Consider the following 56,535-nt stretch of genomic DNA (forward strand, 5'->3'; position numbering starts at 1 on the left):
ATTCCCGGCCACAGCTGCGGTCGACGGTTCACAGACCACCAGGTGGGCGAGCACCTTCAGCGATCCGCAGTGGATCCAGGTGGACCTCGGCCAGTCGACCTCCATCGACCGGGTCAAACTGACCTGGGAAGCGGCGTACGGCTCGGGGTACCAGATCCAGACGTCAGCCAATGGGACAACCTGGACCACGGTCCGGACAGTCACCGGTGGTGACGGTGGGGTGGACGACAACACCGCGCTGGCCGCCACGGGTCGTTACGTGCGGATCAATGGTACTGCCCGCGCCACCGCCTACGGATATTCGCTGTTCGAGTTCGAGGTCTACGGCGGCGGCGTCGTACAGCCGCCTGCGGGCAACCTGGCGTTGAACAAGCCGGCGACCGCGTCCAGCACCGAGGCGGTTGCCTACCCGGCCTCCGCCGCGGTCGACGGTTCGCTGACCAGTAGGTGGGCGAGTGCCTTCGCCGACCCGCAGTGGATCCAGGTGGACCTCGGTCAGTCGTACTCCATCAATCGGGTCAAGTTGACCTGGGAGGGAGCGTACGGCTCGGGGTACCAGATCCAGACGTCGACCAACGGGACAACCTGGACCACAGCCCGGACGATCGCCGGTGGCGACGGTGGGGTGGACGACAACACCGCGCTGGCCGCCACGGGTCGTTACGTGCGGATCAACGGTACGACACGGGCCACGGCCTGGGGATATTCGCTGTTCGAGTTCGAGGTCTACAGCTGATCGGGTAGACCGCGCACGATGGGGCGCAGGGACCTTCGACGGTCCCTGCGCCTCTGGTCTGTCCCTTCCATCGCCTTGTGGCGGGCGGCGTGGGCGGTGCCGCTTCCGTCGCCGCGCGCGGTGCGGTGGCGTTGCCACACGCCGGCCAGCAGGTCATCCCAAAGCCGAATCCCAATTCCTGAGGCAGGTACTCCCGCGGGATCGCGGTGTGAAGCACGCAGCAGCGGTTTGACCTCGGCCCAGAGTTCGTCCGAGATGATCCACGGCGGCTGCTCACTCTCCTCACCTTGAGACAGGACGATCCTCGTATCCCGAGGACACACCCACCATCACTTCGTGTTGGTGTCGATGATGTAAACCACGTCTGACTCGACCTCGTGGCGGGTGATGCCGGGTACGTCGGGGATGTTAAGCAGTGGTTCGTATGGGGTGCCCTGGACCCGGTTGCGCAGCAGGACGACGCTGCGGATGCCGAGCTGGTGCAACCGATCCAAGGCCGGCTGGCTGGGGAAGGTCGTCATAACGTCGCGGATCGCCTGACGGTTGGGTGTGGTGTAGCTGGCCGCACCGTTGACCACGGCGGGAAAACCGTCGGTCGACCAAAGTAGAACGTGGAGGTCGGTGCCGTCGTCGGACGGCAATACCATTATCGGAGCGTGCGCGGAGGCTAGCGCCATCGCGGCCGGTTTGGCTGGGGTTGGGGGGTGGTTCAGGTCAGGCAGGCCCTCAGCTAGCACGAGGACCAGCAACGGAACGGTCGCTAGCCGTGCCGCGTCCACCGACCATTCCGGCTTGGCACCCCTACGAGCCACCTCGGCCAGGTGGGTAACCAGGCCGGCCGCGAGGATGGCCAGGCAGAGAGTGGGCCACAAGATCAACCGGCCTGGTGTACGGGATCCATCGAACCCGGGTACGTAAAGATAGAGCAGACGGTAGATCGGCCCGTTCGTGCCTAGCGCGAACAACACTCCGATGACCGCCCCAGACAGCAGCAGAAGCCGTTGCACCGGTGACCAGCGGGATATGAAAAGGCCGGCGAAGGCCAGTAGATACAGTGCATACCCGCATAGCAGCACTTTCTCAGTCGGTGCGCCACCAAGAGCGATGCGGGCTTCGTTGTGTAGGTTGCCCCAGGGCAGCGAGGACTGCGGAGCCACGAGAAGTCCGCGCAGTGTCGGGGAGAAAAACGCTACGTATTCCCAGTCCCGGGTGACATGTGGGTTGAGCTCGCGCACGTGTTGGTACGCGTACGCGAAGTATCCGGTCACCGCGGTGAAGACCAACCCGCCGATCAGATCACCGACGATCAGCCGGCGGCTGAGGCGTGGGCGGTGGATCAGCCAGGCTGTCAGTGTGATCAGGCAGAGTGCGGCGAGGACGTATACGAATCCCAGCCCCACGCCGAAGCCGAGGCTGACCTGCCAGGCCGCGACCAGCCAGCCAGCGAACGCCCAGCCCGGCCGGACTCGTTCGGCAAGATAGCCGCGGGTGAACGAGAGTCCGTGGCCGCGTGCCAGCATCGCCAGGGCCAGAGTGATGCCACCGGTGGAGAGGATATTCAAGTGGCCGTCGTGGCCGTAGCGCCAGGGCGCATAGGCGAGAGCGGCCCCGGCTACCGCGGCGGCGACCTTATTCGCGCCAAGCTGGCGCAGGAGCGCGTAGCCGCCGAGGAAGGCGATCGCGAAAGCCAGCACGAACAGGATGTTGTAGCGCAGCACGGCGCCGACTACACCGCTGCCTATCAGCCCTGCCGGGGCATAGCCGATCAGGCTGTCGTTCAGGGCTAGGCCGTACGTGTCGGGATAGAAGGCGTTGGTATCCCACAGGCCACGCAGCCCGTGGGTGAGGGCGTGGCCACCCCATCCCACTAGCCATGCTTGGGCCGTCGGGTCAGCCACGTCACCGACGATGGTGTGGGCCGGGTCGGCGATCGGCACAGTCTTGGCGCCGGCAGTCACCATGCGAAGCGCGTACGGCGGAATCAGCCAGATCATCGCGACAGCGAGGAGTACCGAACCGAGGCCCGCGATGCTCAGTTCCCGCCGATGGGCCCCACGTGTCAGCCAATCCCTCGTGCCTGAACTGGCACGCGCGAGCCGGCTAGTGTGTCCAATCTCGCTGAGAGTGACGGCTGGTGTGGGGCCTCCTGCTGGTGGCTCTGCCTGCTTCATCACATTGACCCTCACTGTTGAACCGCCGCAGTAAATCATGGGCAGGTCAGCGCATAGAGTCAAGACATCGATCAATGCCTTTCAGGTGACCGGGCCGGGCCTTGGCTGTTCAGTGAAGGCGCCTTGCCACACAGGAGTCGCGAGCGGTGCAGCAGCGCATCTTGCCGCTGTCGAAACAGGACACGTCAGGGTTGCTGCAGGCGCCCGGGTTCCGAATCCACGGGACGCCGGCGGCCGGGATGCGGCGCCCGCTTACCACCGCCGGTTTCGCGCCGATCGCTGACACCGTCGACGGGCCGTGGGGCAAGGCCACCGATAACAGCCCTGGCGTTCGACTGTTCGCGGTGGGCAGCCTGCTGCCCTACCTTGACAGGGCAGCGCACGAGCGAGCGCCGCCCGCCCTGCCTTCGCCGCTTTTCGGGGCCAGCTACATGAGCAGCTTCCGCAAGATGATGCGCGGCTACGGACCAGTCACCGCCTCGCTGAGCCGTTCTCAAGCCACCCGAGCGCGAGGCTCGCCCAGTAGTCGGACCAGCAGGAGAGGGCGTAACGGACAAGATCGTCCCAAGGGGGCGGATCGGAGGCCTGGTCGATGCTGAGGATCGTGACGTCTTCGTGGCACTGTTTCAAGAGCGGTAGCAGCGACCGGATGTTCTCCGCTGGTGTCCAGTGGCGGGTTCTGGCCGTGCTCATCACCGTCGTGGTGGTGGTTTGCGCCTGTGCCGTCGGCTGGGTGCGACAGTTCGGCGTTCCGCTGATGGATCGTGACTACAGTGCGGAAACGTTGGTAGTGGAGAATCATCTGAAGAGCAGGCTGACGGTTGAGGTGACAGGCGACCTCCCCATCACCCACAGCGTGTCTGCCACGAACTCGGCGTTGATCCCGCTGCGAAGCAGTTGCGGGCGGTTGATGCGGCTGGTGGTCCGAGACCCGGCCGGTCAAGAGATCGCCAGTCTGGATGACCCGCTGTGTGAGCCGCGTACCTGGGTGATCGCGGCCGACGGCTCGACGCAACTGCTGCGGGGACGCCGCTGGCCCTACCCTGGATAGCGCGCTCAAGTCCACCCCGGCTACGTGGTCGAACCCGCTGATCACAACACCTTCCTCGAAGGCACCTACCCGCCAGATGACGTCAAGTACGCCACGGCTATGGCCGGGCAGAGCTGTACTGCGACCGACGGCTGATGCTCGATGTAGGTCCGCCTCGCCGCCGGGCCGGTGGTGACGCGATCAATGACGGCCGGCCGGAGTGACAGTGAGCTCTCGGCTTGCCTGACCGGGTGCCGCTGGTGGCCATCGAGCTGGCGCATGAACCTGGCCATGCGCCAGCTCGGCCCGCTGGTCGGGGTGTCGCACTACGCCGCACACCGAGTCATCGACACCTTCGGCCAGTTGCTGGCCTTGGCACCCGTGCGGCGGCGGCCGGTCGACCCGATCGTCGTCGTCGACGGCACCCTGATCCCGACCCGTGATCACCGCCTGGCCACCAGAAGCAACCACAACGACAAAACGGTCTTACGCCGGCCAAGCTGGCGGAGCGCAACCGATGTCGCTCCGCAAAGAGCGCCCTGAAATGCGACGAGCGCAAACATTGTGGCCAGCTCCATTAATTACCTTCGACTGCTGATCCATATACCGGTCGAGCGTTCGCGGGATGGCCCTGACGAGAGGCTTCTTCGCCAAGTTCACTGCCGCCGCGTTTGGCGATAACCAAACCAGTGGTCGGCGGCCTGACGGCGCCGCCGCGAACTAGTTGACGCAAGCTATAGTGAGGGGATGGCTCTCAATGATCTTGAACTAGCCCTGGCTCTCGCCGATGAAGCGGACGCCATCACGAGTCGCTATTTCGCTCAAGGCCTCAAGGCGACGATCAAGACTGACCGCAGTTTGGTGACCCAGGCTGACATAGAAGCCGAGGCCAGAATGGCGGACATGCTGCGTAAGCATCGGCCGCGTGATGACATAGCAGCCGAAGAGCTGCACCACAAAGAGCTAGGCGATGGCCGAGTGTGGGCGATAGACCCAATTGATCACACCAACAACTATGCTCGAGGTTTGCCTCTCTACGGAACACTTATCTCCCTACTGGAAGACCGGCAGCCTATCGTCGGAGTGGTTAGTGCACCCGCGCTCAAACGTCGGTGGTGGGCAGCGAGAGGGGTTGGTGCTTTTGCTGACGGCGAGCGGATCCACGTTTCACAAGTCGCAGACCTCGAAGATGCTCATCTAAGTTTTTCCCAGCTAGAGGCGTGGCTGAAGCTGGGGATGCTGGACGGCTTGGTTGACCTTGTATCCACCGTGCGATGGACGTTTGGGTCTGGAGGTATTTTCGCGCAGATGTGGGTTGCAGAAGGACGTATAGATATATCTCTCGATTCGACCGGATATGTGTGGGACTTGGCCGCTAGTCAGATTATTGTGGAAGAGGCCGGTGGCAGGTTCACGGACGTGTCGGGCATATCGGACCCTGGATTGGGAACGGGCATAGCAACCAATGGAACGCTCCACCTGTCGGTACTCGGTAGATTGAGTGACCAACGTGGACGCTAGATCCGCTCGGCTATACCATCATCGGATGGATCTGACGTCCGGCGCTGCTGGTGTGCTGGCGGGGGCGGTGCTCGGCGCAATCGTCGGATTGGCGCTCACCGTCGCCTTTGAGGACCAACTTAAGTTCCGCATCCGGCAACGACTACGCCACAGGAGACTGAACGCCACGACAGATTTGCTCCGTGCGCCACGCCATTCTTTCGCAATGGGTCCCCTCAAGACGACCTGCGTCATCCTTGAGGGTGACGGAGAAAGCCCGATCAAAGAAGAGTCGATTGATGTGATTGTCGATCACACTATGGTGAGGCTGCCCGCGGAGATGGTTCAGTGGCGCGATGAGCTCGCGAGCGAACTGGACCGCAAAAAGAAAAGTGGGACATCCCCATTCTGGAACGGCCCGAGCTATGCCGTGAGTGGATTTACCATAAGCCGTCATCCCACAACCGAAGAACCCGAGATTTGCATCCGCCTGCAATACTCCGATTACTACAACTTCCTGGTATCCCAGCAACTCGATCGCCGATTCGGCGACGGATCGACCCCGCGAAGCCGGTATGTTGAGCCGTTCGATCTGGATGCCGTGCCCGCCTTTATGTCCAGTGCATTCGGGACGAATGTAGCAATTGTTACTGCCGATGGCAGGCTCCTGGTCTCCCGTCGCAGCAACAAGGTGGGATCGTTGCCAGGGCTCTGGAGTTCGTCGGCAAACGAGGCACTTTCCCGGTCAATCGATTCGAAGGGTCGCCAAGTTCCAAACTTGTATGAGGTCGCACGGCGCGGCGTCCGGGAGGAACTCGCTGTTGAGCCGAGCGAGTATCGCCTCGATATGCTAGCTTTTTGCGTTGACACCGAGCGGAATCAATGGGGCAGCCTTTACATAGCTCGCCTCCACAATCTCAGCCAGATTGCGCTCGAAGAGCGATGGGGTAGAGGCGTTGCTGATCGATGGGAGCACGTAGAACATAGATTTGTTCCATTTAATCCCGCATCCGTGATCAGCTTCATACTTGACCCTAGTCGCATTGACAAGTGGACTCCTGCAGGTCCGACGCTTTACTTCTTGGCCCTGGTGAACGAGTTCGGCCGGGCGCGCGTTGAACGAGCAGTGGTCGGTTTGAGCAGGAGATTGTCCCGCGACAACTTCTAGACTCTGATCGCATACGTTTGTAGACGTCCTCACTTGACTGATGCGGTCCGCCCGCGATTAGGTGGCGCCGTGAGCAAACTGTGGACCGCCCCGGAAGACGATCCCAGAATCTTCGGTCAGCCAGTCGGCGAGAAGGCGACCTACCGGGAGTACCTCGACAACTACCGCCTCACCATTGAGATGAAATGCGACGGACTTGACGTCGAGCAGCTCGGCCGACGCTCGGTACCGCCCAGCACCCTGAACTTGCTCGGCCTGGTACGCCATCTGGCGCAGATGGAGAACCACTGGTTCCAGCGTGTACTGCAAGGGCGCACCGACGCACCGTGCCTTTACCAGCACGAGGACGACCCGGATTGGGACTTCGGCGGCGCGGTCCCCGACCCTGCGGTGGTGAAGGACGCCTTTGCAACCTGGAAGGCCGAGAGCGCCAAGGCGGACGAATGGCTTGACTCCCTTGAGGAGGCCGACCTGGGTCGCGAGGTGACGGTCGACGGCGGCAGCCACGGCACACGCGACGTGCTTGTCCACGTGATCGAGGAGTATGCGCGCCATGCTGGCCACGCCGACCTCCTGCGCGAGTGCATCGACGGGCGAACCGGCCAGTGACGTACCAGGGGGTCCGGCGTCGCGTAGCGGCGGGGCGTCGATCCCCGGTTGATGCGTTCGGCTCGACCCGTGAAGGGATTCTCTCGGCCGGGCCGGCTTCAGCCGTTTCAGCGGCCGTGACAGGAACGGGTTGTTGAGGAAAAGGTAACGACCAGACCGGACGTGAGAACCGGCCTGAGCCGTCAGCGGAGGCGAGGGCCGCCGCAGGCGAACTGGGTTTCGCCGCGTTGAGCGAGGGGGTGGGACGTGGAAGCCGCCGCCTGGCCGCCTGCTCCGATCAGGACCGAGAGGCTCGTACTCCGGGAGCCAGAGGCCAGGGACCGTGGGGCGTTCATCGAGCTGCTGGCGTCGCCAGAGGTTTACACCTACCTCGGCGGTCCCCGCCTGCCTGTCGAGCTTGAGCGCGAGGTGCCCGAGGTGCCCGAGCGGTGGCCCGGGAGCTTCGTCGTTGATCTCGACGGAGCGATGATCGGCGCGATACGTCCGCGCCTGACTGAACGACCACGGCGTCGGCGCGAAGGTCCTCGGGCAGGTGACACCGCTGACCTTCGTGCACGAGCAGGGTCGGACAGCCAGGTGGGAGCACGACAGCATCGGTGAGTCGAAGGAACGTGACGAGCATGTCGAGGAAGACGCCGGCAGAGAACCTGCTGATCATGAGATGACCGAGCGTGTCGTCGGCGAGCGTGGCGTAGACGTCCGCCGTGCCGCCGTCATCGACGCTTTTGTGCCAGTAGCTGTGCTGAGTATCCCGACGGTCGGCTTTGGGCGCAAAGACGGCCAGGAAGGCCTCGGCCGGCATTGGGGTGGCGTCGCCCTGCTCGAACCGTTGCACCAACACGTCGTAGCTCACCGGAGAAAGTTAGCGCCGCTGCTGCCGCCACCGGTGGATCACCCCGCAGCGGCGCTACACGCAGAACTCGCTGTGTCTGCTATCGCTCTGGTCTGTCCCTGCCAGAGTGCCGCCCGGAAGCGAGCCGCACCCACCACCGCAGCCTGATGGCGGCCTTCGGCAGGCCGGGAGGCAAGGAATAGTGGGCGGGATGCGAGAAGACGAAGTGTTCCGGGGGATCGCCGCTCGCGTGGCAGCTCGCGACTACAGCGATGACGTCTGCATCCGCCCAGGCCATCTCGACGAAAACGGCGTGTGGACAGTCACTCCCTTGCCGGAGGGCGCCCGGTGGCTGGTGCCGCGTGGATCCCAGGAGCACCGCGCCGCGCTGGCAGCCGGTGCCGTCGACCCGGCGCCAGCGCTGGAACCTGCCCCTGCTCACGCCGTGGACGACGCTGAACAGGCGCTCGGGCATCCGCTGCCGCCTCTGCTCAGGCGGCTCTACGCGGAGATTGCCAACGACGGATTTGGTCCTGTGCTGGGCGTGGCGGGCGGTTGCACGGACGACCTCGGCCGTACCGCTGTCGATCTGCTCGGTCCTCGAGATCCTGCCGGCTTGCTGCCGATCGCCTATTGGGGGTGTGCGATCTACTCGTACGTCGACTGCGCAGGTCCGGGAGCGATGATGTGGGGCTTCGACCCGACCTCGGGCCTTGGCGAACGCTCGTTCTACGAGGAAGGCATCTCTCTGGTGGACTGGCTGGACGGGTGGTTGAACGGAAACCTTGAGCAGCCGCACCTTGACCCCGGTCGGACGAGTTGGTGGGGCGCAACCAGCTCCGAGCGGGGGCGCCGTCAGCCTGATCACGGGTTGGACGATCCGGCTCAGTCGACGCTCTTCTGAGACGGGCCAGGCCGGCGTCGGGGGTGTTCGCCCGCCGTCGACGGCCGGGCGATCGTCGCCCCGCCGCTTGCCACCGGGGTACGCGGTCCGAGCGCGCGCCTGGGGGCGGCCGACGTGTGCGGCCGCCCCCAGGGTGGTGCGGGTGTCACGGGTTCGTGCGGAGGGTCAGCGGTTCGCCGGCTGGACCCGCTCGAACCGCACCCGGCTCAGCCATCCCGGGAGGTCACTGAGCACGTACAGCTCACCGTTCACGTCGGCGCCGAACGCTGTCGGCTGCGTGGGGAAGGTGCCGATCTCGGCGGACTCGTAGCCGCCGGTGGACCTGGGGCGCACGGCGAACGCACGGGTCGAGCAGTAGTCGCTCGCGATGTAGGTCCCTCGCGCCTCCGGGGTGACGGACCCCCGGTACACCAGACCGCCGATGATGGAGCAGTTCTCGGTCAGGTAGTGGTCGTATTCGGCGACCGGGTCGGTGAGTCGCACGCCCGGCCGGCACTGCGTCTGGTCGAAGACCGGGGTGCCCTCCCGGCAGGACCAGCCGAGGTTCGCGCCACGCTGCGACGGGCGGACATGGTTGATTTCCTCGATCAGCCCTTGGCCGACATCACCGATCCACAGGGAGTTGTCGACCGGGTCGATGGAGAACTTCCACGGGTTGCGCAGCCCGTAGACCCAGATTTCGGGGCGCGCGCCCGGCGTGCGGACGAACGGGTTGTCGCCGGGGACGCAGTACGGCTTCCCGCCGCAGGAACGGTTGACGTCGATCCGCAGGATCTTCCCCAGCAGGGTGCCGAGGTTCTGACCGGACTTGAACGGGTCGTTCGCGTTGCCGCCGTCGCCGAGGGACCAGTACAGGTAGCCGTCGCGGCCGAACGCCACCTGCCCGCCGTTGTGGTTGCCGAACTCGGCGTGCGCCTGGGTGAGCAGCACCTGCAGCCGATCGGGAGCGCCGAGGGGTACGCGCGCCAGGGTCAGCGCGCCGGCCGGCAGGCTCGTGTAGGCCACGTAGAGGAGCCCGGTCCGGGCGAAGTTGGGCGCCGGCGTGATGCCGAGGAGGCCGCGCTCGTTGTCCGACGTGTCGATGCGGGCGGTCAGGTCGAGCACCGGCTCGGCAGCCAGTCCGGTGTCGGGGTGGTACGAGCGGACCGTGCCGCTCTTCTCGGCGATGAGCATCCGACCGTCCGGCAGCCCGGTGATCGCGATCGGACGTTGGAGGCCGAAGGCCACCCGTTCGGAGGTCACTGTCAGCCCCGTGAGCGGCACGGCACGGGTGGTGGATGGGCCGGCCGTGGCGCTGCCGGCAATCGGTGCCGGTGGTGACAGGGACGCGGCCAGGGTCAGGACGAGCAGCCCGGCCAGCATGGTGGCCGGGCGATGACGCCATCGTGACATGTTCAGCTCCTCGGGCAGGTGGGGTGGTGGTATCGGTCTGGGAGCGTTCCCACGATACATCGGCTTAGGTCGATGTCCAACCGGCGCCGCACGTGGACGTGGGCCGTCGCGCGACCTCGGGAGCCTGTGACAGCGGGCGTTAGGGTTGGTTGACGATCAATACGAACGGTGGTGCCGGTGAGTCTGATCCAGGCCTGTGTCACAGCGACGACGACGATGCTGGCGGTCCTGATCGGTGGGTGGCTCACCGTTCGGGCGCAGGACCGGCTGTGGCGGCGCGACCAGGATCGACAGTGGCGGGACATCCGGCTGAGCGCGTACACCGACTTCATCGGTGCGGTCCGGGAGTATGTGGCTCACGTCCTCCACCCGGCCGCCCGCATCACCGCGGTGCCGCGCCCACGCGGCCGAGCGTCGATTCGTCGACGTGGCCCGGGCCGAGCTCGGCCTGCCCTCCGCGTTCGCGCCGTGACCGGTCACCGCCCGTGACGCAACGCCACCGGCGGCCGGCTCGTTGGTAGCAGGGGCGGACGGAGGCTGACGATGGCGGCGGGGCGGGGTGCCGAACTGCTGCGCCCTCCGATGAGTTCGGATCGGGCGACATTCCTGGAGCTGTTCTTCGATCTGGCGTTCGTCGTGGCTCTCACCCGGGTCTCGCAACGATTCGGCGACCTGGGCGACGACACCGGCTGGGCGCTCGTCACGGGGTTCGGGCGTACCCTGCTGCTCTTTCTGGCGCTCTGGTTGATCTGGTCACACACCGCCTGGATCACCAGCCGGTACGAGCCGGAGCAGCCGATCATCCAGGCCGTCGTGGTCGGCACCATGTTCGCCGGCTTGGTCATGGCGGTGACGCTGCCGCGCGCCCTGGAGGAGCGAGCGCTGCCGTTCGTTGTCGCGTACCTGATGGTGATGGTGTTGCGGCCGTTGGTGGTCGCCGTCGCGTTGCGGGGCCATCCACGACGGCTGGTGCCGATCAGGCTTGCCGTGTGGGCACTGGCTACCGCGCCGTTGTGGCTGGCCGGCGGGTTGGGTCCGGATCATCTCCGACTGCCGCTGTGGGCTGTCGCCCTCGCTGTCGACTACCTCGCCTGGACGTTGGGTTGGCCGTTGCCAAGGCTCGGCGTCTCGAACGTCGGTCGGTGGCGGATCGCGGGAGCGCATCTCGCGGACCGGTACCAACAGATGTTCCTCATCGCGCTCGGTGAGTCGATTCTGGTCATCGGCGTGGTCTTCAGCGGCGCCGACTACTCCGCGGAGCGCGCCGCGGCCTTCACCGTCGCGTTCGCCACCAGCGCGCTTCTGTGGCGGATCTACTTCTACCGCGCCGGCCTGCTGTTGACAGCGGCGTTCGGCCGGGCGGGTATGCCAGGCCGGCTGGGTGCGGTGTCGGAACGGACGCACCTTTTGGTGGTGCTCAGCGTTCTCGTCACCGCCGTCGGCTACGAGTTGGTGATCGATCATCCGTTCGGACAGCCGCGGCCTACCTGGCTGCTGTTCGTGGTGGGCGGTCCGATGCTCTTCCTCGTCGCCCGGATGCGGTTGGAGTACGAGATTCTCGGCCAGGTCTCCCGATCCCAGATCATCGGCTCGGCGGCACTTCTGCTGTCCGCGCCGCTGTTGACCCGTTGCGCACCGATGGTCGGGCTGAGCGTGGTGGCCGGAGTGCTGACGGTGGTCGCGCTCCTCGACGCGCTGCGGGGGCGGTTCCGGCCGCTGGAGGCGCCCTCCTCGCCGATCGGACGGGAGACGCCCGGAGACAGCGACTCCGAGGCGTGACGCCCAGCACCGCAATGACCGTTTTCGCCACATAACAGTGCGCTTCCGCATCGCCGTCACACCGGCTGCGCTTCGTCGTGGGTGGTGAACACCACTCGTGCCAGGTCGGCAGATAGAACGGTCGGTCTTGACGGCGGGGGTCGCAGGCGGTAAGGTCTTCCGCAGACAGAACGTTCGTTCTGGCTAGCGCCGGCTGAGTTCGCGGCTGCGCCCGAAGGAGACCGCCATGCCTACCAAGATCACTCTCATCATCGGCAACCCTGCCGACCCCGACGAGTTCGAGAAGGTCTACGCCGACGTACGCCGTGCCGCGGAGACGTTCCCGAAGCTTCTGCGGGTCGAGTCGGCCAAGGTGTGGCCGAAGGAGGACGGGACGGCCACCCCCGCGTACCGGACGCTCGACCTGTACTTCGCCAGCTACGAGGACGCCTCCGCCGCAGTCGCGACGCCCACCGCCGGTGCCGTCTTCGGCGGGCTCCAGGGCGCCCAGGTGGAGATCACGGGGCTGTTCTCCGACGTCGAGTAGCACCCCCGTCCCGCCCCCGCTGACCGCCCCTTCGTTTCCGGTATCACCGAGAGGATGTCCATGACCACCGTTGCCGCCCCCGGCATCTCGACGACAGCCGCTGCCCTGCGGCGGCTGTACTTCGGTCGCTTCGCCTTCGCCATCGTCTGGGCTGCTGTGACAATCCCGCTCGCCAAGCACCTCAACCCCCTCACCGCCGCGCTGCTCGTGATCTACCCGCTGTTCGACGTGGCCGCCGCCATCGTCGATGCCCGCGCGTCGCGGCTCACCGGATCGCCCACCCTGCTGTACGTGAACGTCGCGATCAGCCTGCTGGCCGCGGTGGGACTCGGCGTCGCAAGTGCGTCCGGCGTCCCGGCGGTCCTGCGCGTCTGGGGCGCCTGGGCGGTCGTGGCCGGTCTGGTCCAGCTGATCGTGGGCGTCCGCCGCCGCGCGATGGGCGGCCAGTGGCCGATGATCATCAGCGGTGGCATCTCCGTGCTCGCCGGTGGATCGTTCATCGCGGCCGCCTCCGCTGACAACCCGGCGCTCACCAACGCCGTCGGTTACGCGATCCCGGGCGCCATCTTCTTCCTCATCGCGGCCATCCGCCTCGGCCGCGTCGCGAAGGGAAACTGACGTGCAGAACGCCACGTACGACGTGATTGTCATCGGCGCGGGGCCGGTCGGGGAAAACGTCGCCGACCGGATCGTGCGGGGCGGCCTGACCGCCGCGATCGTCGAGCGGGAGCTGGTGGGTGGTGAGTGCTCGTACTGGGCCTGCATGCCGACCAAGGCGTTGCTGCGCAGCCAGACCGCGCTCCGGGCGGCCCGCCAGCTGCCCGGAGCGCGCGAGGCGGTGACCGGCGAGCTGGACGCCGCGTCGGTGCTGCGCCGCCGGGATTCCTTCGCCTCGCACTGGAAGGACGACGGGCAGGTGTCCTGGCTGGACTCGGCGGGGATCGCGCTGTACCGGGGCCAGGGACGGATCAGCTCCGACCGGATCGTCGAGGTGACCGACGGGGACGACGTCACCACCTCGCTCACGGCCCGACACGCGGTGGTCATCGCGACCGGAAGTGCCGCACTGGTGCCGGACATCACCGGACTTCGCGAGGCGGCACCGTGGACCAGTCGGGAGGCGGCCTCCGCCAGCGAGGTTCCCGGTCGGCTCGCCGTCATCGGTGGCGGCGTGGTGGCCGCGGAGATGGCTACCGCGTACGCCGGCCTCGGGTCGACAGTGACCATGCTCGTGCGGGACGGAGTGCTCCCGCAGGCGGAGCCGTTCGCCGGCGAGCGGGTCACGCAGTCCCTGCGGGAAGCAGGTGTGTCGGTTCGTCTCGGTGCCGAGGCGGCGTCGGTGCGCCGCGACAGCGACGGCACCGTGCACGTCACGCTCGCCGACGGCGAACAGGTCGAGGCCGACGAGATCCTCGTCGCGATCGGCCGTACGCCGAACACGCACGACGTCGGCCTCGACCGGATCGGCCTGCGGCCGGGTGCCTGGCTCACCGTCGACGACACCCTGCGGGTCGTGGACGGTGCCGGCCGGTTGATCGGCGACGGGTGGCTGTACGCGGCCGGCGACGTCAACCACCGGGTGCTCCTGACCCACCAGGGCAAGTACCAGGCGCGCGCGGTGGGCGACGTGATCGTGGCACGGGCCGGGGGCGAGGTCGCCGACGACGGTCCCTGGGGTCGGCACGTCGCCACCGCCGACGAGCGCGCCGTACCGCAGGTTGTCTTCACCGACCCGGAGATCGCGTCGGTGGGGTTGACGGCGGCCGCCGCCGAGGCCGCCGGGCTGCGGATCCGGGTCGTCGACTACGACCTGGCGGCCGTCGCCGGGGCCGCGCTGCACGCCGACGGATACCAGGGGCATGCCCGGATGGTCGTGGACGAGGACCGACGGGTGATCGTCGGCCTCACCCTCGTCGGCCCGGACGTCGCGGAACTGATCCATGCCGCGACGATCGCCATCGTCGGTGAGGTCCCGCTGGAGCGGTTGTGGCACGCGGTGCCCGCGTACCCGACCGTCAGCGAGGTGTGGCTGCGGCTGCTCGAGGCGTACGGCCGCTGACCTGAGCGGTCAACCGGCCGCCGACTGACGCTCCGAGTTGACCCGGAGAAGCCCTTCGACCCCACGTAGGAAGGTCTCGGACACCAACGTGGGGTCGGAGAGGCATCCGGCCGCCATGGCGCCGTCTCGGAGCATGACGAAGTGCCGCGCCGCGGGATCCGCCGTCTCCTCGTGGACCTGAGCCATGAGCGTGGTGATGGTGTCCAGGAACCATTTCCGGTGGGCCATGAGTTCCTGGTGCACGGGATGGTTCATGTCGGGGTATTCCGCCGCGGCGTTCAGGAACGCGCACCCGCGGAACCCGGGGGACTGCACGTTCTGAGCGATGGAACCGGCGATTGCCAGGAGTGGGTCGACAGGCGATCGGTTGGCGGCGAGTGCCTCGTCGACCATGCCGCGCTCCAACTGGTGCACCTCCCGCAGGTAGGCCAGGATGAGGTCGTCCTTGCTGGGGAAGTGCCGGTAGAAGGTGGCCCTGGTCACCTGCGCCTCGGCGATGATCCGGTCGACGCCGACGGAGTGAATGCCCTCCGCGTAGAAGATACTGGTCGCCGTGCGGAGAAGCTTGAGCCGTGCCGCAGAGGGTCGGGCATGGGGTTCGTCGCTCGCCATCCCTCCATCTTAGCGACAGAACGTTCGGTCTGCCCCGTCCTTCGGCCAGGCCCCCGTTCGCCGATCTCGCTGACAGTGGCGTGGTCGATGCTGAACTCTGGAGGTGGTAGCCCACCAGCGCCGGGGACAGCCGCCTGGTCCGCGCTGCCGGGGAAAGTCCGTTGACCGTCTGCGTCGGTCCGGTCTGCGCACGCCGCAGGCAGCGAGCGGCGAGGCCCTTCGAGAGGACTCCAGATGAACGCTGCTTCTGACATGTCAGCCCAGGACACCGGAATGCCGACAGTCGTGCTGATCCACGGGGCGTTCGCCGGCTCGTCGAGTTGGAACGGGGTGATCGCCAACCTCAAGGGTCGGGGTTATCCGGTCATCGCCGTCGCCAACCCGCTGCGCGGTGTGCAGAAGGACGCCGCGTACGTTCGGGCTCTGGTGGACAGCCTGCCCGGACCGGTCGTGATGGCCGCCCACTCCTACGGCGGTCTGGTCATGACCGAGGCCGCGGACGGTGCCGCGAACGTCAAGGCACTGGTGTACGTCGCCAGCGTGAGCCCGGACGTGGGCGAGAGTGTGATCGATCTGGTCGGCAAGTACCCCGGAAGTCAGCTCCCCACCAGCATCACCATGGTGCCGATCCCCTCCGAAGACGGCGGAATGGACATGGACCAGTACATCAAGGTGGACATGTTCCCCGAGGTGTTCGCCGCCGACGTGGACCGTGGCACCGCCGAGATCATGGCGGCGACGCAGCGGCCCGCCACAGCGAGCGCCCAGGTGGGCAGCGTGACCAAGACCGCCTGGAAGACGATCCCCTCGTGGACTGTGATCAGCACGCAGGACCAGGGCATCCCACCGGACCTGCAGCGCTTCCTGGCCGACCGGGCGAAGTCCACGGTCGTGGAGATCGACGGGTCCCACGCGGTGGCGGTCTCGCAACCCGACGCGGTCGCCGACGTCATCGACACCGCCGCCCGCGCCACCACGCGCGTGATGCAGATGTCCAAGAGTCGTCAGCGTTGATCTAGGAGCGTCGCCCGCCCGCACCTGCCACCCGGTGAGCGATCAGGGGGCAGGTGCCGGCGACGCGGCTAGGTGACGGGAACGCGGGGAGGGTCGAGCAGGGTGCGGTCTCCGTCGACGCCGTGATCCAGTGCGGCGGTGACGTCCTTGTGCGGCGTGCCTGGTCGGATGGCACTGACGTCGTCCAGGAGTCGGTAGTGCTCGTCGCTGAGGTCGAGTTGGAGAGCCTTCAGGTACTCCTCGAGCTGGGGCAGGGTGCGCGGGCCGACGATCGGGATCAGGGCCGTGGGGGCGAGTGCGGCCCGGCGACGCAGCCAGGCCAGGGAGACCTGGACCGCGCTGACGCCGAGGGTCTCGGCGACCGTCAGTACGGCGTCGACGATCGCGGTGCGCTGGGCGCTGCCCTCGATCGCGTCGCCCCGGGTGGTCAGCCGGCCTTGTTCACCCTGCCGGTACTTGCCGGTGAGCAGTCCGCCGGCGAGCGGGGAGTAGAGAACCACGCCCAGACCGTGGGCCTGCGCCATCGGCAGGAGCTCCCGCTCGGCGGACCGTTCGGCCAGGCTGTACTCCGTCTGTATGCCGACGAGGGGAGCCAGTCCGCGGAGGTCGGCGCGGACGGCGGCCCCGGCGACCCGCCAGGCGGGGAAGTTGGACAGGGCGCCGTGCAGGATCTTGCCGGAGCGGATCAGCTCGTCGAACCCGGCCAGGATCTCCTCGATCGGCGTGACGCCATCGGGAAAGTGCGGCATGAAGACGTCGACGTAGTCGGTGTTGAGGCGGCGCAGACTCGCTTCGAGGGATCGGATCATGATCTTGCGGCTGTTGCCGGTCGTGCCGGGGCGAGGCTGGGCTTGCCTGGTGCCGCCGTACTTGGTGATGATCACGAAGTCGTCCCGCTGAGGCCCGAGTAGCCCGCCGAGCACGGTTTCGGCCTGCCCATCCTGGTACAGGTTGGAGGTGTCGAACGTGGTGCCGCCGGCAGCGACGAAGGCCTCGAAGATCTGTCGGGAGGCTTCGGGGCCGGCACTGGTGCTCGAGGTGCCGAAGTTCGCCGTCCCGAGCGCGTACTGCGACACGCGTAACCCGGTGAGACGGCCAAAGGTCTGGTAGCGCACGGTGGCTCCCGAAGCTCGGTGTGGCGGGGTAGGCTTCCGACAGTAGCAAATAAAGCGAGGGGTCACTCTTTTTATGCCCAGAGTCAGTCAAGCTCATCTCGATGCTCGCCGCCAACAGATCGTGGATGCCGCCCGGGCCCGGTTCGCCAGTCACGGCTTCGCCCACACCTCGATGGCCGACATCGTCACCGAGTCCGGGCTCTCGAACGGGGCGATCTACAGGTACTTCACGAGCAAGGACGAGATCGTGATCGCGGTCTGCGAGCAGGGCACCGAAGCGCTGCCGCGCGCACTCACCGCCGAGGCTGTGGGGGGTTTTCTCGACCATGTCCGGACCCGGGCGCGGGACACCCACCATGCCCGACTGGTCGCCCAGATCTACGCCGAAGCGGCAGTGTCGCCGCTGCTGGCAGCGGTGGTGCAGCGACAACTCGCTGCCCTGCGGGCGGCGATCGTCGAGCTGGTGCCCGATTCCCGGCGCCCGCAGGCCGGGCAGATCGCCGAGGCGTTCGTGGCCCTCTCGATCAGCTACAGCCTGCAACTGGCGATCCGCGGCGACCTGGATCCCGCACCCTTCACCGCCGCGTTGCTGGCGATCATCAAGGGCTAGAAAGAGAGTGAACCCTCATTTTGGGTGGTAGCGTGAGTCATTGACGACCCATACATCCCGCCCGCTGGAGGATCCATGCCGGTAGCTCACCTTGCCGCGATCAACCTGGAGTGTCCGGACCCAGCCGATCTGGCCCGCTTCTGGGCTGCGATGCTGGATGGTGAGGTCACCGTCCAAACCCCGGACTTCTGTGCGGTGAAGGCGGGTCCACTTCACCTCGGCGCCGTTCGCGTCAGCGACTACCGGCCACCGACCTGGCCCTCCGGCGAACGATCACAGCAGATCCACTTCGACCTGGCTGTCGACGACCCCGAAAACCTCGACGACGCCGAGGCGCGTGCGGTCGGCTACGGAGCCGTCCGGGAAGACCACCAACCCGCAGCGGAACGCTTTCGCGTCCTGCGCGACCCGGCCGGCCATCCGTTCTGTCTACGCCGCTGAGCCGGCGCCCGAACCGATACCCCTGAAGGCGCCCTCCGGGCCGGAACGACACGACCCGTGAAGGCCCGGTCGTCCCGGCACGGAGGGCGCTTTCGACCACCTCGAAGGTGTTCCTCGGAGGGCGCGACGCTAGTTGATTCGGTGCCCGCTGTAGATGTACACCACCACCGGATCCGCGGCCCTTCGGTACCACAGGAGGCCGGCCGGGCTGGTGCAACGACCGTCCATCATGTAGGTGTATTCGGGGTACGCGTACCCGGCCACGCCGGACGTCTGGCTGTAGCCGTAGCGCCACGGGGCCTTTGCGAACTGCATTTCTGTCCGGTCCATTCTGGTGCAGCCCGCAGCAAGCGCCGGAGTCGGCACCGCCATCGTGCCCAGCGGGAGTGCGATCGCCGTTGCCAGCGCCAGCAGTGATCTCCTCACGATGTTGCCTCTCTTTCTGCACGGACGCCATCGGGGAGAAGCCGGAAGCAATGACGAATCGCCGAACGAGTCCGAGGTTTGCGACCGGAGTTGGCGAATCCCGCCTGACCAGCTTCGATGCGTCAGCGTCACGGGTGATGCGGTTCAGCGTATGAGCGCTGGACAGCCGCCTGCCACCGCCGATGGCCGTCCCGAACACGCGCGCACCTGTCCGGGCTGCTCAGTCGGCCTGTTCGGACTTGTTCGGACGCCTACCAAACAGGCGTCACTGGGGGGCGTGATGCTGCGTGACAGTCAATCGGCCGAGTTCCTGGGTGCAGCGGGTGAGTGCGACGTAGAGGCCGTTCCAGCCGCGCGGTTCGGCGGCGATGCCCTGCGGGTCGACGAGGAGCGTCGCGTCCCATTCCAGTCCCTTGGACTGGGTTGCGGTGAGCACCGGCACATCACTCAGCACGCCTCGGAGTGTGGCGATGTGGTCCGTGGGGGCGATGACGCCGACAGTGCCGCCGTGCCACCGTCGCTGCAACCGGCGCACTGCTTCGGTGGCCGTGTCGGCGAGATCGGCCGGTGTCACGGATATCTCCCAGGGAGCGATCCCGGCGGAGCGGACCGCTCGTGGCGGCGTGTTGTGGCTGCCAGCCCTCTTGAGGACCGGTCCGGTGAGGTCCATGACCTCTCGTGGGGTGCGGTAGCAGATGGTGAGCTCAGCGGCGGTCCAGCGGTCTCCGAAGGCAGCCCGCACCGCCTGTGCCCAGGTCGTGTGCCGGTGCGCTGCCTCCGCCTGGTCGATGTCGCCGACGGCGGTGATGGAGCGACTGGGACAGCGCCGGAGAACCATCTGCCACTGCATCTCGGACAGTTCCTGCGCCTCATCGACGACGACGTGGCCGTACACCCAGCCGCGCTGTCGGCGGGCGCGATCGGCGACGAACTCGCCCTGCGGCTGTGGCTCCCCAGCTTCGCCGAGCAGGTCGAGTAGAGAGTCAAGCAGCGGGATGTCGCTCGACGCCCAGGGGGCGGGCTCGGCGGCGACGGCGGCGATCTCCTCCGGGGACAGGTCCGGAGCGAACCGGGCCAGCAGCGCCCGGTCGGTCAGGAGGTCACCGAGCACTGCTTGCGCGTCCAGGGTGGGCCACCAGGCCTCGACGAACCGGGCGATGGTGGCGTCCTCGGCGATGCGACAACGAAGCTGCTCGACCTCATCCTCGGAAAGGAGTCCGTCGACGGCGCTGCCGGTGGACGTCCGGGGCGAGTGGTCAGCCTCCATGCTCCTGTCGACGCGCGCGAGGATGTCCTCGAAGCCCTCCTCCATCTCGTTCATCAGCGCCTCACGCTGCTCGGCGACGACATCTGCGAGGAGGTGGTGCAGCTGCTCGGCGAACACCGCGCGGGCCCGGTGGTACGGGCGTCCCTGCACCGCCGAGGTGAGTGCCTGCGCCACCGTTGCGGCGGGGATGACGTAGAACTCGCCCTCCCAGCGCAACCGCAGCTCGCGGGGCCGGGGGAACAGCGACGCGACGTAGCCTTCGAGCGCGGGCTGCCAGAGAGCGCGGCCCTTGACCTCGGCGAGCAGTCGGCTCTCGTCGCGACCCACCGGTATGTCGGTCAGCAGGGTGTCGCAGGTGGCCGAGACGACGGCGGTCTCACCGAGTGCGGGCAGCACCTGGGCGATGTACGTGAGGAACCGCGGCGAGGGGCCGAGGACGAGGACCGCCTGGTCGGCCATCTTCCGGTGGGTGAACAGCAGGTAGGCGACGCGGTGCAGGGCAACAACCGTCTTGCCCGTGCCGGGACCGCCCTGGACGACCAGCGGGCCGGTCGCCTCCGCCCTGATGATGTCGTCCTGTTCGCGTTGCAGGGTGGAGATCGCCGTCGACATGCGACCGGTGCGCCGTTGGTCGAGGGCGGCCAGCAGGGCGCCTTCGCCGACGAGGTCCGCCGCCGTGGTCCCGTCGAGGGGTTCGTCGTCCACGCCGACGACCGTCGATCCCGTGGTACGGATGTGTCGGCGCCGGGCCTGACCCTGTGGATCGACGGCCGTCGCTGTGTAGAACGGCCGAGCTGCGGGAGCACGCCAGTCCACAAGCAGTGGCTCACCGCGCTCACCATCGTTGCGCAGACCGACACGGCCCACGTGACGCACGGTGCCGTCGACGCCGTCGAGGCGGCCGAAGACAAGCCCTTCCTCAGCGCGCCGGAGCTCGTCGTACTGCTGGCGCAGCATGCGCTGCCGGGCCTGTTCCAGCGCGTCCAGGGCCTCTGACGACAGCTCGACCCGCAGGTGGTCGGCCAGCTCGTCGCGCCGGGCCGTGGCGAGGTCAAGAAATGCCTGTTCCTCGTCGACCGCTGACCGTCGCGACGCAGTCTCTGCGGAAGCGGTCGACAGGTGGTCGTCGGGTGGTGTGTCGCCGAGGCCGGTGGTGCCGTTGCTGAGGGCAGAATTCCGGTGCATTGGCAAATCCTTGTATCGGGTCAACCCTCGGCCCGGATGGGCCGCAGCGCATTCGGCGGCAAGCATAGAGTCCGTTTCCCTCCGCTGCCAGGAGATCGGCCGGCAGAGATCGGTATCTCAGTGCTGTGCGGTTTCGGGGTTGCCCGTGGCCTCACCAATGTGCGTCGTTTATTGACAGTCGCGCCTCCATCTGTTCCCCGGTTGTCCGGCGAGTTCGCGCCGAGGGCGGTCACTCGAATCGGAATGGCAGGTCAGCTCAACTCGAAGGACGCGTCGTCGACGTCGAAGGCCGTGGCGCCGTTGCCGGCGATCTCGCTGGAGAGGAAGCTGACCGTCGCGGTACGTGTGGTCGTCGCGGTTCCGCTCGACATGGCGTACTGCCGCCACTGCGCCCCGCCGTCGAAGGCCAACGAGAACCTGGTCTTCGGGGGAATCCCGGTCACCGCCAGCCCGACGTTCAGGTAGTCGCCCCGGCTGGTCTCGGTGGTGGTGGTCCGTACCCAGAAGCGGACCGTCAGGTTGCAGTTGGCCGGCACCGTGACGGTGGTGCGCAGCAGGTCGGTACGGGTCACGTCCAACCCGGCGAAGGTGGCGTACGCGGCGCCGGTGTGGGCGGGCCGGGTCGCGTCGCCGAGCACGACGATGCGGGGTCCGGCGGTCCAGCCGGTGGTGCCGAGCTCGAACCCCGGGTTCGGGTGGATCTGCCCGGTGCACTGTGGGTCGACGGCTGGCTGGCCGTGGGATGCGCTGGCCGTGGCCAGGAGCAGCAGGGCTGCGGCAGAGAGGGTGGTGACGATGGCCTTCATTGTTGCTCCCCGCGTCCATACATTGGTGGTGGTCGATGTATATCGACGATGCGTGATGGACGTCGGTACGTCAAGGCATTCCCGCCGTCGGCACCACGCGGACGGCCGCCGACCCGACCACGCTGACGGCTACCGGCGGCGGCGGGCGTCGGCCTCGGTGTCGAGCAGATCGTTGAGCGTCAGCGCCGAGTTGATCAGGGAAAGGTGACTGAATGCCTGGGGATAGTTGCCGATCTGCTCCCCGGTCGCGGCGATCTCCTCGGCGTAGAGGCCGAGGTGGTTGCTGAAGGTGAACATCTTCTCGAACGTCAGTCGGGCGTCGTCGAGGCGACCGGCACGAGCCAGCGCCTCGACGTACCAGAAGGTGCACATGTTGAAGGTGCCCTCGTGGCCGGGAAGACCGTCGGGGGAGTGGACCGGGTCGTACCTGTGCACCAGGCTGTCGGAGACCAGTTCGCGCTCGATCGCCTGCAGGGTGGACTGCCACAGCGGGTCGCTCGGCGTGACGAACCCGACCGCCGGCATGGCGAGCAGCGCCGCGTCCAGCACGGTCTCGTCGTACGCCTGCACGAAGGTGCCGCGGCCCCGGTGGTATCCGCGCTCCATGACCTGGTTGTAGATGCGGTTGCGCTGTTCGGTCCAGCAGGTCATGTCCCCCGGGCGGCCGGTGCGGCTGGCCAGCCGGATGGCCCGGTCCAGCGCGACCCAGGACATCACCCGACCGAAGGTGTAGTTGCGGGGGTGGTGGCGGCTCTCCCAGATGCCGGCGTCGGGCTGGTCCCAGTTGTGGCAGAGCCAGTCGACGAGCCGGACGGTGCTCTTCCACACCTGGTGCGAGACGCGGATGCCCTGTTCGTCGGCGAGGTGCATGGCGTAGAGCGCCTCGCCGTGGATGTCGAGTTGGAGCTGGTCGGCGGCGCCGTTGCCGATCCGTACCGGGCGGGAGCCGCGGTAGCCCTCCAGGTGGTCCAGCACCTCCTCGTGCAGGTCGGAGGAGCCGTCCACGCGGTACATGATCTTGAGAGGGTCCTGCTGGTCGCCGGCCTCGCGGATCCGCTCGTCCAGCCAGTTCATGTAGCGGCTGACCTCCTCGGTGAAGCCGAGGCCGAGCAGTGCGTGCACCGAGAAGGACGTGTCGCGTACCCAGGTGTAGCGGTAGTCCCAGTTGCGGGTTCCGCCGACCAGTTCGGGCAGCGCGGTGGTGGGCGCGGCGATCATGGCGCCGGTGGGGGCGTACGTCATGAGTTTCAGCGTGATCGCGGAGCGCTCGACCATCTCCCGCCAGCGGCCGGTGTAGCGGGAGCGTTCGAGCCAGCGCCGCCAGTAGTCCCGGGTCCACTCGAACATGGCCTGGATCTCTTCCGGCGGGATGACGCGCGGCTCGGCACCCGCGGTTTCCAGGACCACCCCGCCGGTGTCGCCCTCGTTGAGCGTGCCGTACGCGACGAGGTCGCCGCCCTCGAGGTGGACGTCACCCTGTTCGGAGATCAGGCGCCGCACCGGGTCGACCGGGTTGAACGTCAGGCTCGCCGACCGGCTGCGGAAGACGTAGCCGTTGTGGTGGCGTTCCAGTTGGTGCTCATCACGGGCGTAGTTGAACCGGGGCCGGCACTCCACCCGGAAGCGCATGCTGCCGCGGACCATGGTGACGGTGCGGACCAGCCGGTGCGCGTCGGTGGCCCGCTCGCCGGTCACCGGCATGAAGTCCATCACCTCGGCCACCCCGTCGGCGCTGATGAACCTGGTGATCAGGATGGGGGTGCCGGGGAGGTAGAGCTGTTTGGTCACGTACCGCACGTCGTGCGGCGCGATCTGGAAGTAGCCGCCCTTGTCCTTGTCCAGCAGCGCGGCGAAGATGCTCGGCGAGTCGAAGCGTGGCGCGCAGAACCAGTCGACAGTCCCGTCGCACGTGATCAGCGCGGCGGTCTGCAGGTCGCCGATGAGTCCGTGATCCTCGATCGCCGGATAGCTGTCCACGTCTCTCCCCGATTCGGCGGCGTCCTGCGCATCGAACCTAGGGGGAGATTCGTCGACCGAGGTGAGATTCACGTTTCGCCACCCTGTCGCGTGCTCCGACCCTCCGCGACCGCCGGCGGGTCAGCTCACGGGCAGGGGTACGGGCGGCACGAGGAGCGGATGACCAGCTCGGTGGGCAGCCGGATGTGGGTGTCGCGCTCCACGCCGGCGATCAAATCGACGAGGAGGCGCAACGCCTCGGCGCCCATGCGCTGCAGCGGTTGCATGATCGTCGTCAGCGGCGGGTTGACGAGCGCCGACTCCGGTACGTTGTCGAACCCGATCACCGACAGGTCATCGGGCACCGCGAGGCCCATGTCCCGGGCCACGTTCATCGTGGAGATCGCGGAGAGGTCGTTACCCGCGAAGATCGCGCTCGGCCGGTCGGTGAGGGCGAGAAGCTCCGCGGCCGTGCCGGCGGCGCTCTCGATCCGGAACCCGCCGACGCGGACGAGCCGCTCGTCCACCGGCACGCCGGCGTCGGCCATCGCACTGCGGAAGCCGGCTTCGCGCAGCTGCGCCGACTTCAGGTCGGTGCGCCCGCTGATGTGCCCGATCCGCCGGTGGCCGAGGGACAGCAGGTGGTTGGTGGCCAGCACGGCGCCGGCGAAGTTGTCCGAATCGACTGTGGGCAGGTCGGATGGCCCGGTGTGCGGGTCGACGGCCACGACGTGGAAGCTGTTCTCGGTCTCGACCACCGTCGGCGTGACGATCACGGCGCCGTCGATGAGTGTGCCGGAGAGGCGGGCGAGCGAGCGCCGTTCCCACCCCACTGCGGCGCCCTCGCCGTCCCCGCTGGAGTAGGCCAGCAGCTGGTACCCGCTCCCGGCGACCTCCTGCGACGCCCCCTTCAGCAGCTCGGTCGAGAACGGCTCGAACTCGGCGACCAGGATGCCGAGCACGTTCGTGCGGTGGCTGCGTAGGCTCTGCGCCCCCAGGCTCGCCTCGTAGCCGAGTTCGTGGATGACCTGCTGGACGCGCTCCACCGTCGCCTGCGCCACGCCGTACCGTCCATTGACAACTTTAGATACGGTCGCAACCGAGACGCCGGCGGTACGTGCCACATCCGACATCTTGACGCGCTGCTGAAACACCACGTCGATGATGATAGGGCCGCCGCCGCGGGCGCGTCGTCAACAACACGAAAACGTTATCGATACCGATTGACATCAAGTTACATGACTGTAAAACTTCGCCGCAGGCCGAGTACCGCGACTGAGTAGTCGAGGAGACATCTATGGCAACGAAGCGGCGTGCAAGTGCCGTCCTGGCACTGTTGATGACAGGTGTTCTCGTCACCGCCGGGTGCAACGGCGGCGGCGAAGAGGCAGCCCCTCAGAAGGAGTTGTACAAGGACCCGGTGACCCTGAGCTGGTGGCACAACGCCTCACAGGACGGGCCCGGCAAGACCTACTGGGAGAAGGTCGCCAAGGACTTCTCCGCCCTCCACCCCACCGTCAAGATCGAGATCGAGGCGATCGAGACGAACCAGCTCCAGCGCACCCGGCTCCCCGCCGCCCTGCTGAGCAGCGACCCGCCGGACATCTTCCAGGCCTGGGGCGGCGGCGAGATGAGCGAGCAGGTGGAGGCCGACTACCTCAAGGAGATCACCGACCAGGTCAAGACCGAGGTCGGCGACATCGGCAGCGCCGCGGAGATCTGGCAGGTCAAGGGAAAGCAGTACGGCCTGCCGTTCCGGATGGGCATCGAGGGTGTCTGGTACAACAAGGAGATGTTCGCCAGGGCGGGCATCGCGGCTCCGCCGACCACCTTCGACGAGCTCAACGCGGCGGTCACCAAGCTCAAGGCGATAAACGTCGTTCCGATCGCCGTGGGCGCCGGTGACAAGTGGCCGGCCGCGCACTGGTGGTACAACATGGCGCTGCGCGCCTGCTCGGTCGACACCCTCAAGAAGGCGGCCGCGGAGAAGACCTTCGACGACCCGTGCTTCGTGAAGGCCGGCCAGGACCTGAAGTCCTTCATCGACACCAAGCCGTTCCAGCCCAACTTCATCGCCACGCCGGGCCAGAACGACCCGACGAGCGCCAACGGCCTGCTCGCCAACGGCAAGGCCGCGATGGAGCTCATGGGTGACTGGAACCGCGGCACGCTGGACACCGTCACCACGGACAAGGCGAAGCTCGCGTCGTTCCTCGGCTGGTTCCCGGTGCCGGCGATCGCCGGTTCCCCGGGTGACCCGAAGGCGGCTCTCGGCGGTGGCGACGGCTTCTCCTGTGCCAAGAACGCCCCAGCCGAGTGCGTCGAGTTCCTCAAGTACATCGTGAGCCCCGAGGTGCAGAAGGGCTATGCCGAAACCGGCACCGGCCTGCCCGTCGCCAAGGGCGCGGCGGACGCCGTGAAGGACCCCGCGCTGAAGTCCATCCTGGAGGCCACCTCCGGCGCGAGCTACGTCCAGCTCTGGCTGGACACGGCCTACGGCAGCACCGTCGGCAACGCGATGAACGACGGGATCGTCGCCATCTTCGCCGGCAACGGGACGCCTGAGAAGGTCGTCTCGGCGATGAAGGCGGCCGCAAGCAAGTGACCTCCGCCAACCAGATCAGCATGCCCGCCGGCGGCGCTTCCGCGTCGTCGGCGGGCCCCCACGGGGCCGGGCGCGACTCCGCCCGCCGCGCCGACAACCGCCGCAAGTGGTACGAGATCATCGGGCTCACCGCGCCGGCAGTCGCCATCTACGTGATGTTCGTGCTGGTGCCGATGGGGTTCGCTGTCTACTACAGCCTGTTCCGGTGGCGCGGCGTCGGGCCTCCCACCGAGTTCGTCGGCCTGCGGAACTACACCCTCGCCTTCCAGGACCCGATCTTCCTCGACGCGTTGCGCAACAACGCCATCATCGTGTTCGGGTCGCTGCTGATCCAGGGACCTGTCGCCCTGGGCGTCGCCCTGCTGCTCAACCGCCGCTTCCGCGGGCGGGCAGTGTTCCGCCTGCTGGTCTTCGTGCCGTACGTGCTGGCCGAGGTCACCGTCGGCATCATGTGGAAGCTGCTGCTGACCACCGACGGCACCGTCGACGCGCTGCTGCGGTCGCTGGGAATGGGCGGCCTGGTCCAGGCCTGGCTGGCGGACCTGGACGTGGTCATCTGGACCCTGCTGGCCGTCGTCACCTGGAAGTACGTCGGCTTCGCCATCATCCTGCTCCTCGCCGGGTTGTCCAATGTGCCCGACGAGCTGACCGAGGCCGCCGCCATCGACGGCGCGAGCTGGTGGCAGATCCAACGGCACATCACGATCCCGCTACTCGGCCCGACGATCCGGATCTGGATGTTCCTGTCCATGATCGGCTCGTTGCAGATCTTCGACATGATCTGGGTGACCTCGGTGCCCGCCGTGCGGTCCCTCGGCGCATCGGCCACCATGGCGACGTACATGGTGGACAACGGGTTCTTCGCCCGGCTCTGGGGCTACGGCAACGCCGTGGCGGTCATCCTCTTCGTCATCTCGTTCGTGGCGGCGCTGCTGTTCCAGCGGTTCCTGCTCCGCCGCGACATCGAGGGCGCCATCACCGGAAGGGCGAAGTGACGATGGCCGCGAACTCGGTTCTCCCCCCGTCCACCGGGCGCCGGCAGGTCTCCTGGGGCACGCCGCTCACCTACGCGCTCGCCCTCGCGATCGCGGCGGTGTCGATCGCCCCGGTCATCTACGTGGTCATTGGCGGTTTCCGCACCACCCCGCAGATCGTGGCGAACCCGGCCGGCCTGCCCGACCCGTTCGTCTGGGACAACTACTCCCGGGTGTTGACCCAGAGCAACTTCTGGCATCAGGCGTTCAACAGCGCGGTCATCGCCCTCGGCACCACCCTCGCCGTCGTCGTGCTCGGGCTGGCCGCCGCGTTCGTGCTCGCCCGCTACCGGTTCCGCGGGCGGGAGGGGCTCTACACCTTCTTCACCCTCGGCCTGCTGTTTCCGGCCGGGGCGGCGATCCTGCCGCTCTACCTCATGCTGCGCGACCTCAACCTGATCAACTCCTACTACGCGGTGATCCTGCCGCAGGTCGCCTTCTCACTGCCGCTGACGATCGTGATCCTGCGTCCCTTCCTCTCCGCCATTCCGCGGGAGTTGGAGGACGCAGCCGCCATCGATGGTGCGAGTCGGCTCGGCTTCCTCTGGCGCGTCGCGATGCCGCTGTCGCGGCCCGCGCTCGTCACCGTCGGCGTCCTGGCGTTCGTCGCGAGCTGGAACTCGTTCCTGCTGCCGCTGCTCGTGCTCAGCGACGTCAACCTGCACACCCTGCCGCTGGGCGTGCAGAACTTCTCCAGCCAGTACACGACCGACACGGCAGGCGTCCTCGCCTTCACCTCGCTGGCGATGCTGCCGGCACTGCTCTTCTTCACACTCGCGGAGAAGCAGATCGTCGGTGGCCTGCAGGGCGCGGTCAAGGGCTGAGCGGCAGCGGTACGCGCACAACCACAGGAAGGCACAGCATGACTGAGGTCCACGCGGTGGTGGACGGGCCGGCGCCGGCCCAGGCAGGCCCGGGACACGGACGACCGGACGGGTACGACGGCGAGGCCCGGGTACGCGACCTCCTCGGCCGGATGACGATCGAGGAGAAGATCGCCCAGCTCGTCGGCTTCTGGGAGAAGGGGGACGGCGAGGCGGTCGCACCGTTGCAGGGGGAGTTCGGCGACGTCTTCAGGCTCGAGGACTTCTCCCGGCACGGGCTGGGTCACCTCACCCGCGCCTACGGCACCCGCCCGCTGGACGCGGCGGAACGCGCGTCCTGGTTGTGGAAGTTCCAACGGGACCTGGTCACCGGGACCCGGCTCGGCATCCCGGCCATCGTCCACGAGGAGTGCCTCACCGGGCTGTCCGCCTGGAAGGCGGCCACGTTCCCCACCCCGCTGGCCTGGGGTGCCGCGTTCGACCCGGAACTGGTCACCGAGATGGCCGAGGCGATCGGCGCCTCGATGCGGACCCTGGGCGTGCACCAGGGGCTCTCCCCGGTGCTCGACGTGATCCGTGACCCCCGCTGGGGTCGGGTGGACGAGTGCATCGCCGAAGACCCGTACCTGGTCGGCACCATCGGCACCTCGTACGTGCGCGGTCTGCAGTCGCAGGGGGTGCACGCCACCCTCAAGCACTTCGCCGGCTACTCCGCCTCGCGGGCCGGGCGTAACTTCGCACCGGTGCACGTCGGCCGCCGGGAACTGGCCGACGTGCTGCTTCTTCCGTTCGAGATGGCGATCATCGACGGCGATGCCCGCAGCGTCATGCACTCGTACGCCGAGATCGACGGGGTGCCCGTCGCCGCCGACCCGACGATGCTGACCGGCATCCTGCGCGAGCAGTGGGGCTTCGACGGCACTGTGGTGGCCGACTACTACGGGGTCGCGTTCCTGAACCTGCTGCACCAGGTGGCGAGCGATCACGCGGACGCGGCCGGGCAGGCGTTGGCCGCCGGTGTCGACATCGAACTGCCCACCGGCGACGCCTATCTGACAGTGGGGGAGTCGGTGCGGGCGGGCACGCTCGACGAGGCGCTCGTCGACCGGGCGGTGCTGCGGGTGCTGCGCCAGAAGCAGGACCTGGGTCTGCTCGACGCGACCTTCAACGACGAGCCGCCCCAGGTGATCGATCTCGACTCGCCCGAACACCGCTCGATCGCCCGCCGGCTCGCCGAGGAATCGATAGTGCTTGTCGCCAACCGGGACGCGCTGCCGCTGCCGACGGGGCAACGGGTGGCAGTCATCGGCCCGAACGCCGACCGACAGAGCGCGCTCTTCGGGTGCTACTCGTTCCTCAACCACGTCCTCGTCCAGCACCCCGACGTGGAGACCGGCATCGAGGTGCCGACGGTGCTCGACGCGGTGCGGGCCGAGTTCGGCGGCGACCTCGTCAGCTGGGCAGGCGGCTGCGACGTGGACTCCGACGACCGGTCCGGCCTCGACGAGGCGGTCGCCACGGCGTCCGGCGCGGATGTGGCAGTCCTGGTCGTCGGCGACCATGCCGGCCTCTTCGGTCGGGGCACCGTCGGCGAAGGCTGCGACCGGGACGACCTGGAGCTGCCCGGCGTCCAGCGCGAACTTGTCGAGGCGGTGCTGGCAACCGGCACCCCTGTCGTCCTCGTGCTTGTCACCGGCCGACCGTACGCCGTCGGCTGGGCGCTCTCGCGCTGCGCGGCTGTGGTGCAGGCGTTCTTCCCGGGAGAGGAGGGCGCCGGTGCGATCGCGGGAGTGCTCTCCGGGCGGGTCAACCCGTCGGGCCGGCTGCCGGTCAGCCTGCCCAGGTCGGCCGGCGCTCAGCCGTACTCCTACCTGCATCCCACCCTCGGCGCCGGCAACGAGGTGACGAACCTGCCGGCGACGCCGGTGGCGCCTTTCGGCCACGGCCTGTCCTACACGACGTTCGCGTACGGCGATCTGACAGTGCCCGGCACGGTGCCCACCGACGGGGCGATCGAGGTGACGGTACGGGTGACGAACACCGGTGCGGTCGCCGGCGACGACGTGGTCCAGCTCTACGGGCGCGACCTGGTCGCCTCGGTGACCCGGCCGGTCGCGCAACTGCTCGGCTACCGGCGGGTCCACCTGGAACCGGGTGAGTCCGTCACGGTCGCGCTGACGGTGCCCACCACCCGCCTGGCCTTCTCCGACCGCACATTCACCCGCGTCGTGGAGCCCGGCGACGTCGAACTCTGGGTCGGCACCAGCGGGCAGCGGGACACCCAGGCGGTGACCACGCTTGTCGGCGACACCGTCCCGGTCACCAACGCGTCCCCGCGCTGGACCACCACCGACGTCCGCTGAGATCCGGTCCGCCGTCGTCCCCTGCGGACGTCGGCGGACCGGCCCGCGTCGTGCTACTCGTGGCGCGGGCCGAGCTGGCTGATCTCGTACCCGTCGGGGTAGCTTCTGGCCCTGATCCCGTCGGCGAACAACGCCGTCGTTCGTGGCGCACCGCACCACCGTTGCCACCGCGAGCGCGTCCGCAGGGCCAGGTGCAACCCCGCCCGGACCGGCCAGGCCGGTGTGTCGACCCGCGTCGCGCGCCGCAGCGGCGCGTCGTACATGGCGCTGACCAACGCGTTTCCCAACGGCGCGAGCATCCGCGGGATGCGGGTGAGCATCAGCGTGCGGGTGGCGCGTTCGATCGCCGCCGCGTCGTCGTTGGGCTGGAGGTGAGCCGCGTCGTGCGCGTCGAACCAGGCCTCGAACTCGTCGTACGACCCGGGGATGTCGGTGATGCCCATCCGTCGGCCCAACTCCCGGTAGAACAGGTACGTGGCCTGACGTTCGTGGCAGCAGGGTGGGCGCCAGCCGTACTCCTGCAACCACCGGGTGGGAATCACGACCAGGCAGCCGAGAACGTAGCGGAAGTCGTCGTTGCCGATGTCGTACGGACGGTGGAGGTGGTTGACGCGCCGCAGCGCGTCGCGGCCCCGGGGGTCGTCGAAGCCGTTGAGCACCATCTCGTACATCAGCAGCCCGGTGTCGTCGATCCGCCGCTGGGTGCGTTCGGTCAGCTCGCCGGTGGCGGTGTGCACGGCGGCGATGGCGGGGACGGAGAAGGACCTGTTGAAGGCGAGGTTGAGCCCGAGCTTCAGGTCCCACGGAAACTCGTAGCGCAGCATCGTCTGGTAGATGGCCAGGTAGTCGTGCTCCGGGTCGAGAGCGCGGGTGCGGGCCAGGTTGTCGTAGCGGCCTCTCATCGGCGGACGTCTCCAACTGTGGGATGCGGGATGGTGGCCGGGGCGGCGGGCTCCCGGGTCGCGGCGAGGGTCTGCGCCACCACCGGCGAGCCGGCGTAGACGTCGGTGACAAGCGTCAGCCAGGCGACCTCACCGGCATAGCCGCCGTCCGGGCGGTGCAACTGGTCGGCGGGTTGCGGGACGGTGGCCACCAGACCGGCGCCGTGGCGACGCAGAGCGCAGGCCAGGACGGCGGCCTCGACGGTCGCCTGTCGTTCCTCCGCGGCCAGTCCGGCCTGTTCGGCGATCTGCGCGGCCGTCGCCGCCACCCGCATCTCCAGGTACGGGCGGAGCGCCAGTCGGCCGTCGCGGATCTCGGCCACCCGGCGGGTCAGCGCGTAGTCGGTGTCGCGGACGGCGGCCAGGCGTCGGCGCAGGGTGGGATCGAGTTCGAGTGCGGGGAAGGCCGTGACGAGGTCGCGCCAGAGGGGTTCGAGTCGCCGGTAGGAGTGGTAGTCCTCCCATCGCCGGCTGAGGCGCAGGGTCGGGCCCCAGGCCGGCATGGTGAGGCCGATCGTGATGAGCAGAGCGCCGATCGTCACCAGGACCGCGGCGATCTGTCGCTCGCCGGCCGGTTGGTAGCCGGCCCAGTAGGCGACGAGATACCCGATCTTGTTGGTGCTGTAGAGCAGCGCGACGGCGGCCCCGACAGCGGTGATGCGCAGGCCACGGCGTAGCCAGGGTCGCCCACAGATTCTCGCGAAGCTCCAGCACAGCCGTGTGATGTCGAGGCAGTAGGCGAAGAAGCCGAGCAGCAGGAAGATCAGCAGGTAGGCGGTCACCACGGGGTCGGTGGCGTACTCGACGGTCAGGAGTACCGGATGGTCGTAGGTGAGGGTGTACGCGAACAGGCCGAGCATGACGAGGAACGCGCACGCCGTGACCCAGATCCACTTGCGGGACCGGGCGGTGGCGGTCGCCGGGGGAAGCGCGAAGTGCAGGAGCATGATCTCGGCGTTCGCCGAGATGGTGAGCGCGCCGGCGTGCGCCAGCACCTTGGCCAGGTTCGGCAGCCCCGACACCTGGTCGATCGCCGTCGCCACGGGCGGAATGGCGACGGTGATCCCGGCGGCGAACGCCCCGAGCCCGAAGCAGATGGCTCGGCGGGCGCGGCTCGGGTGCCGGCGCTGGAGCCGCACCATGTAGCCGAGCGCGGCCCAGCCGGCCACCGCGCACACTGCATAGAGGACGGTCTCCATCCCGGCGTTACCAGTTCGGGTGTTCGAGCGAGTGCCGCAGCCGGCCGTACAGCTCGACGTCCTGGCCGGACAACGGCGCGTCGTGCACGTCACTGCGGTTGCCGCGGACCCGCCGCAGGAGCAGGGAACCGATCATCTCGGCCTCGCGTTCCTCGGCTGCGGCGTAGTTGCTGCGACCGAGACTGCGTTGGACCAGTTGCGGGTCGAGGTCGGGCAGCAGCAGGCGGGAGGCGTCCGCGTCCAGCACCTCGGTTGCCTGGTGGCCGGCGAGCAGATGACCCAACTCGTGGCCGATGATCAGCATCTGGTGCAGCGGCGAGGTGTCCTGCTCGAAGAAGATGGCGTCGAAGTCGCCGGTCGGCACGCACATCCCGCACACAGTGTGTGCCGGCAGTGTGATCGGCACCAGGTGGATGGGCCGACCACGCCGTTCGGCGAGGACATCGCACAGCTTGCGGAGGTCGAAGGGCTCGGGCACCTCGAGCTCGGCGACGATCCGCTCGCAGCGCCTGCGTAGTCGGTGCAACTTCACGTCAGCGTTCCCCCGCTCGTCGGTGTCCTGCCACCGAAGGATCTGCATCGTCACCCGCGATCGCCGGGCGTGGACCTGGTCGGGCCGGCCGCCACGGCACGCAGTCGGGCCACCATCTGCTCGACGAGCTGCGTGTCCGTCGCGGAGAGCCCGTTGTCGACAAGTACCTGGCGCAGTGCCACCTGCTTGACATCCATCCGGCGCAGCTCGTTGAGCAGTGCGAGCTGGTCCTCTATTCGTCGTGCCGCCGCGTCGTCGACGAAGTAGCCCGAGTTGACCCCGAAGGCCGAGGCCAGGGCGCGCACGTGTGAGGTGCGGGGATCGCTGGCCACGCCGCGGCGCAACTCCCCGATGTAGGCGGCGCTGATCGTGACACCCGTCTCGGCGGCCACCTGGTTGATCTTTTCGGCGATCTCCCTGTTCGTGTACCTGCGACCGGACTCGTCGGAGTCGGTCAGCTCGTCGGCGGTCGGGCGGATCTGGTCGAAGAGGTATTCCAACCTGGCGGCCAACGTGTCGAGGGGCGGCAGCTTCTGCTCTGCGTGCCGATCGCCAACCATCATTCTTCACCTTCCAGCTGCCTAAACGACAGTGTCGCAGATGCCTGGTATGGCAAAACAGATGTTGACACGTGTACGGAACGTGAGCGTATGCTCGCTCCTGTTTGGAGCAACGTGCGTTGAGCGCCAACCGGATCGGCTCAACACCCGTTGCGCGCCGGGTGCGCGTGTGGCCCGGCCGAACCGGGGGGAGTCATCGGTGGGAGGGGTCCGCTCCACCAGGAGCAGAACGGGGGCCCCTCCCGCGGCATGGCTCGCGCGTCGGGTCGGTGGCGGCAGACCGCCCCTACCCGACCGCCACTTGTTGGTGGGGGGTCGCCGGGCCCCTCTGGCAGAGGAGCATGTTCTGCCGGAGCGGCCCGGCGGCAGTGGCGCCGGACCTCACCCTCAGGTGTCGGATCGTTCCGCCGGGCCGTGCCCACCCGTCCAGGTGACTGTGGTCAGCCGGGCGCCGAGCAGCCGCCGCGCTCGGCCGACCCGCCGCGCGTTCGCGTTGACCAGCACTGGCTGCTCGGCGGCGCGGAGGATGGGCAGATCCGACAGCGAGTCGCTGTAGGCCACCCGCCACGGTGGAGTCACCCCCTGGGCGGCGAGCTGCACCACCTTGGTCGCCCCGTGGTTGTGCACGATCAGCCTCGACCCGTGAATGCGCGAGGCCACCAGCTCGACCCCGGCGAGACCGATCGCGTCGAGCACCGAGCGTGCCAGGGTGTGCTCGCACGCGGTCACCACGATGACCCGGTCGCCCGCGGCGAGGTGGGTACGGATCATCCGCACCCCGGGCCCGATGACGCGTCCGCGCTCCGCGCCGAGGGCAGCGCCGAAGCGTTCCAGCTCCGTTCGCAACTCGTCCGCGTCGCGCCCCACCAGGCCGATCCGGCTCACCCACCGCGCCGCCCACGGCCGCAAGGGGGGAACGGTGGCGATGGGCGCGAGGAGTACGAGCAGGACGACGGCGAGCGGCAACCGGGCACCCACGAAGGCAGTGCGTCGCAGGAACAGCCCGAAGGCGTCCCCGCGCAGCAGCACACCGTCGAGATCGAACAGCACAGTGCCTGCGCTCGACGCTCTCACCGGTCTACCGACACCGGCGCGACGGGTGGTTCGCCATCCACCGAGTCTACGGCGATCCAATGGTGGCACGCGCGGCCCGAGGCGCGAACAGTGAGAATCAATCATTCAGGTGAATTGCCGACCATGCGGAAGAGCCAGCAATGTGACAATCCTGAGCCTCGGGTTGCGGCCCGACAATCGCTACCGTGGCTGGCAGGGGCGAATGGCGTGACGCCGATGTCGTGACGCTCGGACGAGATGAGGCGCCGGTGCGATCTGCCGAGGACGAACAGGCCGTGACCGATCTCGCCCGGCTGATGGTGGACCGCGCAATGGTGGTCGAGCCCTCGGTCGACGCCGAAAGGGCGTTGTTCCCGATGTTGGCGGCCGCCTATTTCCGGGACCGGCGCCGGGCACTCGCCGGTCTGCGCTCGGGTGGCCCGTTGGAGTTCGGGCCCACCGAGGTGGTGCTGCTGCTGACACCCATCATGCTCGAAACCGCCACTGTGGTGTGGGCGTACCTGGTCGAGGATGCCACTCGGCGAGGAATCAACTGGTCGGGTGAGGCGGCGCGGCAGGTGTTCGGCGACCAGTCGGCATCACCGCACACGGAACAGCCGAGCGCGTCGAGTCCGCTGGCCCTGACGGTCGAGCAGTGGAATCACGTGCATCAGCTCGTCACGCAGGTGCTGACCGGCCCCGGCAGGATCCCCTCCAGCCGGGCAGCTCTGCTGGCGGACGCGGTAGTGGGCCGGGGCAGGCTCGGTGAGGCCCCGCAGTCGTGACCACCGTCCTCGATCCGCCGCAGCCCCGTCACGACGACTCCGAACGCGTCCTCGCCGCGCCGTCCGGTACGCATCTACGATTCCTGCTGCTCACCACCGCTGCACTGGCGACAAGCGCCGTCATTCTCGCGATCGTCTACCTGGCGATCCCACCGCACCTTCAATCCCACCGCACCGTGTTCCAGCAGTGCGAGCCGGTCCTCCACGACCCGGCAGGCTGGGCAGCGGCGACGCCCGCCGACGACCAACAGCAGGGCACGGAACCGATCGGCGAGGTCGTCGGGCTGGCCACCGCTGCCCTTCGGGGCACCCAGGCGTTCGCGCAGTGCATCGCGCCCGCCACGGTGGCCCAGAGGACCTGGGTGGGCTGGGCGCTCGCGGCACAGGTCGGGCTCGCCCTGACGGTCTACGGGCTGCACCCCTGGTGGGTACGGCGCCGGGGTCGGCTGGAGCGGCTCGACGCGGACGCCGACCCGGTGCTGTGGGCCGAACTGACCGACCTCCTCGACCGGTTCCCGCTGCGGCGAGAACCACTGTGGCTGCTGGCCCCCTACTCGTACGGGCAGAGCGGTCAGGCGTACGGCCTGCCATGGAGCCCTCGTGTTCGGCTCGACGTCGGGCTGCGGCTGCTCCTGACGACCGACCGGCCGCGCTTCCGCGCCGTCGTCCTGCACGAACTGGCGCACCTGCGTAACCGTGACGTCGGCATCACCTACCTGACCATCGCCGTGTGGTGGGTCTTCGTCGGAACGGCAGTGCCAGCCCTGCTGCTGTCCCTGCTCGCGGCCGCGCTGCCGGTGACGGGGGGCGGCGTGCGGCTCAACAACGGGTGGCAGTTGGCAGCGGTGCTCGCCTCCATCGCCCTGCTGACCGCGATGGTCTACCTGGCCCGTAACTCGGTGTTGCGTACCCGGGAGCACTACGCCGACGTGGCTGCCGCCGCGGCGGGGAGCCGTTCGGCGGTGCTGGCGGCGATCGACGTGCTGCCGAGCCGGCCCCGACAGCGGTTCCTCTGGTACGACACACACCCCGCCCCGGGTCTGCGGCGGGCTACCGTCGTCGATCCACTGCGGTTGTTGCGGACCGGCGCCACCGACGTCCTGGTCTTCGGGCTTGGCGTCGGTGTCGCGCTCAGCAATCTTCTCTACTCCGTGCCCGTCGCGGTGGGCGCGACTCCGGGTTCCGTGCTCGTGTGCGCGCTGGTGGCCGCCGTCCTGGCCCTGTTCCTCGCGGCCTGCACGCGGCGGGCCGTTGCGCGGGCATACCCAGCGAGTCCCACCAGAGGTCACGGCTGGGGCGTGCCGGCCCTGCTCGGGCTCGGCGTGAGCGCCGGCTCCGCGGTCTCCGCGCTGTCCGCCTTCACCGGCGGGCCGACAATGGTCGGCGGGGCCGGGTCCCTTGCCACCGCAGCCCTGCTGTGCCTGGGTGCCTGTGTGTTGCACCTCTGGTTCACGTCGGCCCACCGGGCATCCTGGCGGCCGGACCGGGCCACCCGGTTCACCCCCGCCCTGACCGTGCTGTTCGTCCTGATCGGCGCGGTGTTCCTCTTCTTCTGGCTGGTAGGCAGCGCGCAGTTGACAGCCATTCGGCTCGGACCACCGCCCACCTACGGGGCGGAGATCGCCTGGTATCGCGACCTGGCCCGGGTGGTCGCGACGACCTACCTGCCCGTGGTCACCCTCAGCAACCTGCCCCTCGGTCTCACCCTCGTCACCCTCGCGTGTGCGCCACTGCTTGCCGCACGGGGCACCCTCGCACTGCTGCGCCCCACCCTTGTCACCGGAGTCGTCGCGGGAGCGGGAGCACTGCTGGTCGCCGTGGCGCTGCCGTTCGCCGCCCAGTGGTCGCTGCCCGAGGCCGTCCGGCATCCCACCGAGGGCTACCACCTCGGCGGGGCAGCCCCGTTCACCCTCGTCCTGATCTACAGCTACGGGCTGGTCACCGTCGTCGCGGTGCTGCTGGCGACCGCGACGGTGGCCTTCCGCAGCGAACGGATGCGGCCCGCGCTCGTCGCGCTTGCCGCGTTCGTCACGGTGACCACCGCCGCACCCGGTCTGTACCTGCTCAAGACCGGGGCCCGTTGCCTGGACATCTATGCCGATGGACTGACGTGCCACGTGAGCGGCGCCCCCGTCACGGACCACACCCTGTACCTGGACACCGTGCTGGCCTGGGCCGGGATCGTGGCGGTGCCTGTCGCGCTGCTCGCCGCCGGGGCCGGAGCGGTGCGGCGGGCACGGCGGCCCCGACGACCGTCGGCGAACGACGTTGCGTCGCCTGCCGACGGGCCGGGTAGCGGGCGGGCGCGGGCTCGCAGGCTCGCGCCGGTGCTGGCCGTGCTGCTCGTCGGCACCGTCTTCGCCGCGACCGAGCTACCCCGGCTGAGGGTCCTGATCCTTCCGGCGGCAGCCGACGGCGCGACGCCCACCGTCACCGATCGATGCCTTCCGGGCTACTGGGTGGAGCGGTCCAGGCGGCAGCTACAGCCGATCAGCACCACCGACGTGGCGGTCTTCGCCAGCTCCGGCGCGGTCTGGTCGTTCGGCCGACAGGGCGTCGCGACGCTGCATCTCGGCGACCACACCGCCCGGTCCGAGACGGCGCCGCAGGAACACATCGCCTATACCAGCACCGGCCTCATCCAGTGGCGTTACACAGCGACCACCGGCCGGCTCACCTTCACCGCCGACAGCGTCTCGGCCACCGTCACCGGCAGCGTCGGCGGCGCGCGGCGCGGCACCATCACGCTGGGCACCGACAACGTCGACGACTACGCCCTGCCCGCGGCCTACAGCTGTAACGGCGACACCCTGGCCACCGCGGCGCCCGGAAACGTCGTCACCCTGCATCGGGTCGGCGGGACCGTCTGAGCCGGCCGTCCGTGGCAGGGGACGTCGGAGGCGGGTCCACCGTGGAGTCAGGCCGGCTCGTCAGCGGTCGGTAGCACCGCGATCAGGTCAAGCACCTCGACAGCGTGGGCCGGGCCGAAGGCGTCGGTGAGGATGGCCGTGAACGCCTCGTCGCCGAGCCCGGCCCTCAGTTCGCGCAGCGCGTTGAGGTCGAGCGCCGCGTTGGTCGACCCGATCTGCCGGTCGATGATCAGTGCCTCGACGATCAGTGGGATGCCCTCCGCCGGGTGGCCCTGCTCGACGCGCAGCTGCCCGAGCGCCACCTGGTCCAGCGCCACCTCCTCCCAGTTGCCCTGCTCGCGGTCGATCCGCAGGCAGGTCTGGTAGCAGCGCTCGGCGAGGGCCCGGTCGCCGCGGAGGCCAGCGACCCGGCCGAGGTGGAACGTGCTGTTGGAGACGCCCGAGCGGTTCCCCAGCCGCTTCTTGATCGCGATGGAGCGTCGGTAGAACCCGTCCGCGCCGGCGAGATCCTCCTGCTCCTCGCAGACCCGGCCGAGCTGGTGCAGGACGATGGCCTGATTCGTCTCGTGGCGCAGCACGCGGTAGACCTCGAGCGCCTGCTCGTAGCGAGACCGGGCCTCGGCCAGCCGGCGGGTCTCCAGGGCCACCAGACCGAGGTCCTCGTGGCACTTGGCGACCCCCGCCCGGTAGCCGGCCGCAGCACAGATCGGCAACGCCCGCAGCAGGCACATCCGGGCGGTACCGTACTCGCCCGCCCGGGCGGCGGCGATGGCGAGCAGGACGTACCCGCTGCCCAGCGGGGTCGGGTGGGACCCGTCGAACCGGAACCGCAGGTACGCCTCCACCCACTGGGATCGCTGCGCCGCCTGCCGCCGGTCGAGGTGCTGGGCCAGCAGCTCGGCGAAGGCCGACGCGCCCAGTTCCAGGCGTTGCACGGCCAGCCACTCCAGGGCCGACTGGTCCGGCGGCTGGTCGTCGTCGCCGATCGCGCTCACTGTGTGCGGCACCGCCTCGGCAGCCCGACCGAGGACGGTTCGGACGGTGCCGAGCAGTTCGTCGCAGCGGCGCAGCAGCCGCTCCTCGCCCAGGGCCGCGACGATCGTCCGGGCGCGGGCGAAGCAGCTCTCGGCGAATACGAGGTCGTCGAGGTCGCGGGCAAGGTGACCAAGCAGCAACGTGCACTCGGCGATGTGTCCGTTGCTGCCGACCTCCTCGAAGATCTTCAGGGCGGCGCGGACCCGCGCCTCAGCGGTCTCGTAGGCGAACTGGGCGAGGGCGATCCGCCCGAGCATCACCAGCCCGCTGCCCTGTTGGACCCGGGCGCCCAACCGTCCGTAGGTGGTGATCGCCACCTGGACGCACTGCTCCGCCTTCACGAAGTCTCGGGCGTCGAAGGCGAGTACGCCGATCTGGTGGTGGCTCGCCGCGATCCCGTCCAGGTCGTCGATCTCCCGGGCGATCGCCAGCTCTTCCAGATAGCGCGACATGGCCAGTTCCACGTCGCCGTTGCCGCGGGCGATTCCGGCGAGCTGGTGCAGAGTCCGGGCGACCGCACCGCGGTCGGCGAGCCGGCTCAGAATCGTCAACGCCTCCTGGAACAGCCGGTCCGCAGTGGCCCGGTCGCCCCGGTCGTCGGCGACCAGGCCCAGCTGGTGCAGGAGCTTGCCGACCCCGGTGTCGTTGCCGAGGTCCCGGTAGACAGCCAGCGCCGCCTGGTACCGCTCCGTCGCCTGCGGGTACTCGCCGCGGCCGAGGTGCACGTCACCGAGCCCTTTGAGGAAGCTCGCCGCGCGCGCCGAGCCCGGCCTCGCCATCGGCAGCAGCTCCCGCCAGATCTTCTCCTCCCAGGCCCAGTGCCCGGCCGCGCGCAACTCCTGGCAGGCCAACTCGGAGTAGGAGACGACCTCGTCGGTGTCACCGGCCGCCAGGTGGTGGAACCGCGCCTCGACGGCACGGCGGATGAAGTCGTGCTGGTCGGTGCTCGACCGGGTCCGCCAGCCCCAGTAACGGCCCGCTCGGCGATGCGCGTCGACCACCGCGTCGCGGCCGGCGATCCGCAGCAGGCTCGCCGCCGTCCACCTGTGCACCAGGTGACCCCCGGTCACCGGGGCGAGCAGCCCCAGCTGTGACAGCGTCTCGACCGCCTCGTCCAGCCCTGCCGGCTCCGGCGGCGGGTCGCTGCCGTCCGCCGTGTCGGCGAGCTGCCAGGCGAGGCCGGACCGGTCCACCGGGGTGCGGTACACCGCCGCGCCGAGCAGCAACCGGCGGGCCGCCGGAACGGTCTCCAGGCCGGCGAGCAGTCGAGGCAGCAGCACGTCCTCGGCGGCCAACGCGCCGGCCTCGGCCATCGGCTGGTCGATCTCTGTCGGACCGGTGCCCCGGCCACCGCCGGACGCCGTCAGTCGGCTGGCCACCTCGTCGGAGGGGGCGTTGCCGCGCAGCAGGCCGTCGAGGTATTCCAGCGCACGCGGGTGACCACCCAGCCGGTGCCACATCCGCTGCTGTTCCCCGGGCGTCAGTTTGCCGACGCCGGGCAGCCGCCAGAGCAGCTTGCGGGTCTCCTGCCAGGAGAGTGGACCGAGGTGGCAGGTTTCGAGCCCGGCCACCGGGAACGGGTGCCGGCTGGTCACCACCAACTCGTGGCGGGCCGCCCAGTCGGTGAGGAACGCGGCCAGGTCCGCGTCGACCAACCGGTGCTCGGCGTCCAGGGCGTCTTCCGCGTTGTCGAGGACAACCAGCAGCGGCGGGCCACCGGTGTCGATGGCCGCCAGCCGTCGCCGCCAGTCCCGACCCGGCTCGGCGAGGGCGACCAGGCAGCGCCGCAGCGGATCGTCCGGGCCCGCCCCGGCGCATCGACGCTCCACCTGGCGGCGCAGCTCGTCGAGGATGCCGTCGACAGTGGCGTCGCCGTGGGCCGCCACCACGATGCCGCCAGCGCCGCGGAACCGCTGCGCGAGTTCCGCGGCGAGACTCGTCTTGCCGATCCCGCCGATGCCGTGGACGAGGACCCGCAGCTTTCCCCGGGACAGCCGGCGCAGGATCTCCCGGCGGCCCACGAAGTCAGTGGGGGCGCGCACCACGCCGTCCCCGACGTGCGACTGGCCGGGCGGGGCGGCGACGGCCGCGGCATCTCGTCCGCCGGCCAGCCGCAGCCCGTGATCGGCCAGGAACAGCGTCGGCATCCACCACTGGGCGGCGGTCGGGGCCAACTCGCGGCGGACGGCGGAAACCTCCGCCAGCAGCTCCGGCTCGCTCCGGGATGCCAACCGCTCGTAGAGCCGGGCGCAGAACTCGATGGTGTACCAGTCGCTTACCGTCCCGTTCATCGCCAGCACCGCCGGCGCACCGTGGGCCAGCAGCGCGCCGGCCAGCCCGGGCAGCTCCCGTTGGTCCTGGCGGGCGGTGGAACAGCCGGCGAGCACGATCAGCGGCACGGTCCGGCCCGGCGGCAGCACCTCGGCCAGGAACCGCGCGGCGTCCACGCGATCCTCCGTGCCGGTGGGGGTCTCCAGCAGCAGCGCGCCGGGGCGCGCGTGACTGGAGACGTGCAGGACGTGGAACGGCTCCTCGACGAGGGCGGCCCGGATCGCGGCGGCGCTGCCCCACTCGAGGACGCGGACCCGTACCCCATGCCGGTGCCCAGGTTCCACGGCGCCGAGGATCCGCCCGAGTTCCCTCTCGTGGTCCAGTAGCGGCTGGTGGGAGTCGTCCGGGCTGGCGATCGCCGCGAGCATCCGCAAGGGGCCGTCGACCCGAACCGCGGGTACCGGGGTGTCCGGGCCGGCTCGGCAGACGTCGACGTCCGGGTGCAGCGCCAGCGGCAGCTCCTCGCCGGGCAGCACCAGGGTCTCCCACGGCAGGTCGGCCAGGGCCGGGTCGATGACCTCGATGCCGAGCCGGTGCCGACCGGGCCGGGCCAGCTCCGTGCGCAGGACAGCGCCGGGGGCGTCGAGGAAACGGTGGCCGAGCGCGACACCCACCTCGTACGACAGGTCCACCGTCGGGGTGCCGCGCAGCCGCCAGAGCAGTTCGGCGGTGCGTTGGTCAGCCGGGCCCACCGGGTGTCGGGACCGCTCGCCCCGAACCGTCAGGACCAGGTCGGTCGCACTGACTGTCAACCGGATCACCGGGGCCCCCTGCGGTTGCCCGGCGGACGACCCGACGCCGGGGCGGATTGCCGGACTGACCGATACTGTATCCATGGCTGACGATCCTGAGGAGCTCACGCAGGTCAACGCCGTGCGGATCAACGACAGCGGCGAGCTGGAGTTCTTCGACGGTCAGCGCTGGGTGCCGTACACCGATCTGCCCGACGACGCGAACGGCCCGCTGGGCGTCGTGTTTCGCGACGACGGACCCCGATGAGCGGGGAGTCGCCGACGAGCGGCGTCGGGCTGGCCGCGCTGCCGTCCCCGTTGGACTCGGTAGCGGACAGCCGGGCGGCGGCACGGTGGATCATCTCCTCGGCCGGCGCGGTGGGTGCTCTGCTGCTCGGCGGTGGCCCGTTGATCGCCGCCGGCACTGTCACCGACTGGGTGCACGCGGCGTGGGCCGGCGGCGGGCTGCTGGTGACGCTGCTCGGCGTGGCCTGGGCGATCTGGCGGACCAGCGAGGTGCTCGTTCCGCCGATGACGACGCCGGCGTCACTGACCGGGCCGGAGCTGCGTGGCCTGCGCGAACGGCTGGAGGCCGAGCCCTGGTACCACTTCGGCGGGTACGCCTGCGACGTCGACGGCCTGTTGCGGCACCGCCGGATCGCCGCGGAGATCACCGGCCGTCTGCCGACCGCCCTGCCGGAGGAGCGGGCCGCCCTCCGGGCAGGGCTCGCCACCGCGCGACGCAACATCGCCCGGACCGACCCGTACCTGCGCTGGCTGCTCGCCACCGCGCACGCCTGGCAGGTCCGGGAGACGTTGCGCCGGGCCCGCCGGCAGACCTTCCTGGCCGCCGCGCTCGTGGTGGCCGGGGCGGTGGTGTTCGTCGCCGCCACGGCCGGCTAGCGCGCCACCCACGTCGAGCTACGACGGCAGTGGCGCGCCAGCCAGCCCCGCTCAGTACGGGTAGCCGGGGATGTTGAGCCGCACGCTGTACAGCCCGGAGTCGCCCCACGGGCCCGACGTGATGTAGAGGGTCTGCCGGTCGGGGCCACCGAACGCCACGTTCGTGGTGCCGGAGTTGCCGGGCCGGATCGTGCCGAGCTGGGTGCCGGCGGGGGAGTAGACGTGGACCAGGGAGTCTCCACCCGAGGTCCAGTACACGTTGCCGGCGCAGTCGATAGTGCCGCCGTCCGGGCCGCCGATGTAGTTCACGAAGACGCTGCGGGCGCCGATGCTGCCGTCGGGCTGGACCGCGTACTTGTAGATCTTGTTCTCGGAGTAGGCGCCCACGTACAGCGCGGTTCCGTCCGGCGACAGCGAGATGCCGTTGGGTTGGCGCAACCGGTCGTCGACGAGCGACACCTGCCCGTTGGCGACGCGGAAGACGCTGGTACGGCCGCTCATCTGGTCCGGGCGGTTGCCACGCTGGAAGTTCGGGTCGGTGAAGTAGACGACGCCGTCGGAGCGGACCGTGACGTCGTTGGGCGAATTGAACGCCCGGCCCTGGTAGTTCGCGGCGACAGTGCTGCGGGCCCGGTCGCTCAGCCGGTACGCGGAAACGCTGCGCTGGTCGTGGGTGGCCGCGACGAGCTGCTGGGCGTCGGCGCTGAGCGCCAGACCGTTGCTGCCGGCGTTGGCGATGAACGTGTCGAAGGTCGCCGGCGGCGTGAAGCGGCGGATCGTCGACGGTTGGACGTTGTACGGACCGGTGCCGCCGGCCATGTCGGAAAACAGCAGGTAGCCGCCGTCGGCGACCCAGACCGGCCCTTCGAGGAAGGTGAACCCGCCCCGGATCCGTGGGGCCGTCAGGGTGCTGGCCGGCAGCGGTGAGCCGTAACTGGCCCCGGTCGGGCAGACCCCGGGCGGTGCGCCGGGCGGACCGGCGAGCGCGGCGTGAGCGCTCACCCGCTCGGCATTCGTGGCAGCAGCGGCGGGCAGTGTGGTGGCGGTGACCGCGAGGCACAGGCCGGCCAGTGCGGCAATTGGTGGACGCCAGGTCATCGAATACTCCAATCGGCGTCGAGGGTGGCGATGGCCGGCGTGCGAGATCGGTGGCTGGCACGGCGTGAGGGCGGGCCGTCGGTGTGGGCATTCGGGAGCCTAAGTTATGAACGAGCGACCCGCAGCATTCTTTCGGCGCTCATCCCGGAACGGGCCGCGTGCCACACGCAAAGACGCTGCTCAATGCGTAGAACCGTTCGAAAATCCTTGCGGTACGACCACAGTGGACAGATTGGCGGTGCTTCTCGGAGCGTCGGCCGGACGCGGGCAATAGGCTCGGGTCATGACTGGCCTGCTCAGTGGTGCCCGGACCGCGAACAACCCCCTCCGCCAGCTCACGATCGACCAGCTCCGGCGGCGGACGAGCCTCAAGTGGCGGGAGTACCCCGACGACGTGCTGCCGCTCTGGGTGGCCGAGATGGACGTGCCCCTGGCCGAGCCGGTCGCGCGGGCGATCACCGACGCCGTCGCGCGCGGAGACACCGGCTACCCCGCCGGCACCGCGTACCCGCAGGCGGTGGCCGAGTTCGCCGCGCGGCGGTGGGGTTGGGACGGGCTGGCCGTGGAACGCACCGCGCTGGTGCCCGACGTCATGCACGGTGTCGTCGAGGCGCTGCGCCTGGTCACCGGGCCGGGCGACGCGGTGATCGTCAACTGCCCGGTCTACCCGCCGTTCTACGAGTCGGTGGCACACGCCGACCGCCGGATCGTCGAGGCGCCACTCGGCGACGACCTGCGCATCGACCTCGGCACTCTCGACGATGTGTTCCGCCGGGCCCGAGCTGGTGGACGACCGGCGGCGTACCTGCTGTGCAGCCCGCACAACCCGACCGGCGTCGTGCACAGCGCGGATGAGTTGACCGCCGTCGCCGCCCTGGCCGAGCGGCACGGGGTACGGGTGGTGGCCGACGAGATCCACGCCCCGGTGATGGCCGGGGAAGCGCGGTTCGTGCCGTACCTCTCGGTGCCCGGCGCGGAGAACGGCCTGTCGCTGATGTCCGCCTCCAAGGGATGGAACCTGGCCGGCCTTCGCGGTGGGCTCCTCGTCGCCGGCCCGGCCGCGGCCGGGGACCTCGCTCGCGTCCCGATCGGGGTCAGCATCAGCACCAGCCACCTCGGCGTGATCGCCCACACCGCCGCGTTCCGCGACGGCGGCGAGTGGCTCGACGCCCTGTTGAGCGGCCTGGACGACAACCGTCGGCTGCTTGCCGCACTGCTCGCCGAGCACCTGCCGGCCATCCGCTACCGACCCGGCCAGGCCACCTACCTGGCCTGGCTCGACTGCCGCGCCCTGGGCCTCGGCGACGACCCGGCCGCCGTGTTCCTCGAACGCGGCCGGGTGGCGCTCAACCCCGGGCTGGCGTTCGGCAGCGGCGGCGGCGGGCACGTGAGACTGAACCTGGCCACCGCACCGGAGCTCATCACCGAGGCGGTACGCCGGATGGCCAGCGCCGTCGGCTGAGGCCGGCATGGGTTGCCGGGGCTGGCGGACGTGGCCCGGCGTCCGGCTCGTTTCAACAGACCACCTCCGTGGGTACGCTCCCACCGGCTGATCACCCGATCATCGGAGACTTCTCGTGATTATGGCTCTGCTGCTCGACCTCGCCAACATCGTCGGTGGCTTCCTGCTCGCCGTGGCGGTGCTGCGGCTCCTGCCACGGGTCGGCGACGACCTGGGCCGCCTCGCCGCTCGGGCCGCCCCGATCGCGTGGGTGGTCGGTCTCGTGGCGCTGGTGACCGGCGGCTACTACCTCATCGTCCACCTGGTGTCCGGGCCCCGGGTGTTCCACTTCGAGGTGGTGGGGATCGGAGTGGGGCTGGCCCTGCTGTGGGGTCGGCTGACCGGGCGGTCGACGCCGCGCGACGAGCAGTCGGACGGCGCCACCGGTATCCGGCTGTTGCTCGCGATCTTCGGCCTCATCGCGATCGTCGTCGGAATCCAGGGGCTGTTCACCCCGGACGGCTGACCACGGGCTACCCCGTCACGCCGTGGTGGACGGTCGCGGCGCCCAGGTGCCCGCGGCACTGGCGATCAGGAGCACCGCCGCTGGTACGAACGCGCCACCGATGCCCAGCCCGAGCAGGAGGCCCCATCCGATGAGGACGAGCGCGGCCGCCAGATCGGCGACCACTGCCGGCCGGCCGACCCGCTGGGCGAGAACGGGCACCATCGCCGCGACGACGGGTACACCGAGCAGATAACTGGCCGCGGCGCCCGAGTCGTCCACAGTGAAGGGGGTCAACAGGGCGGCCACCAGCACGGTGATCGCCAGGGCCGACCATCTGAGCACCGACCGGGCGTCGGCCGGCTTACGGATCAGCACCACGAGACCGACGAGCAGTACGCCCACTACTGCGCCGACGGTCGCCAGACCAAGCATCTCGTTCTCCTCGATCGCCGTGGGTGGCATCTCATCGACGACGGCGGATCGTCGTCTCCGCCTCCACGGTACGGCCGGTCGGCCACCCGGGACCGACAGTGGCCGCGTGCGCCGGAACGCGAGGATGCCGGACGCGCGGTTGCCGGGCCGGCGCGGGCGTCAGGCGGTGTCCAGCACCTCCCGCAGCCGCGCGGCGAACTCCTCGGGCTTACCCGCCCAACCGAACTCGCCGTCGAGGAACCCACCATGGTGGCTGGGGAACACCACAGCCTCCTCGCCGAGCAGCGCCGCGAGGCCCAGGGAGGTGCGGGCGGTGTACGTTCCGGCCGACTCCTCGCCGACCGCGACCACGATGCGGGTGGGCGCGGCGGTGAGGACCTTCGCGTCGGGGTGGTAGTCGGTGATCGCCCACGAACTCCGCGACAGGAGCGGGTCGTCGCGTTTGCCGTCGTCGTCGGAGGCCATGCCGAACATCGCCGGGTCGGGCGTGGGCTGGGCGAAGTAGGCATCGGTGAACTCACCCTGCCAGGAGGTCATCGCGATGAACGCGGCCATCCCCGCACCTGAACCCTTCGCCTGGTACGCCTCGTAGAAGTCGGCTCGGGCGCGCTCGGCGGCCGTGGCGTCGGGAAGCACCGCGTTGATCGGCGGTTCGTGCGCCACCAGGGTGGCGACGTCGTGGGGGTGGGTGGCGACCAGTTCGAGCGCGGTCACGGCTCCGCCGCTGCTGGCGAACACGTCGACCGGGCCGATGTCGAGCGCCTCGACGAGCGCGTGCAGATCGGCGGCCTGCTGCTGCGGCGTGTTGTCGGACCGGCCGTCAGTGCGCACGCTGCGGCCCAGGCCACGCGGGTCGTAGGTGAGGACCGTGCGGTCCGTGAAGTGCGGGGCGATTGCGGAGAAGCCCTCCGCCGTCATCGGCTGGCCGATCATGAGCAGCGCACGGTGGGCGCCGGCGGGAGGGAGCGGGCCGCGGACGTCGTAGACCAGGTCGACGCCGGGGATGACCAGGGTGTGCGTCTGGATGTCCTGCATCCGATGAGACTACGGCCGGGGGCCGGTGTTGGATGTCAGGCGGGCGGCGAGCCATGCGGTTCTTGGGGACGGTGCCGGTGCGTCGACGAGGCGGGGCGGCGGATGGTCGCGGCCAGCTGCGACGAGTCGTGGCCGGCCCCGACGCCATCGACGAGAATCACGTCGCCGGTGAGGTGTCTCGTCCGCAACGGCTTGATCTCCTGGTAGTCGCTCGACCGGTACCAGGAGCGGGCCCGGTTCAGGTCGGGGAACTCGATAATGATCACGTCGCCGGGCCAGTCGCCCTCCAGGACGTCGATGACACCGCCGTGGACGATGAACCGGCCCGAGAACGGCACGAGGGTGGCGTCGATGCGCTCCAGGTACGTCAGCACCTCGGCATGGACGGGTGCCTTGCGGAGGTGCGCCAGCGCGTACGCGGTCATGATTTGTCTGTCCTTCGCGTTGGTGGTGCGATCACCTGAGGCGGCAGTGGTGGCGAGCGGCGTGGGCTGCGGCGTCGCCGCCCCGGATCGGCAGTGCCAGGAGCGATCTTCCCGGCGGCGCGGTGGGTTGTCGATTACCTCGCGGGTAATGGCCGGGGTGCCGGCGCGGAACTAGGGTCGGTGAGTGACGATCTCGACCCGGCCGGGGCGACCAGTGGGAGAGTTGCTGCGCCACTGGCGCCGGAATCGCGGAATGAGCCAGCTCGAACTGTCGATCGAGGTGGGAGTGTCGGCCCGGCATCTGAGCTTCGTCGAGACCGGCCGATCCCGGCCGAGCCCGGACCTCATCCTGCGGCTGGCCGAGCACCTGGAGATGCCGCTGGCCGAGCGCAACACGACGCTGCTGGCCGGCGGCTATGCGCCAGTGTTTCCCCGCCACGAACTGGGAGACCCCGAGTTGGCGCCGGTGCGTGCTGCCGTGCGGCAGATCCTCGACGCGCACCGCCCGTACCCCGCGCTCCTCGTCGACAAGCACTGGCACCTCATCGAGGCCAACCCTGCGGTCGCACTGTTCACAGCGGACGCGCAACCCCACCTGCTCGCGGCACCAATCAACGTGCTGCGCCTCAGCCTGCACCCCGACGGCATGGCCCCGCGCATCGTCAATCTGCCCGCATGGCGCACCCACCTGCTGAAACGGTTGCACCAGCAGGCGTCGAACACCAACGACCCGGTCCTGTACGACCTCCATGAGGAGTTGCGCGGCTATCCCGGTGGCGACGTCGACACGACACCGGCCAGCGATGCCCTCGCACGCGTTCTGATCCCGCTCCGATACCGGCACGGTGACCAGGAGTTGTCCTTCGTGAGCACCACCACCCTGTTCGGTACGCCACGGGACGTCACAGTTGCCGGGTTGGCAGTCGAGGCGTTCTTTCCCGCTGACTCGGCGACCACGCAAGCCCTCGGTGCCCGTGCCGCGTCGTGACCCGGCTGCTGCCCGTCACTCGGGGGGAGCGGGCGGCGGCTGACGGAACGCGTCGCCGATGATGGCGGGCATCCGCCTGGCCACTCCTGCGAGGAGGTCCGCGACCTGGACGCGCGGATCGTCGCGGGAGTCGACCATCACGAGGCCGGCCAGCGGGGACACCCCGTTCGGCAACGCCCCGGCCCGGCTGACGCCTCCCGTCGAACCGTCGCCGTTGACGGTCAGGACCCGCTGTAGGCGGGTCAGCCGGTCCGCCGTCAGGGCGCTCTGCTCGTCGTGGGTCACCAGCACCTGCCGCCGGCCGCCGCTCCAGGCCAGGACCGTTTCGGCGAGCGCCGGCAGCAGCGGCTCCAGCGGAGGAGGTACGGTGCGGTCGTCGGCGTCGAGCCTCGCCACCACGGCCCGCACCTGGTTTGGGCGGAGCCCGTCGAGGACCGCGTCGGCCACCGTGCCGAGGCCGTGTCTCCGCAGCGCGTCCCGTGCCTGGAAGAACCGCCGCACCGTCTGGTCGACCGGGAGTCGCCGCTTCATCCTCACCAGATCGACGAACGCCGACAGGAAGGCGTCCCAGTCGTTTCCGGTCGGGCGTCCGGCCTCGTGGAGGGCGAGGGCCGCGGGATGGTGTTCGCGAGCGAGGCGGGTGCCCGCCGCGTACGACGGCTCGGTCAGCAGGAAGTCCACGATGCGGGTGACGAGGAAGAACTCCTTGTCGATGAGATGGACGTGGGCGCGGCCGGCCAGCGCCGTCAGGAACCACTCCAGTGCCTCGGCGGCACCGGAGCCGCGCAGGAACCGGCCGGACTTGAGCTCGTGCGGCGCGAACCGGAACCCGGACCGCAGGGCGGTGATGAGCGCGACCGCCTCGTCCACGACCAGGTCGACGCTCGCGTGTGTGATCACCGGAGCGGTCGAGTGCAGCAGATTCGTGCCCGAGAATCCCGACTCGTCGCAGGCGATCTCCACAACGGCCCCGACCACCACCGCGCCGCTCGGCGGTAGACCGCCTTGAAGAGGTGATCTCACCGCCGCCCTCCCGCCATGCCGCCCATGGTCACCCGTGCGCCGGCAGGGAACAACCCGATTGCGGACGGTCAGTGGTCGCGGCAGCCGACCTGGTCGCCGATCTCCGACGGTATGCCGAACGGGGTGCATTCGAGGGCGCTGCCTTCGCCCAGCTTTCGCCACTGGCCGTCCGAGTGCGTGAACAGCAGCACGCCGTCGCCCTGCGTCCCGGGGTCGGCGGCGATCACACCGGCGGTGGCCCACTGCCTCGCGCACTTGATGGTGTCCGGGTCGATCCGGTGGGTGCCGCTGTTCAATCCCGAGACGCGCTGCAGGGTCGCCGCGTTCACCGGACAGGCTGCCGGGGTGGTGTCGGGGGCCGCGCTGCGGGTCGGTGACGCGCTGACGGTGGTGGCAGGCGTCGTGGGCGAGGTGGGCGTGGCGCTCGCCGGTGGCGTGGTGGTCCCACCGGCGGCGGGGGTGGGGGTGGTGGTGCAGGCCGCAAGGCCGGCCAGCGCGGCGACGGGCAGCAGGGCGTGGAGCGCGGTCAGGGTCATGGTTCCTCCGAGTGGCGCGTCGAGTGGATTTCTCACTCCACGTCCGTGGGCCCGGAGGGGTTGCGCCGCCGTTTCGGCGATGTGGGTCGGTGCTGATACCCGACTGATTCGGCTGTCTGCCTCCGTACATCTGATGTATGTCCATCGGGGTGGGTCGCCGTGGCAGCCGATCTGGCGTTTCAGCGTGGCGTGTCACCTCGATCCGCCGCGGGCGACCCGCCTGGGCGTCTTACTGACCGGCCAGAGCGGCACGGGTACGCCCATCGATCGACCGTTGCCTATTCTGTGGCCTCGGAGTAACCTTCCCGAAACACATCAGATGTCTGGCTTCCCAAGCCCGGCGTCGGCCTGCTCCGGCAGGGTCCCGGTTGGCATCACCAAGCGGATCCCCATGTCGAGTCCCATAGTTGTCACGCTTCGGGGTGGCCGGACTGGTCACCGTTTGGAGGATCGATGTCAGACCTGACCCGACGGCAAGCCCTCAAGATCGGTGCCGCCGGCGCGGGCGGTGCTCTCCTGCCGGTGCCGTGGACAGCGGTGGCGCAGGCGGGCTCGGTGGCGCCGCCGCAGGTGTTGGCCGCTAATGACCTGGCCCTCTGGTACGACGAGGGGGCCGGCACCGACTGGCTACGGGCGCTGCCCATCGGCAACGGCCGGCTCGGCGCCATGGTCTTCGGCAACGTCGACACCGAGCGGCTTCAACTCAACGAGGACACCGTCTGGGCCGGCAGCCCGCACGACCCCAGCAACACCAGGGGTGCGGGAGCGCTCGCGGAGATCCGCCGGCTGGTCAACGCGAGCCAGTGGACCCAGGCCCAGGATCTGATCAACCAGACCATGATGGGTAACCCCGGCGGCCAGTTGGCCTACCAGACCGTCGGCAACCTCCGGCTGGCCTTCGGTTCCGCCAGCGGAGCCGCACAGCACAACCGGACGCTCGACCTCACCACCGCCACCGTCACGACCACGTACGTGCTGAACGGGGTTCGTCACCAGCGGGAGGTGTTCGCCAGCGCGCCGGACCAGGTCATCGCGATCCGCCTGACCGCCGACCGGACCGGCTCGATCAGTTTCACCGCCACCTTCGACAGTCCGCAGCGCACCACGGTGTCCAGCCCGGACAGCAGCACGATCGGCCTCGACGGCGTGTCCGGAAACATGGAGGGCATCACCGGCGCGGTCCGCTTTCTCGCCCTGGCCAACGCGACAGTCAGCGGCGGCAGCGTGTCCAGCTCCGGCGGCACCCTGCGCGTGACGAACGCCGACAGCGTGACACTGCTGGTCTCCATCGGGTCCAGTTACGTCAACTACCGCAACGTCGGTGGCGACTACCAGGGCATCGCCCGGCAGCGCCTCACCGCCGCGCGGGCCAGCAGCTACGACCAGTTGCGCAGCCGGCACGTGGCCGACTACCAGGCGTTGTTCGGGCGGGTCACTCTCGATCTGGGCCGCACGTCCGCTGCCGACCAGACGACCGACGTCCGGATCGCCCAGCACAACAGCGTCAACGACCCGCAGTTCTCGGCGCTGCTGTTCCAGTTCGGCCGTTACCTGCTGATCTCGTCCTCGCGGCCGGGGACCCAGCCGGCCAACCTGCAGGGCATCTGGAACGACTCGCTGGCCCCCTCCTGGGACTCGAAGTACACGATCAACGCCAACCTGCCGATGAACTACTGGCCGGCCAACACCACGAACCTGGCCGAGTGCCACAACCCGGTCTTCGACCTGGTCAGGGACCTCGCGGTCACCGGGGCGCGGACCGCGCAGGTGCAGTACGGCGCCGCCAGTGGCTGGGTCACCCACCACAACACCGACGCGTGGCGGGCCACCGCCGTGGTGGACGGCGCGTTCTGGGGCATGTGGCAGACCGGTGGCGCGTGGCTGTCCACGTTGATCTGGGACCACTACCTGTTCAACGGCGACATCGAGTTCCTGCGGACCAACTATCCGGCGATGAAGGGCGCGGCGCAGTTCTTCCTCAACACCCTGGTGACCGAGCCGACCCTCGGATACCTGGTGACCAATCCGTCGAACTCGCCGGAGCTGAGCCACCACTCGAACGCCAGCGTGTGCGCCGGCCCGACGATGGACAACCAGATCCTGCGGGACCTCTTCGACGCGTGCGCCCGGGCGAGCGAGATCCTCGACGTGGACAGCACCTTCCGGGCGCAGGTGCGCGCCACCCGGGACCGGCTCCCGCCCATGAAGGTCGGCTCGCGGGGCAACATCATGGAGTGGCTCTACGACTGGGTGGAGACCGAGCCCAACCACCGGCACATCTCGCACCTGTACGGGCTGGCTCCCAGCAACCAGATCACCAAGCGTGGCACGCCACAGCTGTTCGAGGCGGCGCGGCGGACCCTGGCACTGCGCGGCGACGACGGAACGGGCTGGTCGCTGGCCTGGAAAATCAACTTCTGGGCCCGGATGGAGGAGGGCAAGCGGGCGCACGACCTGATCCGCTACCTCGCCACCACCGCCCGACTCGCGCCGAACATGTTCGACCTGCACCCGCCGTTCCAGATCGACGGCAACTTCGGCGCCACCGCGGGCATCGCCGAGATGCTGCTGCAGAGCCACATCGGCGAGCTGCACGTGCTGCCCGCGCTGCCACCGGCCTGGCCGAGCGGGCGGGTGACCGGCCTGCGCGCCCGGGGCGGGCACACGGTGGGCATCACCTGGGCGAGCGGTCTGGCCACCGAGATCCTCGTCCGACCGGACCGGGCCGGCACCGTCCGTCTCCGCTCCCGCATCCTGACCGGCACCGTCACAGTGGTCGACACCGCCGACGGCACGGCGGCCCGGACCACCCGGATCGAGTCCGACCTGATCGACGTCACGGTGCAGGCCGGGCGCACCTACCGGGTCACCAGTTCCGGTGCCACCACGCCGACCCTGGAGCAGAGCTTCAGCAACGTCGGCATCACCACCGACAGCAACACGAACGTCGGAAACTTCGACGGCGGCGGGGCGTCGCTCTCCGCGCAGGCACTGGCGCAGGCCGGCGCCAGCCCGGGCGGCACGATCAGCCGCAACGGCGTCAGCTTCCGCTGGCCCAACGTCAGCTCCGGGGCGGCCGACAACGCCATCGCCTCGGGCCAGTCCATCGGGGTGACCGGCACCGGCAGTACGCTCGGCTTCCTGCTGACCGGCACCTACGGCGCGGTGTCCGGGACCGGCACCGTGGTCTACGCCGACGGCACCCGCCAGACCTTCACGCTGAGCACGCCGGACTGGTACGGCGGCCCGGCGTCCGGGGCGACGGCGGCCATCGTGTCCGCGTACCAGAACCGGCCCAACAACGGCCGGCAGGCCACCGCGGCCTGCGTCTACTACGTGGGTGTCGCGTTGCAGAGCAAGGCGGTGGCCTCGGTCGTGTTGCCGAACATCAGCGCCCGACCCGCGACGAACGTGCCGACCATGCACATCTTCGCCATCGCGATCGGGGGCTGACGGCAAGGGTTTCGGGGGGTCACGTCCGTCGGGCGGATGCGGCAGGAACGGTGTACCGCAGGGGCATGAACTGCTCCTGCGGTACACCGTTCACCGCATCTCGACCCGGAGCGCACGCCGGACGGTTCACGTCGCCAGCCGTGGTGCGCTCAGACCAGGAACTCCTCCCGCATCCGCGCACCCAGGTTGATCCCGCCGACCGCCCGCGGGCCGGCCGGGTCGTGCACGGCGACGGTGTTGTTGCGCCGCATCAGCTCCCGGACCGCCGGCGGTAGTCGCGGCGGGTCGTCCATCGCCGCGAGGACCTGCCCAGCACTGACGATCAGTCGATCGGCCAGGGCGGCGGCGTCGGTGTCGACCCGCACCCGGCCGTACTCCCAGCCGGAGGTGGTGAGGTCGAGCACCTCGAAAACGCGGGTCACCAGCGGGTTCGGGTCGGTCACCCGGTCGAGCCGGCGCGCCCGGTCGCCGACCACTGTGACGGCGGCGGCGACCTGCGCGTACGGGTGGAAGCCGGAGGGCAACGCGAACAGCGGCCAGCGCAGGGCCGGGCCCGCCTCCTTCCACAACGGCCGGTAGTTCCGGCGGTGCACCAGCAGCCGCCGGCCCGTCCGTCGGTGGATCTCCTGGGCCTGGGCCTGAAGGTCCACGTGGGCCTCGTCGGCGACCTGACTCACGATCCGGGTCGCCACCACCAGCCCGTCGTCGCTGTCGAGCGAACCGGTGAGCGCCTCGACCTGCTCGGTGAACCGGATCCGCGCGTGCGAGCCGTACCGGGACTGCACGTCGTGCAGCAGCGCCTGCTGGCGTCCCGGGTCGAGCTGGACCCGCCTACCGCCCAGCAACCGACGGAGCCAACGCATGTCGCCTCGATTCAGCAGAGCCGTCACGGACGGCGGCAATGCTAGTGCGTCGACCATCCCTCATGTTCCCAAGGGGGTTGGTCGACCAATCATCACCGGCGACGCGGCGTGATCAGCCCCGACTCGTACGCCCACACGACCAGCTGGGCCCGGTCGCGGCAGTGCAGCTTCGTCATCGCCCGGTTGACGTGTGTCTTGGCGGTCAGCGGACTGATCACCATGAGTGTGGCGATCTCGTCGTTGGTCAGCCCGCGGGCGACAAGGCCGACGATCTCCCGCTCCCGGGCGGTCAGCACGTCGTGTCCGGCCATCGGCGCGGCCGGGGGTGGGCCGGCCACGAACTCGCTGATCAGCGTACGGGTGACTGTCGGTGCGAGCAGCGCGTCACCGCGGGCGACGACGGCGACGGCCTGCAGCAGGTCGGCGGGGTCGGCGTCCTTGAGGAGGAAGCCGCTGGCACCCGCGCGGAGGGCGGCGAACACGTAGGAGTCGAGCCCGTAGTTGGTCAGGATGAGAACGCGGACCGCGGCGAGGTCCGGATCAGCGGCGATGCGCCGGGTGGCCTCGATGCCGTCCAGGCCCGGCATCTGCACGTCCATCAGCACGACGTCCGGGCGCAGCACCCGCGACAGGTGAACGGCCGAGGTGCCGTCGGTCGCCTCACCGACGACCTCCAGGTGGTCCTCGGCATCGAGCAGTGCCCGGAAGCCGGCCCGCATCAGCGCCTGGTCGTCGGCGAGCAGCACCCGGGTCATCCCGGCTCCTCCGAGCGGCGGACGGTCATCGCGGGCCGTCCAGCGGGAAGGTGGCCCGTACGGTGAATCCGTGG

51 protein-coding genes and 1 pseudogene (2 of these 52 running past the window's edge) are annotated in these 56,535 nt (G+C 69.3%); 27 read left to right on the top strand and 25 right to left on the bottom strand.

Annotated elements, in window-relative coordinates:
• Positions 1–736, top strand: the 3' portion of a protein-coding gene (locus ABZ406_RS23005; protein ID WP_357765101.1) for a ThuA domain-containing protein. The gene continues 3,137 nt to the left of window position 1, outside the view; the window shows 736 of its 3,873 coding nt (coding positions 3,138–3,873); its start codon lies beyond the left edge, outside the window; it ends in the stop codon at positions 734–736.
• Positions 737–1,065: 329 nt separating this feature from the next.
• Here ABZ406_RS23005 and ABZ406_RS23010 read toward each other — a convergent pair whose 3' ends face one another.
• Positions 1,066–2,730, bottom strand: a complete 1,665-nt coding sequence (locus ABZ406_RS23010; RefSeq protein WP_357765103.1) for a hypothetical protein — start codon at positions 2,728–2,730, stop codon at positions 1,066–1,068.
• 826 nt (positions 2,731–3,556) lie between these two features.
• On the opposite strand from ABZ406_RS23010, the gene ABZ406_RS23015 reads away from it, so the two are divergent.
• The 5 genes and pseudogenes from ABZ406_RS23015 (at position 3,557) to ABZ406_RS23035 (ending at position 7,214) form a co-directional block, all read left to right on the top strand.
• Positions 3,557–3,958, top strand: coding sequence for a hypothetical protein (locus ABZ406_RS23015; protein ID WP_357765105.1), 402 nt, complete (start codon positions 3,557–3,559; stop codon positions 3,956–3,958).
• A 167-nt stretch (positions 3,959–4,125) separates the two neighbouring features.
• Positions 4,126–4,402 (top strand): annotated as a pseudogene (locus ABZ406_RS23020) (IS5/IS1182 family transposase); the annotation flags it as partial.
• Positions 4,403–4,684: 282 nt separating this feature from the next.
• Positions 4,685–5,458, top strand: coding sequence for an inositol monophosphatase family protein (locus ABZ406_RS23025; protein WP_357765108.1), 774 nt, complete (start codon positions 4,685–4,687; stop codon positions 5,456–5,458).
• 25 nt (positions 5,459–5,483) lie between these two features.
• Complete coding sequence (locus ABZ406_RS23030) at positions 5,484–6,605, top strand: hypothetical protein (RefSeq protein WP_357765111.1); 1,122 nt, start codon at positions 5,484–5,486, stop codon at positions 6,603–6,605.
• A 69-nt stretch (positions 6,606–6,674) separates the two neighbouring features.
• Positions 6,675–7,214, top strand: a complete 540-nt coding sequence (locus ABZ406_RS23035; RefSeq protein ID WP_357765114.1) for a DinB family protein — start codon at positions 6,675–6,677, stop codon at positions 7,212–7,214.
• Between the two features lie 331 nt (positions 7,215–7,545).
• Here the strand turns inward: ABZ406_RS23035 and ABZ406_RS23040 are convergent, their stop codons facing one another.
• The gene (locus ABZ406_RS23040) at positions 7,546–8,067 is read right to left on the bottom strand and encodes a hypothetical protein (RefSeq protein WP_357765117.1); all 522 of its coding nucleotides are present in this window, start codon (positions 8,065–8,067) and stop codon (positions 7,546–7,548) included.
• A gap of 190 nt (positions 8,068–8,257) precedes the next feature.
• On the opposite strand from ABZ406_RS23040, the gene ABZ406_RS23045 reads away from it, so the two are divergent.
• Complete coding sequence (locus ABZ406_RS23045) at positions 8,258–8,950, top strand: hypothetical protein (RefSeq protein WP_357765120.1); 693 nt, start codon at positions 8,258–8,260, stop codon at positions 8,948–8,950.
• Positions 8,951–9,115: 165 nt separating this feature from the next.
• Here the strand turns inward: ABZ406_RS23045 and ABZ406_RS23050 are convergent, their stop codons facing one another.
• The gene (locus tag ABZ406_RS23050) at positions 9,116–10,342 is read right to left on the bottom strand and encodes a PQQ-dependent sugar dehydrogenase (RefSeq protein WP_357765123.1); all 1,227 of its coding nucleotides are present in this window, start codon (positions 10,340–10,342) and stop codon (positions 9,116–9,118) included.
• A gap of 177 nt (positions 10,343–10,519) precedes the next feature.
• On the opposite strand from ABZ406_RS23050, the gene ABZ406_RS23055 reads away from it, so the two are divergent.
• From ABZ406_RS23055 to ABZ406_RS23075, 5 genes are all read left to right on the top strand, one after another.
• Positions 10,520–10,831: a hypothetical protein gene (locus ABZ406_RS23055; protein WP_357765126.1), complete on the top strand. Its 312-nt coding sequence runs from the start codon at positions 10,520–10,522 to the stop codon at positions 10,829–10,831.
• 54 nt (positions 10,832–10,885) lie between these two features.
• Positions 10,886–12,121, top strand: a complete 1,236-nt coding sequence (locus ABZ406_RS23060) for a low temperature requirement protein A (RefSeq protein WP_357765129.1) — start codon at positions 10,886–10,888, stop codon at positions 12,119–12,121.
• A 226-nt stretch (positions 12,122–12,347) separates the two neighbouring features.
• The gene (locus ABZ406_RS23065) at positions 12,348–12,647 is read left to right on the top strand and encodes a hypothetical protein (protein ID WP_357765132.1); all 300 of its coding nucleotides are present in this window, start codon (positions 12,348–12,350) and stop codon (positions 12,645–12,647) included.
• 54 nt (positions 12,648–12,701) lie between these two features.
• Entirely contained in the window at positions 12,702–13,265 is a 564-nt protein-coding gene (locus ABZ406_RS23070; RefSeq protein WP_357765135.1) for a hypothetical protein, read from the top strand.
• Between the two features lies 1 nt (position 13,266).
• On the top strand, positions 13,267–14,706 hold the full coding sequence (locus tag ABZ406_RS23075; protein WP_357765138.1) for an NAD(P)/FAD-dependent oxidoreductase: 1,440 nt from the start codon (positions 13,267–13,269) through the stop codon (positions 14,704–14,706).
• Positions 14,707–14,715: 9 nt separating this feature from the next.
• Here ABZ406_RS23075 and ABZ406_RS23080 read toward each other — a convergent pair whose 3' ends face one another.
• Entirely contained in the window at positions 14,716–15,318 is a 603-nt protein-coding gene (locus tag ABZ406_RS23080; RefSeq protein WP_357765141.1) for a TetR/AcrR family transcriptional regulator, read from the bottom strand.
• Positions 15,319–15,552: 234 nt separating this feature from the next.
• On the opposite strand from ABZ406_RS23080, the gene ABZ406_RS23085 reads away from it, so the two are divergent.
• Positions 15,553–16,332, top strand: a complete 780-nt coding sequence (locus ABZ406_RS23085) for an alpha/beta hydrolase (RefSeq protein WP_357765144.1) — start codon at positions 15,553–15,555, stop codon at positions 16,330–16,332.
• Between the two features lie 68 nt (positions 16,333–16,400).
• Here ABZ406_RS23085 and ABZ406_RS23090 read toward each other — a convergent pair whose 3' ends face one another.
• Entirely contained in the window at positions 16,401–17,447 is a 1,047-nt protein-coding gene (locus ABZ406_RS23090) for an aldo/keto reductase (RefSeq protein ID WP_357765147.1), read from the bottom strand.
• A 73-nt stretch (positions 17,448–17,520) separates the two neighbouring features.
• On the opposite strand from ABZ406_RS23090, the gene ABZ406_RS23095 reads away from it, so the two are divergent.
• The gene (locus ABZ406_RS23095) at positions 17,521–18,057 is read left to right on the top strand and encodes a TetR/AcrR family transcriptional regulator (RefSeq protein ID WP_357765149.1); all 537 of its coding nucleotides are present in this window, start codon (positions 17,521–17,523) and stop codon (positions 18,055–18,057) included.
• 75 nt (positions 18,058–18,132) lie between these two features.
• Complete coding sequence (locus ABZ406_RS23100; RefSeq protein WP_357765152.1) at positions 18,133–18,498, top strand: VOC family protein; 366 nt, start codon at positions 18,133–18,135, stop codon at positions 18,496–18,498.
• A 129-nt stretch (positions 18,499–18,627) separates the two neighbouring features.
• Here the strand turns inward: ABZ406_RS23100 and ABZ406_RS23105 are convergent, their stop codons facing one another.
• The 5 genes from ABZ406_RS23105 to ABZ406_RS23125 form a co-directional block, all read right to left on the bottom strand.
• Positions 18,628–18,813, bottom strand: a complete 186-nt coding sequence (locus ABZ406_RS23105) for a hypothetical protein (RefSeq protein WP_357765154.1) — start codon at positions 18,811–18,813, stop codon at positions 18,628–18,630.
• A gap of 376 nt (positions 18,814–19,189) precedes the next feature.
• On the bottom strand, positions 19,190–21,376 hold the full coding sequence (locus ABZ406_RS23110) for a UvrD-helicase domain-containing protein (protein ID WP_357765157.1): 2,187 nt from the start codon (positions 21,374–21,376) through the stop codon (positions 19,190–19,192).
• A gap of 251 nt (positions 21,377–21,627) precedes the next feature.
• The gene (locus tag ABZ406_RS23115) at positions 21,628–22,182 is read right to left on the bottom strand and encodes a hypothetical protein (protein ID WP_357765159.1); all 555 of its coding nucleotides are present in this window, start codon (positions 22,180–22,182) and stop codon (positions 21,628–21,630) included.
• Between the two features lie 129 nt (positions 22,183–22,311).
• Positions 22,312–24,159 carry a glycoside hydrolase family 15 protein gene (locus tag ABZ406_RS23120; RefSeq protein ID WP_357765162.1) on the bottom strand — a complete coding sequence of 616 codons (1,848 nt, stop codon included), beginning with the start codon at positions 24,157–24,159 and terminating at the stop codon, positions 22,312–22,314.
• A 125-nt stretch (positions 24,160–24,284) separates the two neighbouring features.
• Positions 24,285–25,295, bottom strand: a complete 1,011-nt coding sequence (locus ABZ406_RS23125) for a LacI family DNA-binding transcriptional regulator (RefSeq protein WP_357765165.1) — start codon at positions 25,293–25,295, stop codon at positions 24,285–24,287.
• A 140-nt stretch (positions 25,296–25,435) separates the two neighbouring features.
• Between ABZ406_RS23125 and ABZ406_RS23130 the strand changes: the two genes are divergently transcribed.
• From ABZ406_RS23130 to ABZ406_RS23145, 4 genes are read left to right on the top strand one after another with little or no spacing between them, the layout of a single operon-like run.
• Entirely contained in the window at positions 25,436–26,743 is a 1,308-nt protein-coding gene (locus tag ABZ406_RS23130) for an extracellular solute-binding protein (RefSeq protein WP_357765168.1), read from the top strand.
• Positions 26,740–27,738: a sugar ABC transporter permease gene (locus tag ABZ406_RS23135; RefSeq protein ID WP_357765172.1), complete on the top strand. Its 999-nt coding sequence runs from the start codon at positions 26,740–26,742 to the stop codon at positions 27,736–27,738. Before ABZ406_RS23130 ends, ABZ406_RS23135 begins: the two co-directional genes overlap by 4 nt.
• Entirely contained in the window at positions 27,735–28,601 is an 867-nt protein-coding gene (locus ABZ406_RS23140; protein WP_357765174.1) for a carbohydrate ABC transporter permease, read from the top strand. The genes ABZ406_RS23135 and ABZ406_RS23140 overlap by 4 nt, the downstream gene beginning before the upstream one ends.
• Before the next feature lie 38 nt (positions 28,602–28,639).
• On the top strand, positions 28,640–30,964 hold the full coding sequence (locus ABZ406_RS23145; protein ID WP_357765177.1) for a glycoside hydrolase family 3 N-terminal domain-containing protein: 2,325 nt from the start codon (positions 28,640–28,642) through the stop codon (positions 30,962–30,964).
• Between the two features lie 53 nt (positions 30,965–31,017).
• On the opposite strand, the gene ABZ406_RS23150 is transcribed toward ABZ406_RS23145, so the two are convergent.
• From ABZ406_RS23150 to ABZ406_RS23170, 5 genes are all read right to left on the bottom strand, one after another.
• The gene (locus tag ABZ406_RS23150) at positions 31,018–31,866 is read right to left on the bottom strand and encodes an oxygenase MpaB family protein (protein ID WP_357765180.1); all 849 of its coding nucleotides are present in this window, start codon (positions 31,864–31,866) and stop codon (positions 31,018–31,020) included.
• Positions 31,863–33,104 (bottom strand): MAB_1171c family putative transporter, encoded by a 1,242-nt coding sequence (locus ABZ406_RS23155; protein WP_357765183.1) that lies wholly within the window; start codon positions 33,102–33,104, stop codon positions 31,863–31,865. Before ABZ406_RS23155 ends, ABZ406_RS23150 begins: the two co-directional genes overlap by 4 nt.
• A gap of 7 nt (positions 33,105–33,111) precedes the next feature.
• Positions 33,112–33,684, bottom strand: coding sequence for a hypothetical protein (locus ABZ406_RS23160; protein WP_357765280.1), 573 nt, complete (start codon positions 33,682–33,684; stop codon positions 33,112–33,114).
• A 2-nt stretch (positions 33,685–33,686) separates the two neighbouring features.
• Entirely contained in the window at positions 33,687–34,196 is a 510-nt protein-coding gene (locus ABZ406_RS23165; RefSeq protein WP_357765185.1) for a hypothetical protein, read from the bottom strand.
• Between the two features lie 387 nt (positions 34,197–34,583).
• Positions 34,584–35,246 carry a haloacid dehalogenase-like hydrolase gene (locus ABZ406_RS23170; RefSeq protein WP_357765188.1) on the bottom strand — a complete coding sequence of 221 codons (663 nt, stop codon included), beginning with the start codon at positions 35,244–35,246 and terminating at the stop codon, positions 34,584–34,586.
• Positions 35,247–35,518: 272 nt separating this feature from the next.
• Between ABZ406_RS23170 and ABZ406_RS23175 the strand changes: the two genes are divergently transcribed.
• Entirely contained in the window at positions 35,519–36,034 is a 516-nt protein-coding gene (locus tag ABZ406_RS23175) for a hypothetical protein (RefSeq protein ID WP_357765191.1), read from the top strand.
• Complete coding sequence (locus ABZ406_RS23180) at positions 36,031–38,904, top strand: M48 family metalloprotease (RefSeq protein WP_357765194.1); 2,874 nt, start codon at positions 36,031–36,033, stop codon at positions 38,902–38,904. Before ABZ406_RS23175 ends, ABZ406_RS23180 begins: the two co-directional genes overlap by 4 nt.
• Before the next feature lie 47 nt (positions 38,905–38,951).
• On the opposite strand, the gene ABZ406_RS23185 is transcribed toward ABZ406_RS23180, so the two are convergent.
• On the bottom strand, positions 38,952–43,031 hold the full coding sequence (locus tag ABZ406_RS23185) for a tetratricopeptide repeat protein (RefSeq protein ID WP_357765196.1): 4,080 nt from the start codon (positions 43,029–43,031) through the stop codon (positions 38,952–38,954).
• Between the two features lie 73 nt (positions 43,032–43,104).
• Here ABZ406_RS23185 and ABZ406_RS23190 point away from each other — a divergent pair, with 73 nt between their 5' ends.
• Both ABZ406_RS23190 and ABZ406_RS23195 read left to right on the top strand, forming a co-directional pair.
• The gene (locus ABZ406_RS23190) at positions 43,105–43,269 is read left to right on the top strand and encodes a hypothetical protein (protein ID WP_357765199.1); all 165 of its coding nucleotides are present in this window, start codon (positions 43,105–43,107) and stop codon (positions 43,267–43,269) included.
• On the top strand, positions 43,266–43,904 hold the full coding sequence (locus tag ABZ406_RS23195) for a hypothetical protein (RefSeq protein WP_357765201.1): 639 nt from the start codon (positions 43,266–43,268) through the stop codon (positions 43,902–43,904). The genes ABZ406_RS23190 and ABZ406_RS23195 overlap by 4 nt, the downstream gene beginning before the upstream one ends.
• 51 nt (positions 43,905–43,955) lie before the next feature.
• On the opposite strand, the gene ABZ406_RS23200 is transcribed toward ABZ406_RS23195, so the two are convergent.
• Complete coding sequence (locus tag ABZ406_RS23200) at positions 43,956–45,002, bottom strand: SMP-30/gluconolactonase/LRE family protein (RefSeq protein ID WP_357765204.1); 1,047 nt, start codon at positions 45,000–45,002, stop codon at positions 43,956–43,958.
• A 283-nt stretch (positions 45,003–45,285) separates the two neighbouring features.
• On the opposite strand from ABZ406_RS23200, the gene ABZ406_RS23205 reads away from it, so the two are divergent.
• Both ABZ406_RS23205 and ABZ406_RS23210 read left to right on the top strand, forming a co-directional pair.
• On the top strand, positions 45,286–46,464 hold the full coding sequence (locus ABZ406_RS23205) for an aminotransferase class I/II-fold pyridoxal phosphate-dependent enzyme (protein WP_357765206.1): 1,179 nt from the start codon (positions 45,286–45,288) through the stop codon (positions 46,462–46,464).
• A 121-nt stretch (positions 46,465–46,585) separates the two neighbouring features.
• The gene (locus tag ABZ406_RS23210; RefSeq protein WP_357765283.1) at positions 46,586–46,969 is read left to right on the top strand and encodes a hypothetical protein; all 384 of its coding nucleotides are present in this window, start codon (positions 46,586–46,588) and stop codon (positions 46,967–46,969) included.
• Between the two features lie 15 nt (positions 46,970–46,984).
• Here the strand turns inward: ABZ406_RS23210 and ABZ406_RS23215 are convergent, their stop codons facing one another.
• From ABZ406_RS23215 to ABZ406_RS23225, 3 genes are all read right to left on the bottom strand, one after another.
• A complete protein-coding gene (locus tag ABZ406_RS23215) occupies positions 46,985–47,413 on the bottom strand; it encodes a hypothetical protein (RefSeq protein ID WP_357765209.1) in 429 nt (142 codons plus the stop codon).
• 129 nt (positions 47,414–47,542) lie between these two features.
• A complete protein-coding gene (locus tag ABZ406_RS23220) occupies positions 47,543–48,418 on the bottom strand; it encodes an alpha/beta hydrolase (protein ID WP_357765212.1) in 876 nt (291 codons plus the stop codon).
• Positions 48,419–48,453: 35 nt separating this feature from the next.
• On the bottom strand, positions 48,454–48,843 hold the full coding sequence (locus tag ABZ406_RS23225) for a DUF1330 domain-containing protein (protein WP_357765215.1): 390 nt from the start codon (positions 48,841–48,843) through the stop codon (positions 48,454–48,456).
• A 184-nt stretch (positions 48,844–49,027) separates the two neighbouring features.
• On the opposite strand from ABZ406_RS23225, the gene ABZ406_RS23230 reads away from it, so the two are divergent.
• A complete protein-coding gene (locus ABZ406_RS23230) occupies positions 49,028–49,831 on the top strand; it encodes a helix-turn-helix transcriptional regulator (RefSeq protein WP_357765218.1) in 804 nt (267 codons plus the stop codon).
• A 15-nt stretch (positions 49,832–49,846) separates the two neighbouring features.
• Here the strand turns inward: ABZ406_RS23230 and ABZ406_RS23235 are convergent, their stop codons facing one another.
• Together ABZ406_RS23235 and ABZ406_RS23240 are read right to left on the bottom strand one after the other, a co-directional pair.
• The gene (locus tag ABZ406_RS23235; RefSeq protein ID WP_357765221.1) at positions 49,847–50,854 is read right to left on the bottom strand and encodes a hypothetical protein; all 1,008 of its coding nucleotides are present in this window, start codon (positions 50,852–50,854) and stop codon (positions 49,847–49,849) included.
• A 68-nt stretch (positions 50,855–50,922) separates the two neighbouring features.
• Entirely contained in the window at positions 50,923–51,390 is a 468-nt protein-coding gene (locus tag ABZ406_RS23240; RefSeq protein WP_357765224.1) for a hypothetical protein, read from the bottom strand.
• A 453-nt stretch (positions 51,391–51,843) separates the two neighbouring features.
• Here ABZ406_RS23240 and ABZ406_RS23245 point away from each other — a divergent pair, with 453 nt between their 5' ends.
• Positions 51,844–54,843 carry a glycoside hydrolase family 95 protein gene (locus ABZ406_RS23245; RefSeq protein ID WP_357765228.1) on the top strand — a complete coding sequence of 1,000 codons (3,000 nt, stop codon included), beginning with the start codon at positions 51,844–51,846 and terminating at the stop codon, positions 54,841–54,843.
• Between the two features lie 149 nt (positions 54,844–54,992).
• On the opposite strand, the gene ABZ406_RS23250 is transcribed toward ABZ406_RS23245, so the two are convergent.
• The 3 genes from ABZ406_RS23250 to ABZ406_RS23260 form a co-directional block, all read right to left on the bottom strand.
• The gene (locus tag ABZ406_RS23250) at positions 54,993–55,706 is read right to left on the bottom strand and encodes a hypothetical protein (RefSeq protein ID WP_357765231.1); all 714 of its coding nucleotides are present in this window, start codon (positions 55,704–55,706) and stop codon (positions 54,993–54,995) included.
• A 92-nt stretch (positions 55,707–55,798) separates the two neighbouring features.
• Positions 55,799–56,461, bottom strand: a complete 663-nt coding sequence (locus ABZ406_RS23255) for a response regulator transcription factor (RefSeq protein WP_357765234.1) — start codon at positions 56,459–56,461, stop codon at positions 55,799–55,801.
• A gap of 25 nt (positions 56,462–56,486) precedes the next feature.
• Positions 56,487–56,535, bottom strand: the 3' end of a protein-coding gene (locus tag ABZ406_RS23260) for a sensor histidine kinase (RefSeq protein WP_357765236.1). 1,082 nt of this gene lie beyond the right edge of the window; only the last 49 of its 1,131 coding nucleotides appear in the window; its start codon lies beyond the right edge, outside the window — the gene reads right to left on this strand; it ends in the stop codon at positions 56,487–56,489.

This window comes from Micromonospora sp. NPDC005710 (genome assembly GCF_040630995.1).
In the GTDB taxonomy this organism is placed as follows: Bacteria; Actinomycetota; Actinomycetes; order Mycobacteriales; family Micromonosporaceae; genus Micromonospora.

What these genes read in the sequence shown, in the direction of transcription:
- ABZ406_RS23095 (WP_357765149.1), top strand. Translation starts at nt 17,521, where the DNA reads ATGCCCAGAGTCAGTCAAGCTCATCTCGATGCTCGCCGCCAACAGATC.
- ABZ406_RS23240 (WP_357765224.1), bottom strand. Translation starts at nt 51,390, where the DNA reads ATGACCCTGACCGCGCTCCACGCCCTGCTGCCCGTCGCCGCGCTGGCC.
- ABZ406_RS23045 (WP_357765120.1), top strand. Translation starts at nt 8,258, where the DNA reads ATGCGAGAAGACGAAGTGTTCCGGGGGATCGCCGCTCGCGTGGCAGCT.
- ABZ406_RS23165 (WP_357765185.1), bottom strand. Translation starts at nt 34,196, where the DNA reads ATGGTTGGCGATCGGCACGCAGAGCAGAAGCTGCCGCCCCTCGACACG.
- ABZ406_RS23205 (WP_357765206.1), top strand. Translation starts at nt 45,286, where the DNA reads ATGACTGGCCTGCTCAGTGGTGCCCGGACCGCGAACAACCCCCTCCGC.
- ABZ406_RS23225 (WP_357765215.1), bottom strand. Translation starts at nt 48,843, where the DNA reads ATGACCGCGTACGCGCTGGCGCACCTCCGCAAGGCACCCGTCCATGCC.
- ABZ406_RS23155 (WP_357765183.1), bottom strand. Translation starts at nt 33,104, where the DNA reads ATGGAGACCGTCCTCTATGCAGTGTGCGCGGTGGCCGGCTGGGCCGCG.
- ABZ406_RS23115 (WP_357765159.1), bottom strand. Translation starts at nt 22,182, where the DNA reads ATGAAGGCCATCGTCACCACCCTCTCTGCCGCAGCCCTGCTGCTCCTG.
- ABZ406_RS23220 (WP_357765212.1), bottom strand. Translation starts at nt 48,418, where the DNA reads ATGCAGGACATCCAGACGCACACCCTGGTCATCCCCGGCGTCGACCTG.
- ABZ406_RS23245 (WP_357765228.1), top strand. Translation starts at nt 51,844, where the DNA reads ATGTCAGACCTGACCCGACGGCAAGCCCTCAAGATCGGTGCCGCCGGC.
- ABZ406_RS23250 (WP_357765231.1), bottom strand. Translation starts at nt 55,706, where the DNA reads ATGCGTTGGCTCCGTCGGTTGCTGGGCGGTAGGCGGGTCCAGCTCGAC.
- ABZ406_RS23215 (WP_357765209.1), bottom strand. Translation starts at nt 47,413, where the DNA reads ATGCCACCCACGGCGATCGAGGAGAACGAGATGCTTGGTCTGGCGACC.
- ABZ406_RS23065 (WP_357765132.1), top strand. Translation starts at nt 12,348, where the DNA reads ATGCCTACCAAGATCACTCTCATCATCGGCAACCCTGCCGACCCCGAC.
- ABZ406_RS23195 (WP_357765201.1), top strand. Translation starts at nt 43,266, where the DNA reads ATGAGCGGGGAGTCGCCGACGAGCGGCGTCGGGCTGGCCGCGCTGCCG.
- ABZ406_RS23160 (WP_357765280.1), bottom strand. Translation starts at nt 33,684, where the DNA reads ATGCAGATCCTTCGGTGGCAGGACACCGACGAGCGGGGGAACGCTGAC.
- ABZ406_RS23145 (WP_357765177.1), top strand. Translation starts at nt 28,640, where the DNA reads ATGACTGAGGTCCACGCGGTGGTGGACGGGCCGGCGCCGGCCCAGGCA.
- ABZ406_RS23025 (WP_357765108.1), top strand. Translation starts at nt 4,685, where the DNA reads ATGGCTCTCAATGATCTTGAACTAGCCCTGGCTCTCGCCGATGAAGCG.
- ABZ406_RS23130 (WP_357765168.1), top strand. Translation starts at nt 25,436, where the DNA reads ATGGCAACGAAGCGGCGTGCAAGTGCCGTCCTGGCACTGTTGATGACA.
- ABZ406_RS23010 (WP_357765103.1), bottom strand. Translation starts at nt 2,730, where the DNA reads ATGATCTGGCTGATTCCGCCGTACGCGCTTCGCATGGTGACTGCCGGC.
- ABZ406_RS23190 (WP_357765199.1), top strand. Translation starts at nt 43,105, where the DNA reads ATGGCTGACGATCCTGAGGAGCTCACGCAGGTCAACGCCGTGCGGATC.
- ABZ406_RS23050 (WP_357765123.1), bottom strand. Translation starts at nt 10,342, where the DNA reads ATGTCACGATGGCGTCATCGCCCGGCCACCATGCTGGCCGGGCTGCTC.
- ABZ406_RS23100 (WP_357765152.1), top strand. Translation starts at nt 18,133, where the DNA reads ATGCCGGTAGCTCACCTTGCCGCGATCAACCTGGAGTGTCCGGACCCA.
- ABZ406_RS23015 (WP_357765105.1), top strand. Translation starts at nt 3,557, where the DNA reads ATGTTCTCCGCTGGTGTCCAGTGGCGGGTTCTGGCCGTGCTCATCACC.
- ABZ406_RS23210 (WP_357765283.1), top strand. Translation starts at nt 46,586, where the DNA reads ATGGCTCTGCTGCTCGACCTCGCCAACATCGTCGGTGGCTTCCTGCTC.
- ABZ406_RS23030 (WP_357765111.1), top strand. Translation starts at nt 5,484, where the DNA reads ATGGATCTGACGTCCGGCGCTGCTGGTGTGCTGGCGGGGGCGGTGCTC.
- ABZ406_RS23060 (WP_357765129.1), top strand. Translation starts at nt 10,886, where the DNA reads ATGGCGGCGGGGCGGGGTGCCGAACTGCTGCGCCCTCCGATGAGTTCG.
- ABZ406_RS23150 (WP_357765180.1), bottom strand. Translation starts at nt 31,866, where the DNA reads ATGAGAGGCCGCTACGACAACCTGGCCCGCACCCGCGCTCTCGACCCG.
- ABZ406_RS23105 (WP_357765154.1), bottom strand. Translation starts at nt 18,813, where the DNA reads ATGCAGTTCGCAAAGGCCCCGTGGCGCTACGGCTACAGCCAGACGTCC.
- ABZ406_RS23200 (WP_357765204.1), bottom strand. Translation starts at nt 45,002, where the DNA reads ATGACCTGGCGTCCACCAATTGCCGCACTGGCCGGCCTGTGCCTCGCG.
- ABZ406_RS23255 (WP_357765234.1), bottom strand. Translation starts at nt 56,461, where the DNA reads ATGACCCGGGTGCTGCTCGCCGACGACCAGGCGCTGATGCGGGCCGGC.
- ABZ406_RS23070 (WP_357765135.1), top strand. Translation starts at nt 12,702, where the DNA reads ATGTCCATGACCACCGTTGCCGCCCCCGGCATCTCGACGACAGCCGCT.
- ABZ406_RS23080 (WP_357765141.1), bottom strand. Translation starts at nt 15,318, where the DNA reads ATGGCGAGCGACGAACCCCATGCCCGACCCTCTGCGGCACGGCTCAAG.
- ABZ406_RS23110 (WP_357765157.1), bottom strand. Translation starts at nt 21,376, where the DNA reads ATGCACCGGAATTCTGCCCTCAGCAACGGCACCACCGGCCTCGGCGAC.
- ABZ406_RS23085 (WP_357765144.1), top strand. Translation starts at nt 15,553, where the DNA reads ATGAACGCTGCTTCTGACATGTCAGCCCAGGACACCGGAATGCCGACA.